This window comes from Ruegeria sp. ABD4_443, from assembly GCF_056160865.1.
This window is the reverse complement of sequence record NZ_JBSWYA010000011.1, coordinates 1-56,859: the sequence shown is the minus strand read 5'-3', so window position 1 is coordinate 56,859 and position 56,859 is coordinate 1. Positions and strand designations below refer to the sequence as shown.

The 56,859-nt window shown below is 58.2% G+C and carries 52 protein-coding genes, 1 tRNA gene and 1 pseudogene (1 of these 54 only partly in view); 18 read left to right on the top strand and 36 right to left on the bottom strand.

Annotated elements, in window-relative coordinates; translation table 11 throughout:
* Both ACXAG8_RS16965 and ACXAG8_RS16960 read right to left on the bottom strand, forming a co-directional pair.
* On the bottom strand, positions 1-122 hold the 5' end (the start) of the coding sequence (locus ACXAG8_RS16965) for a GFA family protein (protein WP_475229622.1). It extends 316 nt beyond the left edge of the window; the window shows 122 of its 438 coding nt (coding positions 1-122); its start codon is at positions 120-122; its stop codon lies beyond the left edge, outside the window.
* A gap of 32 nt (positions 123-154) precedes the next feature.
* A complete protein-coding gene (locus tag ACXAG8_RS16960; protein WP_475229618.1) occupies positions 155-1,588 on the bottom strand; it encodes an NAD(P)-dependent oxidoreductase in 1,434 nt (477 codons plus the stop codon).
* A 230-nt stretch (positions 1,589-1,818) separates the two neighbouring features.
* Here ACXAG8_RS16960 and ACXAG8_RS16955 point away from each other — a divergent pair, with 230 nt between their 5' ends.
* Entirely contained in the window at positions 1,819-2,622 is an 804-nt protein-coding gene (locus tag ACXAG8_RS16955; protein ID WP_475229609.1) for an undecaprenyl-diphosphate phosphatase, read from the top strand.
* Here ACXAG8_RS16955 and ACXAG8_RS16950 read toward each other — a convergent pair whose 3' ends face one another.
* A complete protein-coding gene (locus ACXAG8_RS16950; RefSeq protein WP_475229606.1) occupies positions 2,623-3,606 on the bottom strand; it encodes a complex I NDUFA9 subunit family protein in 984 nt (327 codons plus the stop codon).
* A 207-nt stretch (positions 3,607-3,813) separates the two neighbouring features.
* On the opposite strand from ACXAG8_RS16950, the gene ACXAG8_RS16945 reads away from it, so the two are divergent.
* A tRNA-Leu gene (locus ACXAG8_RS16945) sits at positions 3,814-3,900 on the top strand.
* 202 nt (positions 3,901-4,102) lie between these two features.
* Here the strand turns inward: ACXAG8_RS16945 and ACXAG8_RS16940 are convergent.
* Together ACXAG8_RS16940 and ACXAG8_RS16935 are read right to left on the bottom strand one after the other, a co-directional pair.
* Positions 4,103-4,860 (bottom strand): IS5 family transposase gene (locus ACXAG8_RS16940; protein WP_475229603.1). Its coding sequence is split into 2 segments (ribosomal slippage): positions 4,103-4,524 and positions 4,524-4,860, totalling 759 coding nucleotides; the frame shifts between segments, so codons are not numbered across the junction.
* Positions 4,861-5,062: 202 nt separating this feature from the next.
* Complete coding sequence (locus ACXAG8_RS16935; protein ID WP_475229599.1) at positions 5,063-6,058, bottom strand: helix-turn-helix transcriptional regulator; 996 nt, start codon at positions 6,056-6,058, stop codon at positions 5,063-5,065.
* A gap of 133 nt (positions 6,059-6,191) precedes the next feature.
* Between ACXAG8_RS16935 and ACXAG8_RS16930 the strand changes: the two genes are divergently transcribed.
* Both ACXAG8_RS16930 and ACXAG8_RS16925 read left to right on the top strand, forming a co-directional pair.
* Positions 6,192-7,760, top strand: coding sequence for an arylsulfatase (locus tag ACXAG8_RS16930; protein ID WP_475229596.1), 1,569 nt, complete (start codon positions 6,192-6,194; stop codon positions 7,758-7,760).
* A 286-nt stretch (positions 7,761-8,046) separates the two neighbouring features.
* Positions 8,047-9,270, top strand: coding sequence for a hypothetical protein (locus tag ACXAG8_RS16925; protein WP_475229593.1), 1,224 nt, complete (start codon positions 8,047-8,049; stop codon positions 9,268-9,270).
* Here ACXAG8_RS16925 and ACXAG8_RS16920 read toward each other — a convergent pair.
* The 5 genes and pseudogenes from ACXAG8_RS16920 to ACXAG8_RS16900 form a co-directional block, all read right to left on the bottom strand.
* Positions 9,215-9,937 (bottom strand): annotated as a pseudogene (locus ACXAG8_RS16920) (helix-turn-helix domain-containing protein); the annotation flags it as partial. The gene ACXAG8_RS16925 and the pseudogene ACXAG8_RS16920 sit on opposite strands and share 56 nt — an antisense overlap.
* A 436-nt stretch (positions 9,938-10,373) precedes the next feature.
* Positions 10,374-12,089: an adenylate/guanylate cyclase domain-containing protein gene (locus tag ACXAG8_RS16915; protein ID WP_475229585.1), complete on the bottom strand. Its 1,716-nt coding sequence runs from the start codon at positions 12,087-12,089 to the stop codon at positions 10,374-10,376.
* Between the two features lie 238 nt (positions 12,090-12,327).
* Positions 12,328-13,335, bottom strand: coding sequence for an ABC transporter substrate-binding protein (locus ACXAG8_RS16910; RefSeq protein ID WP_475229581.1), 1,008 nt, complete (start codon positions 13,333-13,335; stop codon positions 12,328-12,330).
* A complete protein-coding gene (locus ACXAG8_RS16905; RefSeq protein ID WP_475229578.1) occupies positions 13,314-14,663 on the bottom strand; it encodes a sensor histidine kinase in 1,350 nt (449 codons plus the stop codon). The genes ACXAG8_RS16910 and ACXAG8_RS16905 overlap by 22 nt, the downstream gene beginning before the upstream one ends.
* Entirely contained in the window at positions 14,656-15,324 is a 669-nt protein-coding gene (locus ACXAG8_RS16900; protein WP_475229725.1) for a response regulator transcription factor, read from the bottom strand. Before ACXAG8_RS16900 ends, ACXAG8_RS16905 begins: the two co-directional genes overlap by 8 nt.
* A 107-nt stretch (positions 15,325-15,431) precedes the next feature.
* Here ACXAG8_RS16900 and ACXAG8_RS16895 point away from each other — a divergent pair, with 107 nt between their 5' ends.
* The 3 genes from ACXAG8_RS16895 (at position 15,432) to ACXAG8_RS16885 (ending at position 18,479) form a co-directional block, all read left to right on the top strand.
* The gene (locus ACXAG8_RS16895) at positions 15,432-16,415 is read left to right on the top strand and encodes a Bug family tripartite tricarboxylate transporter substrate binding protein (protein WP_475229575.1); all 984 of its coding nucleotides are present in this window, start codon (positions 15,432-15,434) and stop codon (positions 16,413-16,415) included.
* A 66-nt stretch (positions 16,416-16,481) separates the two neighbouring features.
* The gene (locus ACXAG8_RS16890) at positions 16,482-16,964 is read left to right on the top strand and encodes a tripartite tricarboxylate transporter TctB family protein (RefSeq protein WP_475229569.1); all 483 of its coding nucleotides are present in this window, start codon (positions 16,482-16,484) and stop codon (positions 16,962-16,964) included.
* Positions 16,965-16,967: 3 nt separating this feature from the next.
* Entirely contained in the window at positions 16,968-18,479 is a 1,512-nt protein-coding gene (locus tag ACXAG8_RS16885) for a tripartite tricarboxylate transporter permease (RefSeq protein WP_475229566.1), read from the top strand.
* Positions 18,480-18,713: 234 nt separating this feature from the next.
* Here the strand turns inward: ACXAG8_RS16885 and ACXAG8_RS16880 are convergent, their stop codons facing one another.
* The 3 genes from ACXAG8_RS16880 to ACXAG8_RS16870 all read right to left on the bottom strand — a co-directional run bounded on the left by ACXAG8_RS16880 (position 18,714) and on the right by ACXAG8_RS16870 (position 22,814).
* Positions 18,714-19,046, bottom strand: coding sequence for a DUF2267 domain-containing protein (locus ACXAG8_RS16880; protein ID WP_475229562.1), 333 nt, complete (start codon positions 19,044-19,046; stop codon positions 18,714-18,716).
* Positions 19,047-19,775: 729 nt separating this feature from the next.
* Complete coding sequence (locus ACXAG8_RS16875; RefSeq protein WP_475229559.1) at positions 19,776-21,269, bottom strand: DUF1254 domain-containing protein; 1,494 nt, start codon at positions 21,267-21,269, stop codon at positions 19,776-19,778.
* Positions 21,270-21,302: 33 nt separating this feature from the next.
* A complete protein-coding gene (locus ACXAG8_RS16870) occupies positions 21,303-22,814 on the bottom strand; it encodes a DUF1214 domain-containing protein (protein WP_475229555.1) in 1,512 nt (503 codons plus the stop codon).
* A 100-nt stretch (positions 22,815-22,914) separates the two neighbouring features.
* On the opposite strand from ACXAG8_RS16870, the gene ACXAG8_RS16865 reads away from it, so the two are divergent.
* Positions 22,915-23,940, top strand: a complete 1,026-nt coding sequence (locus ACXAG8_RS16865; protein WP_475229552.1) for a helix-turn-helix transcriptional regulator — start codon at positions 22,915-22,917, stop codon at positions 23,938-23,940.
* Positions 23,941-24,288: 348 nt separating this feature from the next.
* Positions 24,289-24,921 (top strand): tyrosine-type recombinase/integrase, encoded by a 633-nt coding sequence (locus ACXAG8_RS16860; RefSeq protein WP_475229549.1) that lies wholly within the window; start codon positions 24,289-24,291, stop codon positions 24,919-24,921.
* 294 nt (positions 24,922-25,215) lie between these two features.
* Here the strand turns inward: ACXAG8_RS16860 and ACXAG8_RS16855 are convergent, their stop codons facing one another.
* The gene (locus ACXAG8_RS16855) at positions 25,216-26,232 is read right to left on the bottom strand and encodes a helix-turn-helix domain-containing protein (protein WP_475229546.1); all 1,017 of its coding nucleotides are present in this window, start codon (positions 26,230-26,232) and stop codon (positions 25,216-25,218) included.
* Between the two features lie 132 nt (positions 26,233-26,364).
* Between ACXAG8_RS16855 and ACXAG8_RS16850 the strand changes: the two genes are divergently transcribed.
* The 3 genes from ACXAG8_RS16850 (at position 26,365) to ACXAG8_RS16840 (ending at position 29,526) form a co-directional block, all read left to right on the top strand.
* Positions 26,365-27,420 carry a DUF1214 domain-containing protein gene (locus ACXAG8_RS16850; protein WP_475229543.1) on the top strand — a complete coding sequence of 352 codons (1,056 nt, stop codon included), beginning with the start codon at positions 26,365-26,367 and terminating at the stop codon, positions 27,418-27,420.
* The gene (locus ACXAG8_RS16845; RefSeq protein ID WP_475229536.1) at positions 27,417-28,469 is read left to right on the top strand and encodes a DUF1214 domain-containing protein; all 1,053 of its coding nucleotides are present in this window, start codon (positions 27,417-27,419) and stop codon (positions 28,467-28,469) included. The genes ACXAG8_RS16850 and ACXAG8_RS16845 overlap by 4 nt, the downstream gene beginning before the upstream one ends.
* A 370-nt stretch (positions 28,470-28,839) precedes the next feature.
* Positions 28,840-29,526, top strand: coding sequence for a helix-hairpin-helix domain-containing protein (locus ACXAG8_RS16840; RefSeq protein ID WP_475229531.1), 687 nt, complete (start codon positions 28,840-28,842; stop codon positions 29,524-29,526).
* 265 nt (positions 29,527-29,791) lie between these two features.
* Here the strand turns inward: ACXAG8_RS16840 and ACXAG8_RS16835 are convergent, their stop codons facing one another.
* The 18 genes from ACXAG8_RS16835 to ACXAG8_RS16750 all read right to left on the bottom strand — a co-directional run bounded on the left by ACXAG8_RS16835 (position 29,792) and on the right by ACXAG8_RS16750 (position 49,742).
* Positions 29,792-30,331: a hypothetical protein gene (locus tag ACXAG8_RS16835; RefSeq protein WP_475229528.1), complete on the bottom strand. Its 540-nt coding sequence runs from the start codon at positions 30,329-30,331 to the stop codon at positions 29,792-29,794.
* Between the two features lie 302 nt (positions 30,332-30,633).
* Positions 30,634-32,130, bottom strand: a complete 1,497-nt coding sequence (locus ACXAG8_RS16830; protein ID WP_475229524.1) for a YfjI family protein — start codon at positions 32,128-32,130, stop codon at positions 30,634-30,636.
* Positions 32,127-33,011, bottom strand: coding sequence for a DUF7146 domain-containing protein (locus ACXAG8_RS16825; RefSeq protein WP_475229520.1), 885 nt, complete (start codon positions 33,009-33,011; stop codon positions 32,127-32,129). Before ACXAG8_RS16825 ends, ACXAG8_RS16830 begins: the two co-directional genes overlap by 4 nt.
* Before the next feature lie 91 nt (positions 33,012-33,102).
* Positions 33,103-33,507 carry a winged helix domain-containing protein gene (locus tag ACXAG8_RS16820; RefSeq protein ID WP_475229512.1) on the bottom strand — a complete coding sequence of 135 codons (405 nt, stop codon included), beginning with the start codon at positions 33,505-33,507 and terminating at the stop codon, positions 33,103-33,105.
* Positions 33,508-33,509: 2 nt separating this feature from the next.
* Complete coding sequence (locus ACXAG8_RS16815) at positions 33,510-33,692, bottom strand: helix-turn-helix transcriptional regulator (RefSeq protein ID WP_475229509.1); 183 nt, start codon at positions 33,690-33,692, stop codon at positions 33,510-33,512.
* A gap of 84 nt (positions 33,693-33,776) precedes the next feature.
* The gene (locus ACXAG8_RS16810; RefSeq protein WP_475229505.1) at positions 33,777-34,538 is read right to left on the bottom strand and encodes a hypothetical protein; all 762 of its coding nucleotides are present in this window, start codon (positions 34,536-34,538) and stop codon (positions 33,777-33,779) included.
* A complete protein-coding gene (locus ACXAG8_RS16805; protein WP_475229501.1) occupies positions 34,538-35,731 on the bottom strand; it encodes a tyrosine-type recombinase/integrase in 1,194 nt (397 codons plus the stop codon). The genes ACXAG8_RS16810 and ACXAG8_RS16805 overlap by 1 nt, the downstream gene beginning before the upstream one ends.
* A gap of 258 nt (positions 35,732-35,989) precedes the next feature.
* Positions 35,990-36,676 (bottom strand): fumarylacetoacetate hydrolase family protein, encoded by a 687-nt coding sequence (locus ACXAG8_RS16800; protein WP_475229496.1) that lies wholly within the window; start codon positions 36,674-36,676, stop codon positions 35,990-35,992.
* A 159-nt stretch (positions 36,677-36,835) separates the two neighbouring features.
* Positions 36,836-37,531, bottom strand: a complete 696-nt coding sequence (gene urtE, locus ACXAG8_RS16795; RefSeq protein WP_475229493.1) for an urea ABC transporter ATP-binding subunit UrtE — start codon at positions 37,529-37,531, stop codon at positions 36,836-36,838.
* Positions 37,532-37,534: 3 nt separating this feature from the next.
* Entirely contained in the window at positions 37,535-38,275 is a 741-nt protein-coding gene (gene urtD, locus ACXAG8_RS16790; RefSeq protein WP_475229490.1) for an urea ABC transporter ATP-binding protein UrtD, read from the bottom strand.
* The gene (gene urtC / locus ACXAG8_RS16785) at positions 38,272-39,501 is read right to left on the bottom strand and encodes an urea ABC transporter permease subunit UrtC (RefSeq protein WP_475229487.1); all 1,230 of its coding nucleotides are present in this window, start codon (positions 39,499-39,501) and stop codon (positions 38,272-38,274) included. The genes urtD and urtC overlap by 4 nt, the downstream gene beginning before the upstream one ends.
* Before the next feature lie 3 nt (positions 39,502-39,504).
* Complete coding sequence (gene urtB, locus ACXAG8_RS16780) at positions 39,505-41,457, bottom strand: urea ABC transporter permease subunit UrtB (protein WP_475229484.1); 1,953 nt, start codon at positions 41,455-41,457, stop codon at positions 39,505-39,507.
* Between the two features lie 58 nt (positions 41,458-41,515).
* The gene (urtA, locus tag ACXAG8_RS16775; RefSeq protein WP_475229479.1) at positions 41,516-42,796 is read right to left on the bottom strand and encodes an urea ABC transporter substrate-binding protein; all 1,281 of its coding nucleotides are present in this window, start codon (positions 42,794-42,796) and stop codon (positions 41,516-41,518) included.
* A 440-nt stretch (positions 42,797-43,236) separates the two neighbouring features.
* Positions 43,237-44,952, bottom strand: coding sequence for a hypothetical protein (locus ACXAG8_RS16770; RefSeq protein ID WP_475229471.1), 1,716 nt, complete (start codon positions 44,950-44,952; stop codon positions 43,237-43,239).
* Between the two features lie 285 nt (positions 44,953-45,237).
* Complete coding sequence (locus ACXAG8_RS16765; RefSeq protein WP_475229465.1) at positions 45,238-46,215, bottom strand: hypothetical protein; 978 nt, start codon at positions 46,213-46,215, stop codon at positions 45,238-45,240.
* Between the two features lie 45 nt (positions 46,216-46,260).
* Positions 46,261-47,745 carry a heme biosynthesis HemY N-terminal domain-containing protein gene (locus ACXAG8_RS16760; RefSeq protein ID WP_475229462.1) on the bottom strand — a complete coding sequence of 495 codons (1,485 nt, stop codon included), beginning with the start codon at positions 47,743-47,745 and terminating at the stop codon, positions 46,261-46,263.
* Between the two features lie 10 nt (positions 47,746-47,755).
* Positions 47,756-48,973, bottom strand: coding sequence for a COG4223 family protein (locus ACXAG8_RS16755; protein ID WP_475229459.1), 1,218 nt, complete (start codon positions 48,971-48,973; stop codon positions 47,756-47,758).
* 55 nt (positions 48,974-49,028) lie between these two features.
* Positions 49,029-49,742, bottom strand: coding sequence for a uroporphyrinogen-III synthase (locus ACXAG8_RS16750; protein ID WP_475229456.1), 714 nt, complete (start codon positions 49,740-49,742; stop codon positions 49,029-49,031).
* A 97-nt stretch (positions 49,743-49,839) separates the two neighbouring features.
* Here ACXAG8_RS16750 and tsaD point away from each other — a divergent pair, with 97 nt between their 5' ends.
* Genes tsaD through ACXAG8_RS16730 form a run of 4 tightly spaced genes read left to right on the top strand, consistent with a single transcriptional unit; the run spans position 49,840 to position 52,589 of the window.
* Positions 49,840-50,937 (top strand): tRNA (adenosine(37)-N6)-threonylcarbamoyltransferase complex transferase subunit TsaD, encoded by a 1,098-nt coding sequence (gene tsaD, locus ACXAG8_RS16745; protein ID WP_475229451.1) that lies wholly within the window; start codon positions 49,840-49,842, stop codon positions 50,935-50,937.
* Complete coding sequence (locus ACXAG8_RS16740; protein WP_475229446.1) at positions 50,934-51,896, top strand: NAD(P)H-dependent glycerol-3-phosphate dehydrogenase; 963 nt, start codon at positions 50,934-50,936, stop codon at positions 51,894-51,896. The genes tsaD and ACXAG8_RS16740 overlap by 4 nt, the downstream gene beginning before the upstream one ends.
* A 1-nt stretch (position 51,897) precedes the next feature.
* The gene (locus ACXAG8_RS16735; RefSeq protein WP_475229443.1) at positions 51,898-52,167 is read left to right on the top strand and encodes a YciI family protein; all 270 of its coding nucleotides are present in this window, start codon (positions 51,898-51,900) and stop codon (positions 52,165-52,167) included.
* On the top strand, positions 52,167-52,589 hold the full coding sequence (locus ACXAG8_RS16730) for an EVE domain-containing protein (RefSeq protein WP_475229438.1): 423 nt from the start codon (positions 52,167-52,169) through the stop codon (positions 52,587-52,589). The genes ACXAG8_RS16735 and ACXAG8_RS16730 overlap by 1 nt, the downstream gene beginning before the upstream one ends.
* Positions 52,590-52,819: 230 nt before the next feature.
* On the opposite strand, the gene ACXAG8_RS16725 is transcribed toward ACXAG8_RS16730, so the two are convergent.
* On the bottom strand, positions 52,820-53,161 hold the full coding sequence (locus ACXAG8_RS16725; protein WP_475229431.1) for a DUF2853 family protein: 342 nt from the start codon (positions 53,159-53,161) through the stop codon (positions 52,820-52,822).
* A 194-nt stretch (positions 53,162-53,355) separates the two neighbouring features.
* Between ACXAG8_RS16725 and ACXAG8_RS16720 the strand changes: the two genes are divergently transcribed.
* Entirely contained in the window at positions 53,356-54,003 is a 648-nt protein-coding gene (locus ACXAG8_RS16720) for a DUF899 family protein (RefSeq protein WP_475229428.1), read from the top strand.
* 54 nt (positions 54,004-54,057) lie between these two features.
* Here the strand turns inward: ACXAG8_RS16720 and ahcY are convergent, their stop codons facing one another.
* Positions 54,058-55,446, bottom strand: coding sequence for an adenosylhomocysteinase (ahcY, locus tag ACXAG8_RS16715; RefSeq protein ID WP_475229421.1), 1,389 nt, complete (start codon positions 55,444-55,446; stop codon positions 54,058-54,060).
* A gap of 99 nt (positions 55,447-55,545) precedes the next feature.
* Entirely contained in the window at positions 55,546-55,860 is a 315-nt protein-coding gene (locus tag ACXAG8_RS16710; RefSeq protein WP_475229417.1) for a hypothetical protein, read from the bottom strand.
* A gap of 207 nt (positions 55,861-56,067) precedes the next feature.
* Here ACXAG8_RS16710 and ACXAG8_RS16705 point away from each other — a divergent pair, with 207 nt between their 5' ends.
* The gene (locus ACXAG8_RS16705) at positions 56,068-56,661 is read left to right on the top strand and encodes an HD domain-containing protein (RefSeq protein ID WP_475229414.1); all 594 of its coding nucleotides are present in this window, start codon (positions 56,068-56,070) and stop codon (positions 56,659-56,661) included.
* 75 nt (positions 56,662-56,736) lie between these two features.
* Here the strand turns inward: ACXAG8_RS16705 and ACXAG8_RS16700 are convergent, their stop codons facing one another.
* The gene (locus tag ACXAG8_RS16700) at positions 56,737-56,847 is read right to left on the bottom strand and encodes a helix-turn-helix domain-containing protein (protein ID WP_475229722.1); all 111 of its coding nucleotides are present in this window, start codon (positions 56,845-56,847) and stop codon (positions 56,737-56,739) included.
* Between the last annotated feature and the right edge of the window lie 12 nt (positions 56,848-56,859).

Sequence of the window (56,859 nt, the reverse complement as noted above, 5' to 3'; positions counted from 1 at the left end):
AGGAACGGGCCGCTGCTCCAGCGGCGGCACATGTCGCAATGGCACGCACCCAGCGCGTCGCGCGCAGGTGTCGCGGTAACTGTCACCGCGCCGCACATACACTGGCCTTGCAATTCGGGCATGCCGCCCCTCCTGTCGCTGGGCTGGTTGCCGGTTATTCGGCGGCAACCGCTGCCTTGCTGTTGAAACGTTCGATGATCGCGTCGGCGCAATCGCGGCCGTCGCGGATTGCCCAGACCACAAGCGAGGCACCGCGCACGATGTCGCCAATGGCGTAAACGCCATCCATTTCGGTCTCGCCCGTCAGGAACGTGGCTTTGACGGTTCCCCAGCGGGTCACCGGCAGGTCGGGCTGCCCGAACAGGGTCGGCAGGTCCTCGGGTTCGAAACCCAGCGCCTTGATGACAAGGTCGGCATCTTCGACATAGTCGGCACCTTCGATCACCTCGGGGGACTGGCGTCCCGACGCGTCGGGCTGGCCAAGGCGCATCTTTTGCACCATCACGCCCGACACCTTGTCGTCGCCGACAAAGCCCTTGGGCGCGCTGAGCCATTCAAAGATCACGCCTTCTTCCTCGGCGTTCTGGGTTTCGCGCTGCGAACCCGGCATGTTTGCCCGGTCGCGGCGGTACAGGCATTTGACCGATGTCGCCCCCTGGCGGATCGAGGTCCGCACACAATCCATCGCGGTATCGCCGCCACCGATCACGACAACCCGCTTGCCTTCGGCGTTCAGACGGCCGCTGTCGAAATCTTCCACCGCGTCGCCAAAGCTTTTGCGGTTCGAGGCGGTCAGGAAATCAATCGCCTTTTCGATGCCATTCAGACCGCTGCCAGGCATGGCAAGGTCACGGGATTTGTAGACGCCGGTTGCGATGATCACCGCGTCATGTGCCGCGCGGATTTCGGCGAATTTGGCCGCGTCCACGTCACAGTTCAGAACAAAAGTCACGCCGCCATCGGCCAGCAATTCGTTGCGGCGCTGGACCACGTCCTTTTCCAGCTTGAATCCGGGGATGCCATACATCAGCAAACCGCCCGCGCGGTCGTGCCGGTCATAGACGGTGACCTGAATTCCGGCGCGGCGCAGCATGTCCGCCGCGGCCAGCCCTCCGGGGCCACCGCCGATGATGCCCACGCTTTCACCGCGTTCCGCAGTTGGTTCAACCGGCTTAACCCAGCCTTTGTCCCACGCGGTATCGGTGATGTATTTTTCGATGGTGCCAATGGTCACGGTGCCATGGCCCGACTGTTCGATGACGCAATTACCTTCGCACAGACGGTCCTGCGGGCAAATGCGGCCGCAGATCTCGGGGAAGGTGTTTGTGGCCTGGCTGGTTTGATAGGCCTCTTCGAGGCGGCCGGTCGCGGTCAGGCGCAGCCAGTCCGGGATGTTGTTGTGCAACGGGCAATGCGACTGGCAATACGGCACACCACACTGGCTGCACCGGCTGGCCTGTTCAGCGGCCTTGGCTGCGGCAAATTCGGCGTAGATTTCATCAAAGTCCTGGCTGCGGTCGCCGGCGTCACGCTTTTCCGGCATGACGCGATCAATCTGCACGAATTTCAACATCGGTTGCTTGGCCATGAGTCATACTCCGGAAACTGCCTTGGTCGGGTCTCTTTAAGGGATGCCCTTCGGGATGAAAAGTCAATTGTACTGACCTATTTTCAGTTTTCTGCCTTTTGCGCGGCAATTTTCCTATCTCGCGCCGACAATTTAGGTCCGTAATGTTACCTATTTGAGTTCTTTCCTTTTCACCATCCCGATCATACCAATGAACACAGGCAGAACCCACCAAGGCACGAGCAGGGCAGATGAGTCTTCTTCACTTGATACTTGTTGCAGTAATTCAAGGGATTACCGAGTTTCTGCCGGTCTCGTCCTCGGGGCATCTGATCCTGTTGCCGGGGTTGACCGGCATGTCGGATCAGGGGCTTGCAATCGACGTCGCGGTGCATGTCGGAACGCTGGGCGCGGTCATTCTGTTCTTTTGGTCGGACGTGAAACTGGCACTTTCCGGTCTGCCGCGCGCGCTTGCGGGAAAAACTGATACACCACAGGCCCGGCTGGCGCTTGGCCTGATCATCGCCACGATTCCCACCGTGATCGCCGGTGCGATTCTGCACCTGAGCGGGCTGAGCGCGGCATTGCGGTCAGTCGCCGTTATCGGCTGGACCATGCTGGGGTTCGGTCTGCTGCTGTATTGGATGGATCAGAAAGGGCCGCAAACCAAAAAGGCCGACGGGTGGGGCCCGCGCGATGCGCTGATCATGGGGTTGTGGCAAGTGCTTGCGCTGATACCGGGGACGTCACGGTCCGGGATAACGATTACGGGCGCGCGTCAGTTGGGATATACCCGCGAGGATGGCGCAAAGATCGCCATGCTCATGTCGATCCCCACGATCCTGGCCTCGGGAACGCTGCTGTCGCTGGACGTCATCCAGAACGCCGACACGCAACTGGCCAAGGACGGAGCCATCGCCGCCTTGTTCGCGTTCCTGTCGGCGCTACTTGCGCTGAGCCTGATGATGCGCCTGCTGCGCAGCGTCAGTTTCACACCCTATGTCATCTATCGCGTGATCCTGGGTGTGATCCTGCTGGTCATCGCCTACGGCTGATCAGACCCGCATGTTCCGGGCCGAATTCTGGATGTCGTCATACTGACCGGCGGGGCGGAACTTCCACAGGTATTCCGGCAGAACCGATTCCATTGTCACAGGCTCGATCCCAAGATCGGCAAAGCCCTTTTGACCGTCCGACACCACGTTGTCACGGCGCAGGTTCACGACCTGGTCGCGTGTCAGGATGTGGTTCGGAAACAGCTGAAAACTGACAAATTTGGCAATATCCAGCACCCCGGCCATGATCCGCGCGGCCCAGAACGGCATGCCCACGACAATGCGGCGGCGGTGAATGACGCCAAGCATCTGCTGCATCAGCGCCCGGAAGGTTTTGACCTCGGGGCCGCCCAGTTCATAGATGCCCGGAGCGGCCTCGCCCAGAACCCCTTTGACAGCCGCCTGCGCGATATCGTCAACATAAACCGGCTGGAACCGCGTATCCGCCCCCACGACGGGCAACAGCGGAGACAGGCGCGTCAGGCCGGCAAAGCGGTTAAAGAACTGGTCTTCGGTCCCGAACACAACGGATGGCCTCAGAATGACTGCATCCGGCATATGCGCCAGGACACCCTGTTCGCCCTGCGCCTTGGTCCGCGCATATTCGCTGTCGGACCCATCATCGGCCCCGATGGCCGATACCAGAACCAGGCGTGCAATCCCCTGGTCCGCTGCAATCCGCGCGATGCGCTCGGCACCTTCGGCCTGTACGGTGTCAAAGGCGTTCTTGCCCAGCTCGTTCAGGATACCAACGCAATTGACCACCGCATCGGCCCCGCGCATGGCCAGCGCAACCGATTCATCATCGCGGATATTGCAGAACACCGGCTCCACCTGGCCCACCACGCCATAAGGCTTGACGAACATGGCCTCGTTCGGGCGGCGCACGGCGACGCGCACCCGCCAACCCTGGTTGGCCATGCGACGCGCGATATACCTGCCGACAAATCCTGATCCACCATAGATCGTGACCATTTTGGACATGATGGAGCTCCTGCTGAGTAGGTCCTGATCCGATCTACCGCCCCGACGCCGCGCGAACAAGGCGCAATAACGCCGCGCCGCGCTGAAATCCGGCCCGCAAAGCCGCCAATCGCCGCGTCTTTGCGCCCATCAAAAAACTTTCGAAAAACTTCCCGAATCTGGTTGACGCCCCCCGCCAGTCGGCTTAAACGCCCCTCCACGACACCTGCCCAGGTGGCGGAATTGGTAGACGCGCTAGCTTCAGGTGCTAGTGTCCGTATGGACGTGGAGGTTCGAGTCCTCTCCTGGGCACCATTTATCCAACATAAAATACTGTTTTTGCTTGATAAAGTCGAATATGAGCTCAGCTCATCCCCCTAAATATCCACCTTACGGTGCTTGATGCGCTACCGCTTCTGGTCCTCCAATGACTGTAGGTTAAGAGTCAAGATACTTACGGTCCTTAGAATCCTTAGACTGCATGATATCCCTCCACGCGAAGACTTAGGCTCTGGACTCATAACCAAAACAACACCGCTGCGGCGAGGGCGATGGCAGACAGGTAGATTATAGGGCATCTGTCGTAGCGGGTCGCGATCCTGCGCCAATCCTTCAGCCGTCCGAACATGTTCTCAATCTTGTGACGGCTTCGATAAATCTTGGTGTCATGTTGGATGGCGTCTTTGCGATTCCGCCGCGATGGGATGCAGGGTTTGATGCTCTTCTCTTTCAAGCCCTCACGGAACCAATCGGCGTCATAGCCGCGATCCGCCAGCAACCAATCGGCAGCAGGCAGTGATGGTAAGAGCGCCCGTGCGCCGATGTAATCGCTGACATTCCCCGCAGTCAGAAATATTTGGATGGGACGACCCACCGCATCGGCAACGGCATGGAGTTTCGAGTTCAGCCCACCCTTGGTGCGGCCAATCAGGCGACCACGCCCCCTTTTTTAAGCCCCATGCTGGATGCTGTTCTGTGGGTCTTCAGGTGGGTCGCATCAATCATTAGTGTGCCTGTTGCATCGCCTTTAGCGACCAATTCGGTCAGGATGCGTGCAAAGACGCCCATCTGGGACCATCGCGCCCATCGGTTGTAAAGCGTCTTATGTGGCCCATAGTCTGATGGAGCGTCTCGCCAGCGCAAGCCATTGCGAATGACATGGATGATACCACTGAGAACCTTTCGGTCGTCAGCACGAGCAACACCGCGTGGCTTTGGAAAAATGTGCTTGATGCGGTTGAGACGCTCTTGGTCGAGCCAGAACAAATGCGACATGGACAATCCTCCTGTCGCACATGAATCACGTAAAATGGGTGAATGGAATCGACCATAGCAAGGGCCGCTATCCATCGCGATCCAGTCATCTGATAAAAATAGTCAGATGACGGTGCTGAGCCCGAAACTACCGAATGCTGCATAGCATTTGAATGGCAGCTTTCCAGAACTAGTGTCTATGAAACTGAGGTGACCAAAACCACTATCGCATATACTTTTGCCTAAATTCCTGCGGTGTTTGGCCTGTACGGGTTCTGAAGAATCGCGTGAAGGCAGGAGAATTGGCATAGCCCAATTCAAAGGAGATCTCGGTTATCGAGATTGAGAGGTCAGTAAGCATCGCCTCAGCTTTTGAAAGGCGTGCGTCTGAGACCAACTGACGGTGAGAAAGGCCCAACCATTTGAGATGCCTTCGATAAGTGCGAGCACTCATTCCAAATGCTCTGGCCATGCTCTCCGTCAAGCATTCTGGTGCCGCACGACCAAGGAAAGTCTCAAGACAAGCACGCATCGAATAGACACCTGCTTCCTGCATGCCAACATTCGTACCCGTAGCTTCACCGTTGCGAACTATGCCGCTGGTCCCGCCAAGCAGTTCATCCAAATCGAAAGCCAAGCCCATTGTGTGTTGGCTGAGAGTTATTGGCAGTTCACGCCATGCGCCTGGAAGGTCCTCTTTTTGAACATGGCTGGACAATCGCAGAGCACGAGGCCTGACCTTGCGGCCGACAACCCGCCGCACCGATTGCAATCCAACTTCCAGGTTATATTGCTGCACTGGCCAATTGTCAGTGAAGTCGGTGGTGCCCGCCGTACGCAACAACCATATTCGTGCGCCATCGCGCTCGGTCAGGAAGGCCGCGCCATAGAGAATTGCGGAGATGCGTCGTGCGATGTGCTCGACCGCTTCGACACCGGTTATTGAACGTGAAAGGGCAATATTGGCCACAGATGTCTGCTCTGACGCGTATGGTGTTCGGAGAGTCTCTATAAAATAAGTCGGGTGTTTGATATGGCGGTCGAGCTTTACCATGAACTTCTCGGCGGCGCGCAATGAAATGATGCCGCGGGGCTGAGAAACAATGGATCCTGGCAGTCCCGCATCCTCAGCCAACCGCTCAACTTTCGACAGCGGCAACGGAACGGCGTCAAAAAAGGGTTGCGCAACCGACGCTTGGACCGAAGCAAATGGCGTCATAGCAGGCCCCCACTGCAAATCTTCTGGCGACGGCTTCCATCGGCCTGACAAACGGACGTGGCCGGAAATGGTAAGCAGAACCACCAGAGAATGGCTAACATGCTAGCACAGTTTGTTTATTAGGGAAGCAGATATGAAACCGAATAAGAACGCGAAACTGCTGTGCGTAGCGGCGGTTTCAGGAATCTCGATGATCGCTGCGGCGCTGCCTGCGCTGGCCCAGGAACAACCTAATATTCTTGTCATCTGGGGCGATGACATCGGCCAATTCAACATCTCCGCATACAACAATGGCATCATGGGATACCGCACCCCAAACATAGACCGACTTGCGGATGAAGGCGCAATGTTCACGGATTGGTATGGCGAGCAAAGCTGCACTGCAGGTCGCGCTGCTTTCATAACGGGTCAATCTCCGATCCGGTCCGGGCTGACAAAAGTAGGCCTTCCAGGCGCTCCAGAGGGTATGGACAAACGCGACCCCACCATTGCGACGGTTCTAAGCGCGCAAGGCTATGCAACGGGTCAGTTTGGCAAGAACCACTTGGGTGATCGGGACGAGCACTTGCCCACCAATCACGGCTTTGACCTGTTCTTCGGCAACCTTTATCACCTGAATGCGGAAGAAGAGCCCGAGAATGTCGACTATCCCCGCGACCTGGTTTTGGCAGATGGCCAAAGCTTTACGGATGTCTTCGGCCCTCGTGGGGTAATCCGCTCGTCAGCAGATGGGCAAATCGAGGACACCGGCCCTCTGACGCGTAAGCGCATGGAAACCGTCGATGAAGAAACGCTTGTTGCAGCATTGGACTTTATGGATTCTGCCGTTGAGCAACAAAAGCCTTTCTTCATCTGGTGGAATTCCACCCGTATGCATGTCTTCACGCACCTCAAGGAGGAAAGCGAAGGCGTTACGGGGCAGGGCATCTATGCCGATGGCATGGTTGAACATGACGGCCATGTCGGGCAGTTGCTGGACAAACTCGACGAGCTTGGCATCGCAGAAAATACCATCGTGATGTACTCAACTGACAACGGGGCAGAGACCTTCACTTGGCCCGATGGCGGCACCACCATGTTTAGAGGTGAGAAAAACACCCAGTGGGAGGGCGGTTTCCGTGTGCCGACAATGATCCGCTGGCCGGGCGTGACTGAACCGGGCACGATCATCAACGAGATCGGCGCGCATAACGACATGTTCACCACACTAGCAGGAGCCGTGGGACAAACTGAGATCAAGCAGCAGTTGCTGAGCGGGGTAACTATCGGCAACAAAGAATACAAGGTACACTTGGACGGGTATGATCTGGGCCCCGCGTTGCGGGGTGAGGCGGACTGGCCGCGCAACGAGTTCATCTACTGGACAGATGATGGCTCCGTGGCGGCACTGCGGCGCGGAGATTGGAAAATCAATTTCCTTGAGCAGGAAGCCCACGGCTTCGATGTCTGGTCTGAACCTTTCAAGGTTTTACGTTTCCCCGCACTAACGAACCTGCGCATGGATCCCTTTGAACGAGCCAAGGAAGAAAACGCGATGGGTTATGTACGCTGGGCGGCCGAGCGTATGTATGTAATCGCGCCTGCCTCAGCTTACGTCGCACAATGGCTTCAGAGCTTTGAAGAATACCCACCACGCCAAGCGCCGGGCAGCTTCAACCTTGAGAATGTCATGGACATGGTTATGGCGGGTTCAAACCAATAATTCACCTGCCGATTGCTTAGCCCAGGTGCGAAGGCGACCTCTATATGGTCGCCTTCGTCACCGAGTATCCAAAGGACAAAGAGGGGCGCGGCATCTTCTTACTCGGCAAAGTCGTTCAAGTGGTGAAGCTGAATAATTGCGTGGGGCTCGTTCGAAAAAGCATACAACAAAGAAGAAATGACTTCGCAGTTTGTTTTTAAAAGAATGATTACTAAAGTTGATTGCAGTCTGACGAAGCTAAATTTGAACTCACAACTGCCCGTAATTTCTCAATAGCATGGTAGCTATGCCGGAAGCGCTCTCAAAAACTGACCTGATAAAACTGACGCAGCAGATACAGAGGGGTGAACGCGTGGCTGCGGAAAGCGTCCCTGTTTTTCTGGAGCATAAATTCCCGGAAAATACTTCTTTTGGGAGGTTCATGTTAAAAGTTGCCGGTTGGATATCTTTGTTTTTCGCCTCAGTTCTGGTGATCTTTCCTGAAGTCGGCGAGAAATTGATAGAAATCCTTCCTGATTTTTTCTTGCTGCCGGAACGACTGGCGAAAGCTCTGGATTATCTATGGGGCCTCGTTGGTAAACCGGTGAAAAAACAGCACCTTATGTATCATTTGCCAAACATAATAATCTACGCATTTGGGGTGGCGGGGATTCGATTGCTTTGGCGGAAAATTCACAGGAATAACTGGAAGGACCAAGTCGAGGATGCCCAGAAGAAGCTCAAAACCCAGATCGAAGAGGGTACAGGACGGTTCAGTTTTCACGCTGGTTTCTCTCTTCTGTTTGTTGGGGAGGGCGACCGAATTGCCAAAAGTCTTGTGTTAGACGATCCGTTTGTTGGCCCTACGATTTCTTCGAAAAGACCTGATTTTTCCCCTCTTTGGGGAACCTTAACTCCGGGCGACGGCGATGGTGGCTTAGAGCGTGTGTTGGAACAGTTCAATTCTCACGAGGCAGGTGAGTACTTATTGTTCCCCGTCGTTGATACGCACCTGTTTTTGCCTGGCCCAAAAGAGTACGACGTGCCACCACATCGCATAGAAATAGCGGTTCGGCGAATTAGAGAGTTTGAGAAATCAAAAGGTTGGAAGAAGAAACGAATACTGATCGTCGGAGATCGAGAACAAACAAGCCAATTCGCAACCACTTCAGGGGACGGGATTTTCAGTTCGGAACATGACACCGTAACGTTGCAAACAATTGCTGAGAAGTATGAGAATATTTCTCTAGTCGACCCCACGGATGTCACTCTGCGAAGGATTGTCGATATTGCAGACGGACGCCACATACTATTTCGAGCATCGACAGAAGGGATGGAAAAGTATGGCTCTGCATTCTACCACAGATTGTCGCGTCTTGGCTATGAGCCCAAGCGCGATGGTGTCCGTCGTCAGAGATTTTGGGACAGATGGCGCTCTGATCTAAGAGAGAGCGTGGCTCATCTGGTTGGATTGATTATGCGGCGGATTTGCGGTGAAGCAAGCGCCGGGTTTCGATGGTCTTTCGCTTGATCCTTTCTCGTTGTTTTAGAATGATCTGTCCGCGTCCGAAGTAGACATCAGCGGGCGTGAGGTTTTGTAAGCTTTCGTGGTAACGCCGGTGATTGTAGTGATCGACGAAAGCATCGATCTGCTGCTGAAGGTCACCGGGCAGATAGTAGTTTTCCAATAAGATGCGGTTCTTGAGAGTCTGGTGCCAGCGCTCGATCTTGCCTTGGGTTTGCGGATGGTATGGCGCCCCTCGAACATGATCCATTTTCTGATCTTCCAGCCATTGGGCAAGCTCACCAGAGATGTAGCTGGACCCGTGACGGCGTGGGTCTACGATCTTCAAGCGCCTCGGGGCCGCCGACGAGATATCGGTCGTACCAGCGATAGAAGGTGGTCTTCGGAATGCCCAGCTTTTCCAAAGTGCGTTTGGTCGGCAGATGCGATTGCTCAACCAAGCGGATGATTTCCAGTTTTTCGGATGCAGGATACCTCATTCATCGTCGTCCCCATCCGCGATCATGCTTTTTTTGAGCAGCCGCAGTTCAAGAGCCTGTTCTGCCACAACTTCCTTTAGGTCACGGGCTTCCCGTCTCAGATCCTTCACTTCGGTGGCAGTTGCCGCGCGGGCCGTGTCGCCCGCCAGACGTTTCTTGCCGGCTTCCAGGAATTCCTTGGACCAGCTGTAATAGGGGTCTGCTCCGGCTGGGGGCAGAATGACACCCTAAGGTTGGAGGCCTGCCCAGGGAAAGTGATCGCAGCGACCAAAGATGAAGTATGGAAACTCATGGAGCTCCACGCGGTGGTCGCTCATGGAGAGGACCCCAGCTCGTGGGATGCCGACACTCGGGCATATCTGGAAACACTAATAAAGCCCGCTTGATCAAATAAATTAAGCTTCAAGTTCCTACGGATAATCGGCCAAAATTATCAACTTGGTTGTTTAACCGCGAAGGGCAGCTTTCGTCTGCTACTGGGAAATTGCTGGGCCCATTTGTGAGTATCCGGGTTTGGACTGCGGCCTACCGCCTAGGCGCCTAGAAGCGCACGGCCATCACGAACCCAAATCGGAAACGTGTGAGATTGGTTTGCATCACAAACCATCCTGCTACAGCGAAACCTTGCTCCTATTCAGGCAAACCGGCTAGTCGCAATGACGCACAGTCTTTCTCCAGCCTTTTTCTGTCAGAGAAAAGTTGAGTATTCGCCCAGTCCGATATGGAAAACTGAGGGCGGTATTTCATCACATTCCGTGCTTCATCGCGAGCGGCCTCAAGGTTCTCCGTCTCTACATGGACGATTACGAGGTCGAGGTGACCAAAGCCTTCAACCCTTTGACCATATTCGGTGAATGCTTTCTTGGCTTCCTCGAATTGACCGTCGAGTCGAAGGGCTAAACCCAGAACGCCTGCATACCAACCTGGATAGTGAGGGTTAAGGGTAATGGCTTGTTGTGCGACTTGGATCGCTTCATTTGCCTGGCCATTGAAAGCTAGGGTGATTGACAGTCTGGCAGCCACGTCAGCGTGGTTTGGATTCAGCGCTAGTGCCTCGTTGAACTTCTCGATAGCCGAAACCAGCTTGCCATCGATTGCATCCGCAAAACCCGCAATAGCGTGAGCCTCTGGGTTGTAGCTGTCTATTTCCAGAGCCCGCTGAGCGCAGTCACGAGCCTCCGCTAGCGCGGCACGCCGGTCAGCAACAAATCCATGTCGTGCTTCGACAGTGCAAATGAATCCCAAAGTACAATACGGAGCCGAGTAACCCGGGTCGAGTGCAATTGCCTGTTGTGCAAATCGGCGAGCGTCGGCCTGAGCTTCCCTGGTAATTCTGCGCGAAGCCTCAACGGCCTTTAGTTGAGCAGTCCACGCGCCTAGGTTATTTGTGCCGGATCCTCTGAAACGAGCCATTTCTCCCGCCAATAGTTCGACTTGAAGCTCGGTTGCAATCCTAAGTGCGATTTCATCCTGAACTTCGAATACATCTTCAATGAGGCGATCATAGCGGTCTGCCCAAATATGCATGCCGGACTTTGCATCGATTAGCTGTGCTGTGATCCTCACCCGGTTACCGCTTTGACGGACACTTCCCTCAAGAACAAGATCGACACCCTGCTCCAGACCGACCTGTTTCACGTCAACGGAGCGACCTTTGTAGACGAATGTAGAGTTACGCGCGACGACTAGTAAATTCGGGAGTTTTGATAAAGTGGTGATGATCTCTTCGGTAATTCCATCTGCAAAAAACTCCTGATCCGGGTCAGAAGAAAGATTATCGAAAGGTAAGACGCCGATTAGCAGAGACTTTGTATGGCTAGCCGGAGTTACTCGCGGTGGGGCAGAACCTGGCGGCGACCATTGGAAAACTTCTATTGGTGACGGCGCGTTCTTAAACTGTCGCTCTCCAGCGCGATAAAATTGCTCAGCGAGGCGCTCGTCAAGGCTGCGATGGACGACATCTGAAATTAACACAGCCCCTTCGTTGGAAGCCTCTTGTAGACGTGCAGATAGATTGATGCCATCGCCGAAAATGTCATCTTCGTCGAATACGACATCTCCAAGATGCACACCCACTCGTAGTTTCAATGAGGACTGAGTCGACACCTGGCTTTGAAGATCAAGGGCGCATCGTACTGCATCAGATACTGAGTTAAACTCGACTATCCATCCATCACCCATCCTCTTAACGACATTACCTCGATGATCGCTAACCAAAGGATCAAATAACTCTCGACGTAGAACACGAAGTTCGCTGAGAGTCCTATTTTCATCTGCCTTAATCTGGCCTGAGTAGTTTACTACATCTGCCGAGAGTACTGCGGAAAGTCTGCGGTCTCCATTCATGTCTATTGGTAACGCAAATTACGCTGCTTGGAAAAGACAACATGATTTCCTGAACGTCGCGCATGTCCTAGTGAACGGTTTGGTGCAAAACTGAAAAGCTTGACTGTGAATGCCTGCTTCGGGCTGGACCTGCCAAACATGCAAGCTGCGGAGAATGGCCGCTTCGAGCCCAATGTGACTGATGCTGCAGGATCAACCAAAGTCCGGAAACCGGAAAACTACAAAACGCTGAACGACATTAGTTTTGTATCAACGCATCTTCCCATTCCGAAAGAAACTTGCTTCGCTTCAGTGCATCAAGGAATGTCATCAAGGCCGGTTCCAGGGCAATGGTCGCGCGTTCGGTGCCGTTCTCTCTATCTCGAAGCGGTGGCAGTAAACGGGCTGCATCCGTTGGACTGGATTGATAAGTGACCAGAAACTGAATGAACCGCTGGGCTGCCACCGGTTCGTCAGTTTTCCCCGAGACCAATGCCGTCCGCATCATTGTTGTCGGAAAGTCCGAGGGCAGCACGATTTCAAGGGTATTCTGGCTTTCGGCGCGCGCTCCGGCATAGCTGCCAAGCACGTTGTAGGCGACCGCGATGGTTCCGTTGGTAAGGTCGTCGATCATCTCGCCAGAACAGCAATAGAGCCGGGCATCAAGCCCGCCCATCACTTCCATCAGGCGCCAGAAGGTCTCGGACGCCCGCGCGTCCTGTGTCGCGAAGAGATATCCCAGCCCTGATTGACGAACGTCGTAAGTGCCGATGCGACCTCGAAATACATCGGGGCGCGCACGCAATGCCTCGATCAGCTCTTGCCGGGATTCAGGGATCGGTAGCCCCTCAAAAGCGGCCCGATTTATGACAATAGCGGCCGGTTCTGAGGTGAAGGCGAACAAGCTTTGCCGCCATTGCGCCCAATCCGGGTGCGAAACGCCTTCCAGTTCCAGTGCATAACCGTCGTTCGTTACCTTGAATTGCAAGTCCATGGCGCTGGAAACCGCGATGTCGAATGCGTCGGGCGTCTTCCGAAATCGCCGGTCGATATCCGCGGTGCCGGTGACCAGATACTCGATGGTGATATCCGGATTTTGGGAGACGAAAGCCTCGATCAACGGTGCAAACAAATCTGTATCCGTGCTTGAGATGATACGCAGGGTCGTTGTCGCTTGTGCTGCGTTGAAGACTTGCCGATCTTCCCAATCCTGCGCCCATCCGGCGTGACAGAGGAAGACCAGACCTAAAGCGACAAGGTTACGCACGCGCCGCCCTCCAGTTGGTTTTTTAGGTCGATCCCGCCGCCATGGGCCATGGCGACATCTCGGGCAATGGTCAGCCCCAGGCCCGAGCCGATCGTATCTTTCGCATTTGCCCCCCGCTGAAAACGGCTGGTCAGGGTCTCGATCTCGTTTGTTGGAAAGCCGGGGCCGTGATCGCAGATCGTGATCCGCGGTCCGGGGCTTTTGGAAACGGTGATCTCGATAGAGCTTTCTGCGGGACCGTATTTCATCGCATTGTCGATCAGGTTGCGCACGGCGTTCTGGATCAGGACAGGGTCGCCCAAGTAAGGCACGCAGGGATCACCCAGCAGCGAAATTGATAGGTCTTTCATTTCCGCGATCGGAGTCATTCTCTGAATAAGGTCGCGCACCAGATCGACCAGGTCGATCTCGTCCCGTTCTAAATGGTCCGCCCGAAACGTGATCATCGCGTGATCCAGAAGTTGGCCTGCTGCGCGCGAGCTTTCATCAATCGCTTTCACCATCGACCGCATGGCCTCGCGATTTTCTTCCTTTTCGACACGATGCAATGTCGCTTCGGCATAGGATCGAACTGTTGCCAGCGGCGTTCGAACACGATGGGCTGCTTCCGCAATGAAGTCTTCCGACTGGCTGAGGGATTGATCCAACCGCCCCATCAACGAATTCAGCGAACTGACCAAGGGTACCATTTCCCGAGGGACAGGCTTTGTGAAGGGGCTCAAGTCCTGCGGGCCCCGTCTGGTGACCGAGGTTGTAAGCTTGCCAAGCTGTCCGATGGTGGTTGAGGTCGCCCAAACGGACAGAGCCACCGCCAATGCAAAAAACCCGATGCCCAAAAGGGCCGCGTTGCGGGAGATCTGATCAAGCGTTTCTGAAAGTTCGTCTTGGGTTTGGGCTAGAACGATTTGAATTTCGGTGCGTCGACCGGCACCGATCAAGGTGCGGCTTGCGCTGACTCTTCGGACCTTCGAGCCGCGTATCTGATCGGTTTGAAAGGTCTGACTGTCGAAGAGTGCCAATTCTTCATAGCCGGACAGGAATTCACCGTCCTGCAACACCGCGTAGAACACACGGTCGTCTGCCGCGGTGCTGAGCATTGAAAAGGCCGAATACGGCAGGTCGAGTTCAACCGCACCGTTTCGGATCGTGGCGGCGTCAAGCATGGACGTGGCCGAGGCCTCAAGAATGTTGTCCTGCCCTTGCTGCGCGACCTGCACCGCATAGTTTCGCACGGCGAAGAACAAAAGCAACGCGAGGATTGCAGCACCGCCGATCAGGGTCAGCACAAGCCGGTTTCTGAGTGATCCTGAAACCGCAAGACTATCCATCGTGGTCCAATCTATACCCCAGACCCCGCAGTGTTGTGATCCTTACCTTTGACGCTGACAGGTGTTTGCGCAGGCGTCCGATGTAAACTTCAATCGCGTTTTCCGACACGTCCTCCTCGTATGAAAACAGTCGGTCGGCCAACTTGTTTTTTGAAAATATCTGACCTGGCGCACTCAGGAACAGTTCAAGCAGTCGCAGCTCGCGATTGCGCATCGTGACAGCGTGGCCCCCGACAGTAAGGTTTCCCGCGACCGGATCGAAAACAACGCCACAGAGTTCAATTTGCGTTTTGGCATTGCCAGTTCTTCGACGCAAAACGGCGCGGCATCTGGCTTCGAGTTCGGCGTGATCGAAAGGTTTGGTGACATAGTCATCCGCCCCCAAATCAAGTGAACCGATTCGATCCGAAACCTGGCTGCGTGCCGTCAAAACGATTACTGGCGTGTCAAGATTGGTCGCCCGATGCCGCTTCAGGAAAGTGCGTCCATCACCATCGGGGAGATTGATATCCAACAGGATCAGATCATATTCGCCAGTCGCGACAAAGTCTGAGGCTTCCTCAATTTTCTCAGCATGATCAATGACATGACCATCCTGACGCATGCGCGCTGCGATGGCGTTTGCAAGATCAAGATTGTCTTCGACAAGAAGGAACTTCATGGGGTCCGGCGCGTTTTTTTCCATGTGACAGGTCTGTGTCAGGTTGGCATGCATCTATTCCTATCAACTGATCCGTGCAGCGGACGGTTGTCAAATGGGAGGACAATATGTCGAATTTCAAACTGGGCCGCCGGGCCCTCATCGCGGCTGTTGCCGCTTTTGGTCTGGCAGGCCCCGCTGCTGCCGATGGCCACCAGGTTCTGGACAGCGTTCACTTTCTTATCCCCGGCGGCGCCGGCGGCGGCTGGGACGGCACAGCACGCGGCACGGGCGAGGCCCTGACCGAAGCGGGCCTTGTCGGAACCGCGTCTTACGAAAACATGTCTGGCGGCGGCGGCGGCAAAGCCATCGGGTACCTGATCGAAAACGCTGAAAGCAACCACGGCACGCTGATGGTCAATTCGACCCCCATCGTGATCCGCTCGCTGACAGGCGTGTTCCCGCACAACTTCCGCGACCTGACGCTGGTGTCCGGCACCATCGGTGACTATGCAGCCATCGTCGTCGGCAAGGACAGCCCGATCAACTCGATGGAAGACCTGCTTGCGGCCTATGACGCTGATCCGAGTGCAACTGCAATCGGTGGCGGTTCGGTTCCTGGCGGCATGGACCACCTGGTTGCCGCCATGGTGATGGAAGCTGCGGGCAAGGATGCCCTCGGCGTCAAGTACATCCCCTATGACGCGGGCGGCAAGGCCATGGCAGCTCTGCTGTCGGGCGAGATTGCAGCTCTGTCGACCGGTTTCTCGGAAGCCGTCGATCTGGCCAATGCAGGCGAAGTGAAAATCATCGGCGTCACCGCTGACGAACGCGTCGATGCGGCCCCTGATGCGATGACCATGAAGGAACAGGGCATCGACACTACCTTCGTCAACTGGCGCGGGTTCTTCGCAGCTCCGGGCTTGCCGGATGACAAACTGGCCATGTACCAGGATGCCATCGCCAAGATGTATGACACCCCCGAATGGGAAGCCGTGCGCACACGCAATGGCTGGGTCAACATCCACAACTCCGGCGACGACTTCCTGACCTTCCTTGAGGCACAGGAAAAGGTCATCGGCGACCTGATGAAAAAGCTAGGCTTCCTCTAAGTGGGCCAAAAACGAAAGGATCGGAGCGGTCGCCGCTCTGATCCAGCCAATCTTTGGGAGGGGAAAATGGCTCTGGATCGCTGGATAGCGCTTGTTCTGTTGGGGATATGTCTGGCGTACGGCTATGCGGCCTGGTTCACGATGGATGGCACCCTGGCCCCCTTCATGAAACGCAATCCGATCTGGCCAAGCACCTTCCCCAAAGTCCTGTCTGTCCTCGGAATCCTCGCGACGCTGATTATCCTGCTGGGGTTTGAGAAAAGCACACCCAAAGAGGCGGACATCGACTATCGGCGGCTTGGTGAATACCACATTGGTCAAGCTGTGCTGCTGTTGGGTCTGATGATCGCCTACGCGCTGTGCTTGCGTCCTTTGGGCTTTCTCATCTCGACATCGGCGTTTCTTATTCTCGGCTCGTACATCCTGGGCGAACGGAAGTGGCACATCATGCTGCCTGTCGCGCTGATTGCGACAGCTTCGGTCTGGTATCTGGTGCAGGAAGTTCTTGGCATCTATATGCGCCCGCTGCCGGGCTTTCTGGGAGGCTGACATATGCTTGAAGGACTGCTGATCGGCCTCACCACCGCCCTGTCCATCCAAAACCTGCTGATGGTTATCGCGGGCTGTCTTATCGGTACTTTCATCGGCATGTTGCCGGGGTTGGGCCCGATGTCCATCATCGCCATCATGATCCCCGTCGCCATTTCCATGGGCGACCCGTCGGCCGCACTGATCCTGCTGGCGGGCGTCTACTACGGGGCGATTTTCGGCGGCTCAACCTCGTCGATACTCCTAAACGCGCCAGGCGTTGCGGGCACCGTCGCGTCGAGCTTCGATGGCTACCCCATGGCGCGACAAGGCAAGGCAGGAAAAGCCCTGACTATCGCGGCCATCTCCAGCTTTGCAGGCGGGACGATTGGCGCACTGCTTCTCATGATCTTCGCGCCAGCGCTGTCGTCGGTCGCGCTTTTGTTCCATTCCGCTGAATATTTCGCCCTGATGGTTGTGGGTCTGTCCGCGATAGCCGCCTTTGCAGGCACGGGCCAAGTGGCAAAGGCGATGATCATGACCATCCTCGGCCTGATCATGGCGACCGTCGGAGAAGGGGCACTGTTCAACCTTCCGCGCTTCACCATGGGCATCATGGACCTTCAATCCGGGTTTGGTTTCATCACGCTGGCCATGGCCATGTTCGCCTTGCCGGAAGCCCTGTTTCTGGTGTTGAAGTCGAAGGATCTGCAAGGCGACGACGGCGAAATCAAAGACCTTCGCATCACGGCGTCTGAAGCCAAGGCCATTGCGCCTGTCATTGGGCGGCAATCGCTGCAAGGGTTCTTTGTCGGGGTGTTGCCGGGCGCAGGGGCCACGATCGCCAGCTTTCTGGGCTATGCGGTTGAACGCAACATTGCGCCGAAAGATGAGCAAGATGAGTTCGGCAAAGGTTCGATCAAGGGCCTTGCCGCTCCGGAAACTGCGAACAACGCAGCCTGCACCGGCTCCTTTGTCCCGCTCCTCACGCTTGGCATTCCCGGCTCGGGTACTACGGCCATCCTATTGGGCGCACTTATCGCTTTGAACGTCACGCCCGGTCCGCGACTGATGATCGACGAGCCCCAAATTTTCTGGGCTGTCATCATGTCGATGTTCATCGGCAACCTTGTGCTGCTGATCCTCAACCTGCCGCTGATTCCGTACATCGCCAAGGTTCTTGCGGTGCCGCGGAACTACCTGATCCCGTTCATTCTGTTTTTCACGCTAATGGGCGCCTACATCGGTCAGAACAACGCCACCGAACTTTTGCTGCTGGTCGGATTCGGAATTTGTGCCACCGCGCTGAAGTTCGCGGACTACCCGCTTGCCCCGCTGCTGATCGGCTTCATTCTGGGGGGCATGATGGAAGACAACTTCGCGCGCTCAATGCAGCTTTATGATGGAGTTGCCTTCATCTGGGAGCGTCCGATGACGCTGGCGCTTTTGGTTATCGCTGCAATTCTGGTCGTGCTACCAAGCTATCGTGCACGGCGTGCGAAAGCCCGGGCAATGGGCGTTGCCGAGGGCGACTGAGCATCCTTGATTTGGTCCATGCCGGACTTGGAGTTCAGCCAATTCATGCGTTGGAAATTCCATTGCAGAACAGCGAAAGCAGACTTTGGTTTCCTTCCCTGCAAGGTCGGCAAAGTCCGCACTTTTCGAGTTGGTGCGCTGCGCAGCGAACGGCATACCCTCCCAGACCAGCCGCTCGTAGATCATGCAGCGAAGGTGTCAGAAGAGCCCAAGTCACCGAATGCTGCGTCGCAACTAGATTATTCGTTGTTCAAGTTCCGAAGCGTCATCCACGTCGACGTGCCAGAATGCGTCTGATCCTTCGGGCATTTTCTGAAGCACACGCTCGAAGTCTCTTTTGTTCGTGCAGCGCCGGATCGCCCATGCAGTTGCTTCGATCGCATTGTCCGGGGTCAAGTTGTGGTTCACGCGAACCTGCTTTACTTCGCTCGTCAGTTCAGTCCGCTCGGAGAAGCGAGCAGGATGCGCCGCAGGTTCCCAATTGTTCACGAAAATCGCACGAAGCACACTTGGCAGAACCGACGCGAAGTCCAAGCCCTGTTGTGCAGTCAGGCGACGGCGAAACACCTAGTGTACTGCGTCAACGGCGGTGTAGGTCATGTTGTCTGACTCTAGACACATGCGCTCTTTCGCATCATCGAGAAACGCTCTCCATTCCTTTGACGCGTGTCTATATGTCCATGGCATGGGCATGTGAGGTTTCGTTCCTGAGAAATTCCAACAAGGAAAGCCTACCAAATCTGGTTCCGAGCTGTCGATAAATGAACGGCAGCTCCGTCCGCACAGCCGTCATTGAAGATGCCAGAACCGGTTAAATGCCCAACCAAAACCGTCAGATGTCAGCTTCGAGCCCGACCCGGCCATTTTGTTTTTATGCTGCGTGCGCTCGCAGCGGGAGAAATGCGGCATGAGCGAAAAACTTCATGCTGTCGCGCAGCAGAACAACCGGCCATTCGTGCAGGTGGCAGCATCGATCAAGCGGCGAACTTACAGGTCGCGGGACACTGCGGCCGGTCGACCTCCTTTAGCGAACAGCTGGTGTCTGCCCTTATCGTCCGAGTGGCATGGGGCTGACCGCAACAAAGATCAAATTGCTGCAGGCGCAAGCGAGAGCGTCGGGCAGCCCCGAAAACGGCCGCTCATGAGCAAATTTCGCGACTTAATGCATCAGGCGGCCGAGTCGAGCCCGAAGCCGTCGACAATCAGACGACGCCGCCGAGGCAGCGCCGCGCTTTAATCTCAGTCAGCGTTCGAGTGATGAACTCAATTGTGGACGACTCAAATGGACGTTTTGGGCTATTCCACCAGTTCCAGATCGCCAGGACGCCAAGTCTTGTCGAACCATGGTTCGAGTGGACCATAAAGGCGCATCATGACATTGAAGCTCTGGCCCGGCATCGTCTGCGCCCAGTTGTTTTCCCAACCTTCGGGCGCTTCCGGCCCGAAATAGATGGAGACGCTTCCGTCGTCATTGGCCTTCAGCCCCGGACGGTTCGAGTCGATGCCACCGGACTGCTGATCGGTTTCCAAAATGGACCGCGTCTGGCCGCTGTAGAGCATGAAGGATGCAAAGTTCTTGGCGGGAACGGGTGCGGGCAATGTCACCTTGTAGGTCTTGCTGCCATCAAGGTAGGCGCCGTCTTTGTCGCGCGCGGTCATTGCGTAGACCGAACCGGTTCCAACGGGCGGGGATGTCATCGCCGGGGTGATGCCTGTCGCCATGTAGAAGAAGTAGGTCCTGTCATCGAGGATGCGTGCGCCGTCTTCGAGGAACAGGTAGCTCTGGCGCTGGAATGGTGAGTTCCACTGCCGGTCTTCATAGAAGAACACGCCCGGATCGCGGGAGGCATAGGTGATCGCGCGGGCCGTTGCGTTGGCGATTGCGGCGGCTTCCCTGTAGATGCCCTGCATCCGTTCATCCGGTTGGAAAGGCTCGCCTTTCCTGATCCCGATCGCGGCGAAGGTGCCTACGATTTCCGGGTCGAACGCACCGATGGGGTTGTTTTCCAGCGCAACGTGGATCTCTTCGAAGAACGCCTCGTTGTTCGCATGTACTGTGTTGTGCTGAACGCCCGAAATATTGAAGAAGGTTTCGGTCGGCGGGTTGTCCGCCGCGCTCAGGGGGTAGATGTTCAGCCCCGCCTTGACCTCGGCCACCGGGCCTTCCGTTTCCCCATCCGGGCCCGGAGAACGGCGCAGCAGCAGCCAGTGTTCATAGCTTTTCGTGCGCAGCTCGAAATAGCCGTCCGGCACCGGCGTTTCGTCATCATTGTGCAGAAGCAGGTATTTGCCGCCCTCGCCCTTGTCGGGGCCAAGGGCACCGATATCGGTGACGTAATCGAAGGCCGCATCATCCACCAGGCCAAGCAGGCCGGCGGGCACTTCGATCACCATCGGGCCTTCGGAAATGTCGACATTCGAACCGATGTAGATCGTCGTGGTGTTTGGGGTCAGCCAGATGGAGCGCGCGTCCAGAAGGTTTTCCGCGATGACGGCCTCGTTGGGCTGCACGCCCATGTCCTCGTAGCCCTGGAGCATGGCGCGCATCGAGGCGATTTTCATGCCATCAAGGAACGCCGTTGTTGCCCGTAGAAGATCGAGGTTGTCAAAAACCTTTTGCACGGTGTCCTCGGACGGCATGCCGTCGAAAAACTCAAGCAAGCCAAGAGTTTGGGTTTCAACCTGATCTGGCGTCAGAACATTGTCCGGGACATCCGCCTTGAATTCTTGCGCCATCGCTGGTGCTGCGAGGAAAGAGGCCGCGCAAAGGGCCAGGTGTCTTGCTTTCATGTAGTCCTCCGTTCAGGCAAGGTTTGGCCTGCTTCATTCAACTTTTTCGAGATCGCCGAGCATCCAGCCGCTCTCCAGCCAGCCCTCGCTGGGGCCGTAGAGACGGAACAGAAGAAAATAGGGCTCTGTCGTGGGGATCCAGTTGCTTTCCTGGCCCTCGGGTGCTTCCGGCCCAAAATAGATGTCGTAGGAGCCATCATCGTTGGCCTGCATCTTGTCGGCGTCCCGCGACGACAGGCCCACCGGATCCACGTTGCGGATGAAGCTCTTGGTTTCCATCGAGTAGACGATGACCGACCAGAAATCGTCTGCCGGCGTGTCGGCCGGCACATTCAGTTTGTATGTCTGGGTGTGGTCATACATCTCCCCGGCGCTGTCGCGCAGCCCGGTCAGGTAGAAGGTGCCGCCGCCAAGCTGCTTGGGCAGGTAGGTGATCCAGAAATAGCTGCCACCGGCCCGCGCATCCACGAGCACTTCCGTCTCGGTTTCATAGGGGAACCCGGCCTCGGGCTGGCCTTCTGCGAAATCCCAGATCAGCCATTGGTTCTTCATGGTGCCGTTTTCGTCGACCCACAGTGGCACCATCGCCTTGCCCGGCGTGACGAAGTAGGCCTGCATCGACGCATAGGCCAGCAACAGGCCTTCGTTCATCGCCTTCAGCTGCAGTTCGTCCGGCTCGAACGGTTTGCCCTTCTCGATCCCGAGATCTTTGAGGAAGTTCACCATCACCTTGTCCTGCGGGCGGATCGGATTGTTTTGAACGTAGTCGTTCAGATCCTCAAAGAAGGTGTGATTGTAGTAGGGCAAGGAGTCATAGGGCACCTCGGAGGCTTCGAGATACGTGTTGCGAGGCGGGTTGTCGGCCTCCGACAGGTAGTAGATCCGGATCGTCTGCGCGTAGTCGGCCGCGTCCGCGTCCGTCGCGCCGTTGGTAAGCTTGGGGCGAAACGAGAAACCGTACTCGTAAGTGTCGGTCTGAAACGGAAAGTATCCGGCGGCGGTCAGCTCCTCGACGGACATGCCGCCCTCATAACCGGGCGGCAGCATCAGGTACATGCCGCCCTCGCCCTTGTCGAACCCGTCGGGCCCCACATCGACGATCGGCACGTCCCACGCGTTCACGATGGTTCCGAAGTAGTTGACCTTCTCTGTGGCCGCCGGCACCTCGATGACGAGGGGGCCGGGCTCCGACGTCATCGACGACCACGCATAGGCAGTTACGTCATTGGCGGTCAGAAACCCGTGTTTGGAGTCAAACGGCTTGTTCAGATACACGATATCGTTGTAATCGCCGCCCAGATCGCGGCGGATGCCTTTGAGGAAATCGATCATCCCCGCAGCCGGCATCCCCCAGATCGCGGCCTGCGTGGCCCGCTGCACCATGATCTTATATTCGATGTCTTCCACTTCGGCCGAACGGGCAAGGATATCTCCCGTGTCGTTGAAGGATTGGGCAAAAGTGGGCGTAGCAACCAGTCCAAAACTCATGCCAATCGCCAGACACCGAGCCGTCACGCCGTTGCGGATTGAAGTTTGTGCGTTCATTCTTCTGCCTCCCAGTTCGTCGGCATGAGGCTTGCACACCGAACAGGCGGCTGCGTATCATTTCACGACAGGGTTTAGATTTTTCTGCAGGGGCCACGAAATGGCGCTACCACCGATGATTTCCGCCAAGGCCCTCGGCGGCATGCCTCAGTTCGTGCTTGAGGTCGCTGGCGAAAAGCTGCTTGCAGAGGCGCTCCATGCTGCGAATCTGCCCTTTCACATCGTGGAGGAAAGAGCGGGCTACATCTCCGAGCATTCACTGGCAACCTTCGTGCACAAGGCGGCGCAATCTGCGGGCCAGCAGAACATCGGGTTGCTGTGGTCACCTTACCTGACAGTGGCGGACTATGGTGCCTGGGGTCAGTACGTTCTTTCGGCGCCGACCTTGAGGCAGGCACTTGAACGCGCGTCATCGGTCATGCCGTTCCATTCCTCCGCCGACCGTGCATGGCTTGAAACAAGCGGTACACGGTCACGTTACTGCTATCACTTCGGCCTTCGTTCGCACCGCGCCTACCCCGACATCGGGTTCTCGGCGATCGGCGTGTTCCTGAGCATCTTTAGAGCCTACCTTGGCAAGGATTGGAAACCCGCTGCGATACTGCTGGACACCCCCAAGGTGCCGATGTTCACCGAGGCAGAGGACACCTACGCCTGCCCCGTGATCTGGAATGCGCCAAGGCTTGGGATCCAGTTCGAAGCGTCATGTTTGCAGGTGGAAAACTCGCCCGGGCGCACCGGGATAGCGGCGACGCTCGGCGATGTCGCGCGCGAACGGTTGGGCGGACCGCCCGAGACCATTGGCGGGCAAGTGGCCGCGCTTGTCAGGCTTCGGCTACACAGGAACGATGCGTCGATTGATGCCGTTGCACGCTCGCTGGATATCGGTGTCCGCACGCTTCAGCGAAAGCTTGAACTCGAGGGGCTGCAGTTTCGCCAGATCGTCAACGATACGCGGATTGAGCGCGCCAAGGAGTTGCTCGCCGTCGAAACCGTCTCGGCGGTGGCGTCCATGCTCGGCTACGAAACGGCCAACAACTTTAGCCGCGCATTCAAAAAGGCAACCGGGCAAGTGCCTTCGGCACATCAACACGAACTTGGCCGGCAGCACGGAGAAGCCTTTTAACGAAGCGGGGTTTTGCGCCAGCGAGGTCCACACTGCCGTCGTAGGCCAGGTGGTCAAGCTGCACGGCGAACGAAGGGCCGGATTGTAGAAGCTGCGTCGCAGCGGCATAGTTCTTAGGAAGTCATCGTATTCGAACCACGCCGTCACTGTCTACGTCCGCTGTCCGCGCATCCAACCAGATCAAGCGACGCGCAGCAACTTCCAGATTGGGCTCTGTGCGGACGAATGCACTGGCAGAGGAACAGGGTTCCAACAGCTTCGGATAACGGCCATTCAGCTTGATGCCATGCTCTCTTTGTCAGCGCGGTGCTGATGTCTGGGTTTGGAGGGAGGATTGGAGGGCATATTATGCCAAGAGTCCAACTTCCCGCAGTTACCCCAAAACACAAAGCCTGGAACAAGGGCCGGATCATCGGTCAAAAACGTCCCCTTCTTCCAAAACAAGTGTGGGCCATCCGGGCGCGGCTTGAACTTTCGGGTTATCTTCGTGACCTTGCGCTATTTAACGTTGCGATTGATAGCAAACTGCGCGGCTGTGATCTGGTCAAACTCGCCGTGGCAGATCTGGTAAAAGATGACCGCGTTCGCGAACGCGTTTCAATAGTCCAGAGTAAAACCAAGAAACCCGTTCAGTTCGAACTCACTGAAAACACAAGAAATACCGTCATAGTGTGGGTGCGATCTCCTAAGATGATTGGGTGTCGGTTCATGTTTCCGAGCCGTTTCCACGACCGCCCGCATATCTCAACACGTCAATATGGTCGACTTGTTCGTGATTGGGTTACAGTGATTGGCCTGGAACCCAGCGGATACGGAACACACTCGATGCGCCGGACCAAAGCTGCGGAGATTTACCGCAAGACGGGGAACCTCCGCGCCGTGCAACTTTTGTTAGGCCATACGAAGGTCGATAGCACAGTGCGTTATCTGGGCGTTGAGCTGGAAGATGCGCTAAGCATTGCTGAACGGATCGACATCTGAACCAAGTTGGCGTGCGGCTATTGCCGTTCGCCAATTAAGACCAGGCCTTCATGGTTCCCGCAGCGGTCGGCAGGACTGAGCCCTTTCTGGGGGTTCGTGTTTTGGCTGCGTGCGCTTGCAGCGCGAAAAATGCTGCATATGCAAAAACCGCCGTGCCGTCGCGCGGCAAAAAAAACGGCCATTCGTGCGGCCCGCAGCATGCATCGAGCGGCTAATTTGCCGGTCGCGGGCACATCCGGCATTTGAAAAAATGGCATCCTGTCGCACGTTTAACTTTTTGGGAAGAGCGCAGTTTCAATATCGCCTTATAGGAAGGGCTGCTCTCCGAAAAACCGTTGGCGAAATGCCAGTCTGGCGACGAAAGGCGCGAGAAAAGTGGCTTGGAGAGGAGTACCCGAGCGCTGTTGCGATCTTGGTAATCTGAATGTCGGATTCACTTAGAAGTTCGACCGAGTATTCCAATAGGGCCTCATCGACAATCTGCCTGAAGGTCATACCTTCATTGTCCAGCCGTCGTTGAAGCGTACGCACTCCCATGCCAAGCCCTGCCGCAACCTTGTCAAGACTGGGTATCTGTTCCAGAACAGACATCCGTACCACCTCTTTCACAATCTCAGCGAGCGTTACTGGGCTGTGGCCACGGCGCGCGCGTATGACCTCGCGGGCCGTCACGCGAGCCTCTGATCGGTTGTCCGGATTAGGTAAATCCAGAACATGATCGGGCAGGAAGAAACTGACGTGTTTGCCGCCAAAACTGACCCGGGAGCCGAGCGTTTCTTCGATGAGGTCAAAATGTCGCGTTGCATTGTAGTCGAGAGTAACGTGGCCTGGCCTCCAGGATTGACCGGTATAATGTTTTACGACGCTCTCGATCACGCCGAGCCCGATGTGCGAAATGTTCTCGTAGGAACGAGCGCCCGCGACTGCCGTTCGATATTGAACCTGCATGCCCCCCCTTTCATGAACAAGCTGGAACGTATCGCCGGTCGAATGCGTGAAAAAAACCTTGATCGCGCGATTGAAACAGTCCCTTAAGGTCGGGGCGGCAAGGATGTAGTCCCCCCAGATACCATAGTCCCGTACCGTCATCTGGTGAGTTGCTTCCAGACCAATGCGGGCGACACCCAATTCACGACCTGCGGCATCCACGAACTTCAGTAGCGAAAGCTGCGGGAAATAGAACTCGCGATGGAGGTTTTGAGGCAAGCTGGTCGGCAGACCTGACGCCTCGCACACATAAGCCAGCCGCCGCTCGCCACAATGTGCGGCGACCATCCCAGGAAGCGCCGAGAGCGTTCGCGCCGTTATCATCGACGTGCTCAGTTGTTTTCCTCCATTTCCCGGAAACGCTCCGATCCCACGGATGCATTTTGTCACAAAATGGATTGCTGCAAAAAGAATTTCGGCGCTAGGTCCTCGTCAAAGGCTGCAGAGGAGGGATTCATGAAGCTCAAGAGATCACTTCTGGCGCTGTTTGCGTTCGGCATGGGCGCAGCCAACTGGTCGACCGCCGTAGCCCAGGACACCGTCGAAAACTACATTCGCGAATACCCGCATCAGGAACAGGTCCAAATGATGACGGACTGGCTCGCGGATAATCAGAAGGGCACTTTCGTATTCACCGGTCTGGTCGATCCCGAGGACGACACGGTTATCACCCCGCAGGCCACCGTGAATTATGGCTACAACTGGTTCAGTCTGACTGACGGGCCCGCGATCATGACGACACCGGAATACGACCGGTTTTTCTCGATCTCCATTTTCGATATGAAGCATAATGTTCCGGCCGTCATCGTGAACCCCGACAAACCGATTCTCCTTACCCGTCCGGGGTACGACTTGCCGGACGGCGACTTCTTCGTAGTCGAACTCGAAACGGATCAGGGACTCGTCCTGACTCGTATGGTTGTCGTTGATAACCTTGACGAGGTCATGGCGCTTTCCGGAGAAATCTCAATGGAAGGTGGTGACGGCGAGATGTACAGACCAGTCCAGAAATTCTCCGATGACATTCGCGAACGCGCGGAACATGTGATCGCCGCGATGGTCGAAGTGGTGAACCCCGACGAGGCATTTGGCAAAATCTCAGGCGATGTCGGGGAACTGTCGCTGGCCGCGGGCGTGATGCAGGGTCAACTCGGGACTCCCTCGGAAACCGTTCGTTACGCCTTGAGCTTCACCGACGACGAAGGGCAGCCGTTGAAAGGCGATGCCAGCTATGAAGTCACCGTTCCCGCGGGCATAGTCAAAGATGAGGGCTACTTCTCAGTCACACTCTACGGAGTCGACAACAAGCTGCTTATTCCGAACGATGCGGGCATCTATGATCGTACCTCATACAGCGCTGACGCGAACGAGGATGGAAGCTACACCATTACACTCTCTCCCGATGGCGGCGGCACAAACGGAATTCCGACAGGTAAAGATTTCTACTTCGTCACGCGCGCTTACGTTCCCGAACCGGGCGCCGACAACCAACCAAAGGTGGAAAAAAAGTGAACAGGATTTTCACAGCAGCTGTTTGCACGGCTTTCGCGACCTCCGTCGCCGCCGAAGTTCCCGACATCGACAGCTCCGGCTGGGCAGCCGATCCGCGAGAGCACGGAATGTCCCCGGCCGAATACATCAACGCCGAGAGCCGCGCCTTCATGGCCGATTTTCTCGGTCGCTCCGGCATCAACGAATTCTTCCATTTTACGTCATTGACCAAGGCGGAAGATCACTGGGTTGTCTCGCCCAACAATGACACGATCTATTCGCTTGGGGTTGTAAACGCCCGCAATGGTTTCACCCTGGAGCTTCCCGATGTTGGTGATCGCTTCATCTCGGCGCAGATCATCACCGAGGACCACATGACTCCCTACTATTTGTACGGAGGCGGTACGAGAGAGTTCTCGGCAAACGATATGGAAACCGATTTTGTCGTCGTCGGAATCCGGATTGGCACCGATGGCACGGAAGAAGATGTCATGCTCGTGACGGAAGAACTGCAACCTCAATATAGGATCATCGGCGCAGCGCCAGAGGCGGATCTTCCCGGTTTTGACAGAGAGATTCTAGAAAAAGTGCGCGCCGCGATGCTGGTGGAGTATTCCAAGTTGCCCGATCTCTTCGGTGCCATGCAAAAACAGGTGGCGGACGTGAAGGACTGGGAGTTTTTCACCTACGTCACCGCTGGCGCATGGGGCCTGTCAGCCGACGAAAACGCCATGTATGCCCCCGGCGGACCGGTGGATGCCAAGGGCGACGTCTGCTACACCGCGACCTTCCCGAAGGTGCCGGTCGAGGCGTTTTTCTCGATTACCCTCTACGGTCCCGAGAAGTATCTGATGTCCGACCAGGACAATATCGTCAGTTCCAACCAAGGTGCCGTGACCAACGAAGACGGCTCTTTTGACGTTGCCTTTGGAGCGGAGGACTGTCGGGACCTGGCGCCCAACTACGCCGCCACGCCCGAAAATGGCTGGAGCTTCCTGGTGCGCGCCTATCGTCCTGATGTGGAGGCATTCAAGGCATATGAAATGCCCGAAGTTCGACGGGTCGAATGACTGATCCGCTTTCCTTTTCTGGATGCCCAGCAACGCTTCTGAGCAGTTGTTTTCGCTACGCTGACGTGGCTGGCACCTCGCCCTGGGTTCGCGAGTGTCAGGCCTTCAGTGACCGCTCTGGCGACACATACTGCTTCACAGCGAGAACCATGCTGCGCCTGCGAGCATCTTCTGCGCCAGCAATAGCCGCATAAGCAAAAGGCGGCTTCGTCCGCAAAGCGGTCGGTCGCCCAATTTCGGCGAACGTCTGGTATATGGTTTACGCTGCCGTTGGAGCCTCGCCTCGTTTATAGGTCCAGAGCCTAGCGCCCTACCTTGAACGGGAATCAATCAGAAAAGGGACAGACTATTTGCTGGAGTCTGCAAACTAATGGATAGTGTTGTCTGTAAAATCTTGGCGGCGCATCAAGAAAGCTCAAAAAAGATGAGGTTTCTAAGACGGTTAACTCGCGGCTCAAAAGCTGAATCCAATAAAGATGCACCTTCATCAGAGCAACGGAACTTAGCGCTGCGTGAATATGCGCGCGAAAACGCGGACTTAATATCACATTGGGAGCTTTCCATCACGCTCAGTCTCTCAACCCCCCTTGAATGGCTCTTACGGCACAATGAAACGGCCTCTGAACCAAGCGACGTGCCTGCTCACATTGGGATTTGGTTGCCAAAGCTAGAAGGTAAGTTGGATCTGCTAATGAGAGATAGTTCGCAGTGGAGTCCAATAGGCCCGGTTCCTAAAGACGGTGGCGAACTTCTTCCGTTCTTAATTAGATACCGCGAAATAGTAGAGGCAGATGAGCCTAGAACTTTAATTTTAAAAAAACTTCAACGCCTTGAACTAGATAACCCGGAAATTTCTGTAAGTTTGGGTGGAGATTTGGGTAAGCGCTTTATTGTTTTTGAACTGATATCATTGCCGGGTTGCGGTAGGAGAAGTGCAGAGCGATTGCTAGAGGCTGGCTATCTTTCGAAGCAAGACGTGGCAAAGGCATCCATTGAAGAACTGACAAAAATTGAAGGGATAGGCAAAGCCACTGCAAGAAAACTAACAGGCATGTGACACGCTGCGTCTTCACATGTTATCTGCTGTGTTTCGGGCTTCACGGCAAAGCGCGTTTACCTTTTTTCGTAGTTTTGTGGTTTCAACGCTGCGCGCGCCCTCTTTCCAGTTCGGATGCTCTTTACCGGGTTTGGCCCCGCCGCCTGCACCATGCATCCGGCAGACATTCCAACTTCGAACGGCAGGTGCACGGCATGGTTCGCCCGTTCGTTTAGACCTCGCGGTGCATCTGGGCGCGGTATGGGCACTTTGCATGGGGTAAGCGTCACTTTTCTTCACGGCCCCGCCCCCCCGTTGCGACAGCCCCGACAACCGCCTGCCCGCCATCTTCCACAGTGACACGCTCAACACGCACAGTTTGCTGGCCCTTCGAGCGGTAGCGCTTGAGCGTATCCATCTGAGTTGCATAGCTTCGCGCCAGCTTGTTCAGCGCACGTTCGGCGGCGTCCTGTTGCGCGAGGTTTTGCACATGGTTCAACCGCCGCGCCAGCATCATTGTCGCCTGATGCGTTGCCGCCATCTGGGTTAGCAACAAAGCTTCCGCTGCGTCCCCTGGCTCCATCGCATCTACAAAACCAAGCGTGAAGTTGGACGCGCTTTCATCCACTCGTTTGCCATGTGAGCCAAGGCTTGCAATCTGGCCGATCAAACCCAAAGCAACCGCCTTGTTCGACAGACGGGAATAGTCGCCGTCAACTTCGATTTTTAGCGCGTTGTTGTCATCTTCATGGACTGTGAACGACAGCGCTTTGCGCTGCGCTAGTTCCGGGTTGTGGGCAGATTTCGGTTCGAGTGATTTTGCCATGTCAGTCGCCTTTCCGTTGTGTCCAAGTCAAGGTAATGCCGCACCAGTGCCGTCCATCCGGCCCATGCCGTTGCCACTTTGTCAGCCTGCGCCATTCATCCTGCGTGACGACGCGGCCCGTCCAAGTCCTCACGCGGCCCCCGACTGTTTCGCCATGTTGTTCGGTTTCTGGCCCGCTGGGCCTTGCGACACTAGCGACTTCTGCGACACACGAGGCTAGTGTCGCAGAAGTCGCGGTTGTCGCAGCGGGGCTGAGGTTCTTTTCACGCTCCCCGCCCAGCTTTGCGAGTTCGGATTGTGCGTCAAACCACATCGCCACAAACCCGCACTGTACGCCAAACTTCGGCCCGCGCTGCCCCACGCACAACAGTGCCCCCGTCCAGTCGCACCAGCCACCCATGCTTTTCTAAGATGCCCAGCGCGGCCCGCGCCTTTGGGCTTTCGCGAAGCGCGTTCGGCCCCAGCCGCACCACATCGCGCACCATGATTTCAGGATGCGGCCAGCTTTTCAGAAGCCAGCGGCGCAAGGCTTCGGCCTTATCGATTTCCGCCGATACCGTTGCAGCGCTTGCGAGCCGTGAAGCCTCAGACAGATAGAATTGCGCCAATGTGATGGCATCAGCCATGTCGCTGGCAAGCACATGCGAGGCTTCGAGGTCGCGCCACAGGGTCAACACGCCCGCAATGCGTGCCGCCTGTTCTGCCGCTTTCGATGCCGTTCCGGTGATGTGCGCCAAGTCTCTGCCATCTGCCTGCGCGGCTTCGGTCGCGTCGGCAAAACCTGCCAGCAATGTGCGAGCGTCGGGGGCAAGGCCAAGAATGCGCGGCTTCAGTTCGCGGGTATCCGGGTCTATCGGCATGGGCGCTTCAAGAATAGCGCTCAGCCGTGCCTCGAATGCCCCAACCGCCATGTCATCGCGCCGCGCGTTGGCTTGCATCCTGGTTCCAATAGCGCTGGGCGGTTCACACATCAGGAAGCGGGGCAGAAAGCCCGTATCCGCCGCCAACGGGTCAGCCATGAAGCCCTGTGCCACGGTCGGCTGCACCATAAGGTGCACCGCCAGCCGCCGACCGTAGAGCGTCGCATGACCATCACCCGAGCGCGTGCGCCGTATCGGGTTGCCTTGCCAAAGGTCATTCAACGCGGCCAACGTCTTTTGCCGGTTGTCTGAGTTCATGGCGTGCCCGCCAAGGAATTGCCCGCCTTCATCCGAGAAAAGGCCAAGGCTGGGCTGGCCCGTCGCAAAAAGCTTAGTCAGCCCTTCGAAAGTCGGCTCAGTCACGGTCCGGTCAGCCGATGGCGGGGCGTCGGGCTCCGGCCCCAGGGCTTCGAGGTCGGCTTGTGCCGCCGTGCGCTTTTCACCTTTGCCTTTCTTGGCGTCCAAGAGGATGCGGTCGCGTTCCCCCTTCCAGAGCGCTTGTGCATTCCGCCAGCTTTCCAATGCTTCGCGCTGGACGGTTGCCTGTTCTCTTTCATGGTCGCGCAGCGCTGCCATCAGCGGGGCGTCGCAGGCTGATTTCCGTTCGCCGCTTCGGGCGATGGTCAACGCGTAGAGCGAAAGCGCACGCGGCCCGCCCAGTGTTTCCACATCCGCAAAGCCTTGCACCGCCAGTGAGGCGACCGACAGCGCCGATTGTGCCGGGATGGCGATAGGGGCTTGCGTGATGCCTTGCACCGCCTCTACGGCCGCGCGCAGCGGCCCCAGCGCGTTAACGGGATAGGCTGTGCCTGGAGCAATCTCGCGCACCAGCGGTTGCGGTTCTTCGGGCGTGAAGGGGATTGGCTGGGGGGCTGTCATGCGGCTTCCCCTTTCATGGTAAGAATGTCGTTCCAGTCGCGACCATCGGGGGCGGGCAACAGCGATACTTGCCAGCCCAACCCATGTGCCCGCGCGGCCAATGCGTTTGCAGCTTCACGGCCCGCTCTGTCGCCATCGGGGGCAATCGTTACCCGCCCCGGATGGGCAGGAAGGCGCAGCCCTCGGATGCCGGATGTAGACAGCGCGGCCCAAACGGTCGCAGGCGTGCGCAGAAGGCCAGACGCAAGGCTTAGGGCGGTTTCAATGCCTTCTGCCACCACTAGCGGCCCCGGCCCTTCAGTGAGCCTTACAGCGCCGCCAGCGACGGTCCCCAGCATTAACTTGGCGGGGTCAATGTCTGCTTTGCCAGAACCGTCGACGCGCAGGTAGGTGCGATGTACCGCAGGCAGGCTTGCGCCCTGCACAGCTGCCACCAACGCAGGATAGCGTTTAGCGGTCGGTCCATGCCAACATTGCCCGTGAAAGCGCAAAACCTGGCCCAAGTCGCAGGTGATGCCGCGTCCGCGCAGATAGGTTTCCGCCAGCGTGTCCGAGATGGGCTGCGCTTCGGTCCAGACCTGTTTTGCTTGCGCCGCCCGTTTTGCCGCTTCGGCCTTCTGCTCAGCGTCGCGCTGGGCCAGCGTTGCCGCGTCTGGGGGCGTGTAATCGCTTGAGCGGACGCCAGCCGCCGCCAGAATGTCGAGAAAGGCGCAGCCGCTTTTCTTGCAATCCAGCAACAGCCGACCATTGCGGCCATCGGCCAATGTTAATGCGTTCTGTATTTTGTTCCGCTCCGGCTGGCATACGGGGCAAGATGCCGCCCCATATCTCCGATACCATTTGCCGCCCAGCACAGTTGTCAGGTCGCGTGCATCACTCATTCGCTCGCCCCCCAAATCAAAACCGCCAGAGCGTGCGCCTGCGCTTGGGTTAGACCGTGAAGGCGACGCAGGTAGAGGATCTGCAAACGGGTCATTGTGCGCCCCTTTTCCACTCTGGGGTAACGCAAGAGCGCAGCACATAGCGCCCGTGATGCCCCGGAAAGTCGCCTTCATGCGGTTCGGTGATGGTTTCGATTTCCACTCCGAGTTCGCGAAGGTTGAACACATACCCGCTCCACCTCGGCGCAGGGTTTTTGATAGGCGTGCAGCCTTTCACACTGGCCTTACGTAGTTCTTCGAGCGCCCAGCGGTCTCGGCCCCCGACAACAATTCTAAACGGCTCACCAAATCGGGGAGTGACAGGATAAGGCGTCCCGGAAATGTGGCGCTTGGCTATGGGTTGTGGTATTGTAGAAAGGCATTCCGCATCCGCCTGGAAATGCTTTTCTGCCCCGGCCGCGCCCGCCAGCGCGCCGGGGGTTCTCGTTTTAGCCATGGTTACGCCGCCTCCCCACGAAGGTTGCGCAGATGGGCGTCAACCTCGTCCTCGGCCCAATAGATACGGCCGCCCAGCTTGATGGGTTGGGGCAGGCGTCCTGTCGCGAGGTCGGTGTAAATCGCGCTGCGCGAGCGGTTGCCCAACTTGGCGCGCAACTCAGTCAAAGTCAGATATGTTTGCATATCGATGCTTCCTTCTTCTCATCCTTAGTCATTCAGGATGGTTGGAAGGTGCCCCGATGAGTGCGTATGCGCGTCAGCAGGAAGTTAAATTTTTTTTGCGTTTCTGCTAACGCCGCCTATGGCGTCCTGCGCTTGGACCATGGATCGAAGGGCAGATGCAGCTGAACCGCTGCAGCCGAACACACATAGAATGTCGCTTAAGAGTCGGCCAAATGGCCCGGGAGCGTCGTGCTTCTCCGTCTTAGGTGCAAATTCTTCAAGATGAGTTTCATACTCCAAAAAACGCTTTTTTTCGGCGCGCCGTTCGTTTTCGGGAAGAGCCAGGATGGACAACTCGTTTGGAACGACAGGGCCATAGTGTTCGGAGTTCGATTGCCACTTTTGTTCTGCCCATATTTTTCGCGCAGTTTTTGCAAGCGCTGCCGAACGCCAATCGCGTTTCTTACTTGCCTTGACTCCAGCCTTACGCTTGACCCTCATTTCCGATGCTGCGTCCTTCGCTAGAGCAGCCAACAGATAAGCCTCATAGGAAAGAGGCTTGTCGCGGTCCCACCATAGAGGAGCCGCCCAACTGAGTTCGCGTATCCCATCCTGCCCAAGAGCCTTTATCGCCCGTTGTAATTCAGTCGCTGCTTTCTGAACCCGCGCCCAATCTCCTTCGTTTGGCCCAAGCCCAAACGCCAAAAGAGGATTATGATATGCATCATATAGCTGAACCGCGATGAGTTCACTTGGCTTAGAGATTCCAAAAGTCGGCTGATACGAGATTGAGGTATCGGGAAAATGTCGCTCGATGGCCTCAATGAGGCCTGCAGGTAGGCAATCTACATCAAACTCGGATTCCATCACAGCGCCCCTGCCAGCTTAACAACTTGCCCAGCGCCACCAGTCACATGGTCAGCCCAGCGGTCAGCCAACTTGGCGCGCTGTTCGAGGTAGTCTGTGCGGCGATAGGCGCGCACTACACCACCATCCACCACATGCGCCAACATCGCTTCTGCGACTTCGTGCGGGGCGTCAGTCGCTTCGGCCAACCATGTTCGCAGGCTCGTGCGGAACCCATGTGGGCGCGCTTCTAACCCGCGCCGTTCCATATGACGCGAAAGCGTCATGTCGCTAATCACGCCTTTGCGGCTGTTGGGGAACAGGTAGCCGTTTCGGGCGTGCGGGCGTGCAAGGTCAATCACGCGCTGGGCTTCTTCCGATAGGGGCACGCGAAAATCACTGGTCGCGCCTTTGCGGCCCTTCATCGCTTCTGCTGGCACGGTCCACACATCGCCTTCGATTTGGTCTATGCGGATGTTGCGTAGCGGCCCGGAGCGCACGCCGGTCAGTATTAGAAGGCGCATGGCCAGATGGGTAAGCGTCGGTTCTTCGAGGCTTGCATAGAAGTCAGGCACATCGCGCCAATCCATCGCCGGGATGTTCTTCGGTACATGCCGGGTTTTCCCAAGCAACGCCTTTGCCTTTACGGTCGCCTGCAAATCTACATCTAAGCCCAGCGCTGCCGCGTGCTTCATCACGATTGAAAGGCGATTCAAGGCTTTACGCGCCGTGTCGGCCTTTGTGTGCCAGATAGGGGCCAGTGTGTCGCGAATGTCGCGCTGGTCAACTTCGGTCACGGGGACTTTGCCCAGCTTCGGCAAAACGTGAAGGTTAAGAGGCGACAACCACCGCCCCGCTGTGCCATCGCCTTTCAGTTCCGCCTTGCGGGTTTCGAAGGCGTCCGCAGTAATAATGGCTAGCGATATATCTTCGCGCCGTGCTACGCGTGCTTCGGCTTCGCGTTCCTTGATCGGGTTGCGCCCCGCAGCCGCGACTTTTCGCCAGCGTTCGCCCTGTTTGCGGGCTTCGGCCAAAGACACGGTTGGAAAACCACCCAGGCCCATTTCCTTGCGCCTGCCGTAAACGGTCACACGTTGCACCCACTGCGCCCCGCCATCCTCGCGCTTCACCAGCCAAAGCCCAGCGCCATCACAGTGCTTTCCCACGGGCGCTGTCTTAACGAATTGAGCCGAAAGCCTGTTCTGAGCGCGCATTACGTATCCCCCTAAGTATCCACCTTAATGTAGTGGATGCGGACGGACACAACAAGCCAGCGCAAGACAAGCACAGCCATATTTTTAGGGGGATAGGATCAGGAAAGATCAGAAAAATACAATGCAAAACAATGTGTTGTTGCCTCTCCTGGGCACCAAATCCCCCGATAGTTATACCCAAGACCTTTCAGCCTGGCTGAGAATTAGGCGCGTCGTCCGACTGCGTGACCTTTCTGGCCGGTCCATGGGCTGGCGTGGTCAGATCACATTTACCGTCAGTTCAGCCAGACCCGCGATGCGGGCGGTCATCTGGTCGCCCTTGCGAACGGGGCCAACGCCGGACGGGGTTCCCGACAGGATCACGTCGCCGGGCGCAAGGTCGAAATATTCTGACAGGTACGAGATCATCTCGGGCAGTTTCCAGATCATCTGGTTCAGATCGCCCCGCTGGCGGGTTTCGCCGTTGACCGTCAGTTCGATCAGGCCCGCGGACAAATGCCCAACGCTGGTGGCAGTATGGATCGGACCAATTGGGGCGGACCGCTCAAAGGCTTTTCCGATCTCCCACGGACGGCCCATTTTCTTTTGCGCCGCCTGCAGGTCGCGCCGCGTCATGTCCAGCGAAACCGCGTAACCAAAGACATGGTTCAGCGCATCTGAAACCGGAATATTGGTGCCGCCAGATCCGAGCGTAACAGCCAACTCGACCTCATGATGGACATCCGATGACTGCGCCGGATAGGGGAAAGACCCGCTGGCATCCAGATTGTCGGGGTTCTTCTGAAAGAAAAAGGGGGGCTCGCGATCCGGGTCATGGCCCATTTCAACCGCATGGGCCGCATAGTTGCGACCGATGCAATAGACACGGCGCACCGGAAACTCCACGTCGGTGCCCGCGATTGGCAAGGCGACGGGCTTGGGCGGGTCGAAGGCGTAATTTGTCACGGCGTCCTCCTCGCTTGTGCCTGACGGATAGCGGGCGTCATCCGGCAATGCAATCCGAACCGGTCCGGGGCCTTTATGCAGGGTCCGGACAGGGTGGGCATGCCCCTGCCCGCCTGCGCGCCCCGTTCTGCAAGCGGCCGCGGGTCAGACGGCGCGGGATCAGACGGTCACGCCCTGCAGAACCTCGTCGCGGGAAACATCCTGTTTGGTTCCTTCGATCATGATCTCGCCGCGCCTGAGGACGACGAACCTGTCGGCCAGATCATAGGCGAAATCGAAATACTGTTCGACCAGAACGATCGCCATTTCGCCCTTTGACCTGAGGTGGCGAATGACCTCGCCAATCTGCGCGATGATGTTGGGCTGAATCCCTTCGGTTGGTTCGTCCAGCAACAAAAGGCGTGGCTTGGCAATCAGCGCCCTGGCTATAGCCAGCTGCTGTTGCTGACCGCCGGACAGATCGCCCCCGCGCCGGTTCTGCATCTGCTTGAGCACCGGGAAAAGATCAAAGATTTCATCCGGGATGAAATGGTCGCTGGCCGGCAGGCAGGCAAAGCCGGTTTCAAGGTTTTCGCGCACCGTCAACAGCGGGAATATCTCGCGCCCCTGCGGGACATAGCCAACCCCTTTCCACGCCATGCGATGGGCGGGCAGGATACCGAGGCTTTCGCCGCCCAGGCTCAGATCGCCCCCCGATCGCGGATGCGTGCCGGAAATGGCCTTGATCAGGCTGGTCTTGCCAACCCCGTTCGTGCCCATCACGCAGGTCACCTCGCCCAGCGCGGCCTCCATAGAGATACCGTAAAGGATTTGCGAATGCCCGTAATGCAGCGTCAGATCCGTCAGTTTCAACATCGCCTAGCGCCCCAGATAGACGTCGATGACGTCCTGATTTGATGTGACATGGTCCAGGCTGCCTTCGGCCAGAACCGACCCTTCGTGCAGGACCGTGACCTTGCAATTCAGGCGGCGCACGAACTCCATGTCGTGTTCGACCACGACCACGGCGCGGGTCTTGGATGCCTGCACAAGCAGGTCGGTGGTATGTTCGCGTTCCTGTGGCGTCATGCCGGCAGCCGGTTCATCGACCAACAGCAGGCGCGGTTCCTGCGCCAGCAGCATACCGATTTCCAGCCATTGTTTCTGCCCGTGACTCAGCTCGCCCGACTTGCGGGTCAATTCGTCCTTCAACCCGATCTCGGTGGCCAGCTCTTCGACTTTGTCCAAATCGGGCCCCGAAGGCCGATAGAACAGGACACCCAGCCAACCCCGTTTGTTCTTGAGCGCCATCAACAGGTTTTCCTGAACGGTCTGGTCCTCGAACACGGTGGGCTTTTGAAACTTGCGGCCGATCCCGGCCTGCGCGATCCGGGCCTCGCTCATCTGCAGCAGCGACACGGACTTTTCACCCCAGATCACGCGGCCCTCATCGGGCCGGGTCTTGCCGGTGACGATATCCATGAAGGTCGTCTTGCCCGCCCCGTTCGGCCCGATCACCGCGCGCAGTTCGGCATTGCCGATCTGGAACGACAGGTTGTTGATTGCGCGAAACCCGTCAAAGGTGACCGATACGCCGCTGACCTCAAGCAATGTGCTCATTCAAGGGCCTCCTTCTCACGCAGAGAGCTGTCATCGGGGCCAAGGTTCGTACCATGCCGGTCCGGGTGACGACGGTTGGCCCACAGGTCAAACAGGCCCCCGATCCCCTGCGGTGCAAACAATGTGACCAGAACGAAAGACACGCCCAGCAGGACCTGCCACCAATCGACCCATTTGATCGTATAGAACCCAAGCGAAATATCGGGCGCCTGGCCCCCGGTGAACCATGTGCTCAGCAGGCTGACCACCGCCGCACCGATGACCGCGCCATACAACCGCCCGCGCCCGCCGATGGCCACCCAGACGGCCAGGTAGATCGAGGCGATGGGGGCTATTTCCTCGGGGTTGATGATACCGGCCTGCGGATAATAAAGCGCCCCTGCAATCGCTGCGATGCAGGCGGTCAGGGTAAACACGGCCAGTTTATAGACTTCGACGGAATAGCCCAGGAACCGCACCCGCGCCTCGTTGTCTCGGATACCGCGGATCACCAGGCCGAACTTGCCCGACACGATCCACGCCGCCAGGAGGTACCCCAGCCCCAGCGCCAGCGCCGAGGCCCAGAGGAACCAGATCGACACCACGTCCTGCGAGGCGGTAACGCCAGGAAGGTTCTGCAGGCCCGACAGGCCATTGTTCCCGCGCAGGCCGCTGTCATTCTGGAACAGGTACAGCGCCAGCGCCAGCGTCATCGCCTGGGTCAGGATCGACAGGTACACACCCGTCACGCGGCTGCGAAAGGCCAGCCAGCCAAAGACAAGGGCCAGCAGGCCCGGCACCAGAACCACCAGGACAAGTTGCAGAACCAAACTGTCGGCAAAGGCCCAGATCAGCGGGAAATCCGATGAACCGACAACCCCGAAGATCTGCGCGCCAATGGCATCGACGACCTCGGACGGTGTTGGCGGTATGTCGGTACGCGACAGCGACTCGACCACGATCAGGCGCGTGCGTTCATACATCAGCCACATGCCGATCATGTACCCGCCCAGCCCGAAAAAGGCGAAATGGCCCAGCGACAGGATACCGGTAAAGCCCCAGACAAGGTCCATCGCAACGGCGATCAGGCACAGGCACAGGGTCTTGCCCAGCGTCTTGACGAAACTGGTCGAGATCACGCCGATCCCGAACCCTTCGGACAGGACGGTGACGGCGATGGTGAACAGCGACAGGATGGCCAGAAAGACCAGGACGGACGGGTTCTTGGCGATAAAGCTGCGTTCCATGGCTCAGTCCCCCGCCGCGCGGCCCTTGAGGGCGATAATGCCCCTCGGCCGGAACTGGATGAAGATGATGATGAAGACAATCATATAGGTCTGCGCCGCAAGGGTGTTTGAAGGGTTCATCCATTCGATCCCCTTTTGCAGGCCGCCGATCATGCCCGCGCCCGCCAGCGCGCCCCAGATATTGCCGACCCCGCCGACCACAACGGTCATGAAGCTTTGAACGATGTAATCGCTGCCCAGGTCCGATGTGACCTTGGCGAACAGACCAATCGCAACCCCGGCAATTCCGGCAATCCCGGAACCCAGCCCAAAGGTCAGCATGTTCACCCGCCCCGGATTGATCCCCATCGACCCGGCCATGCGCGGGTTCTGCGTCACCGCGCGCATCTCAAGCCCCAGGCGCGTGCGTTTCATGATATACAGGAACAGCCCCAGAAAGATCATCGCCAAGACGAAGATCGCGATGCGGATATAGCTGATCGAAACCACATCGTTCAGCACCCATGCCCCGTCCAGCCAGCCGGGCGCGGTCAGCGGTCGCGCCTGCGTGCCGAAGATATTCTTGGCCAACTGCTGCAGGGCAATCGAGATGCCAAACGTCGCCAGAAGTGTTTCCAACGGGCGGGCATAGAGCCAGCGGATCACCAGCCGCTCCATCGCGACGCCCATGGCGAAGGTGACGGCAAAGGCCATCGGTATGGCGACGATGATCGACAGCGTATGGTCGGGGATGAACTGTTGCACCACATAGCCGGTATAGGCGCCCATCATGATGAACTCGCCATGGGCCATGTTGATCACGCCCATGACGCCGAATGTAATGGCAAGGCCAATGGCAGCCAGGAAATAGATCGACGCCAGCGATATCGCATCCAGCGACAGGTCAAGCGTCTGGTTCAGACCGACTTTCAACTCGATCCGTTCAAGCGCCTTCTCGGCGGCGGCGGTCACCTCTGCCGAGGGTTCGGAATAGACGTCAAAAAAGACATGCGCGCCAAGCGCTGCGTCAACATCCGCCGGGGTGATGAAAGCCGGCACTGTACCGGCCTCGGCCAGCACGGAATAGGCTTGCACGCGCTTGGCATCCGAATCCAGCTGCGCCACCGGAATGTCACCTACACGCCCGCCTTCGATATTGGCGGCCAATGCTGCACGAATATCGTCGGCCGACACTCGCGGCGTTGCCAGGTCGTTGGCGACCAACAGATCATAGGCCGCGTCGCGCGTCAGGGCCTCTGATCCAGGCTTCAGGATCGCGGCAATGTTCGCATTGCCCGGCAATTCGACCGCGACCTGGCGCGTCGTCACAACCAGCGGGTTCAGCGCCGCACGGACATCCACGCCCAGGTCGCCGGACATATCGGTGATCGCGGCCACGCGGGCAGTTGTGTCTTCGTCGAACCCAATGCTCAACAGCCGTTCCAGCCGCTGTTTCTGCGCCTTCAAGGCGGCGTCGGGTTCCCCGTCGATCGCGGCGCGCAGGGGGGCCAACAAGGCCGCCTCGGGATCGCGCTGAATCGATTGCAGGGCAGCCAGCCGCTTGTTGCGGTCAGGGTCGGTCAACTGAAACGTGACCAACGCCGTGCCGATCATCGCGCGAATGCCGCTGTTGGGTTTCAACTGCTTCAGGTCGGATTTCTCAAACGTGCCAACGACTTCTCCGGTGTCGAAATCGATCAGCTCATAGGAACGCCCCTCGGATTTTTTGCCTGCAAAGAACAGACCATCGGACTTGCGCATCCACATGTCCTTGGCGGCCCATGTCTCAAGCATCACCTGCGCCTGCGGCAATTCGCTGGCCGCAATTGCATCAATCGCCGGTCCAATCGTCTTGCGAGAGCTTTTGGCGATGATGTCCTGATGGGCCTGCAGGATCGGCTGCAGGCCGGTCTCTTGCGCGTTGGCGGTCAGGCAAGCGCACAGGATTGCGAGGCTCGCAAGGAATAGTCGTAACATGTGGTGAAACCCGAATGTCTTGGGCAAGGCGAGCGGTTACACCCGCCTTGCGAGGGGTTTAGTAGTTCGACAGGGTCTGAACGCAGGTCTCGGTTTCGGTGTTGTACATACCGCAACCCAGATCTTTCCAATCCGATTTCAGAACCGCTGATTCCGGCAGGAAATCGGTCCAGGCGTCGCCCGGCACAACATCGGTTTCGCTGATGATATCGAACTGACCGTCTTCCTGGATCTCACCGATCAGCACCGGCTTGGCCAGGTGGTGGTTCGGCAGCATCACGGCGGTTCCGCCGGTCAGGTTCGGGAATTCCTGCCCGTACATCGCGGCGCGCACGGCGTCGACCTCGGTCGAACCGGCTTCGGTCGCGGCGTTCACCCACATGTTGAAGCCGATGTAATGCGCCTCCATCGGGTCGTTGGTTACGCGGTCCTCGCCCATGGTGGCTTTCCATGTCTCAACGAATTCGGCGTTCACGTCCGTGTCGGCCGACTGGAAATAGTTCCACGCCGCCAGGTGCCCGACCAGGTTGGCGGTATCCAGGCCCGACAGCTCTTCTTCGCCGACCGAGAAGGCCACGACCGGAATGTCATCCGCCGAAACACCCGCAGCCGCCAGTTCCTTGTAGAAACCAATGTTGGCGTCACCGTTGATGGTCGAGATCACGCCAACCTTTTTACCATCCGCGCCCAGCGCGACCACATCCGCCACGATCTTGGACCAGTCCGAATGACCGAAAGGCGTGTAATTGACAAAGATATCCTCGTCCGCGATGCCTTTGCCCTTCAGATAGCTTTCAAGGATGTTGTTGGTGGTACGCGGATAGACATAGTCGGTGCCCAACAGCGCAAATTTCTCGACCCCCAGTTCGTCCAGGAAATAATCGGTCGCAGGGATCGCCTGCTGGTTCGGCGCGGCACCGGTGTAGAATACGTTTTTCGAGCTTTCCTCGCCCTCGTACTGAACCGGATAGAACAGCAGGCCGTTCAGCTCTTCGATCACGGGCAGAACCGATTTACGGCTGACCGAGGTCCAGTTGCCAAAGATGACGTCAACGTCATGCACCGTCAGCAGCTCGCGCGCTTTTTCAGCAAACAGGGGCCAGTCCGAGGCCGGGTCGACCACAACCGCCTCGAGCTGCTTGCCCAGCAAGCCGCCCTTGGCGTTTTGCTGGTCGATCAGCATCAGCATCGTGTCTTTCAGCGTGGTTTCCGAGATCGCCATCGTACCCGACAGCGAATGCAATACGCCGACCTTGATGGTGTCTTCCGCCGACAGCGCCGCGGTTGCCATAGCGGCAAAAAGCGCCGATCCGGCGAGCGTGGATTTCAGAAATGTCATGTTTACCTCCTGGCGGGGCAACAAGAGAGGGCTCGCGCAGAAGCGTGCTCTTCTTCGTCCTGTTCCCCGCAACCGTTGTTGCGTTTTGTGTGTCGAACCTGTCCGAGGTCCAATTCGCACAGCCGTCACACACCCCCGGGGCAAATCCGTCGCGGGCATCGATACGGTCGCTGCATCGCGGCAAGCTTGGCAATTTGCATGCCAAACCCCGCCAGAGAATTGGGAAAGTCTGCTTAAACTTTCATCACAGACTCGGGTTTTGGTCAAAAAACTGTCACAAATGATGGGGCTTCCAACGGTGCCCCCGTCCAAGCCTTTTGCCGCGACCCCTTTGGGCGCGATGCCCTGCCGGGACATCGGAACCTTTCGGACGCTGGCGCCTTTGGGCATTTTGACCGGATCTTAGGTGACGCGAGGTACCAGACCGGCAAAGGCACAGGCTAGATCGGAAGAAGGAAGAACAGCGTTTTGCGCAATAGCTTTCCGCCCCTGCGTACCAACCGCTGCGGTGCGTGACGGATGACAAATGTCCTGTCCTCGGGCACGATTGTATAGCCTTCGCTGTAAACGCTCAGGAAATCATGCTGCGCCCGCACGGCAAATTGCCCGCCCCAGTCAAAGGCCGCCAGGTCCATCGGGTCGGCACCCTCGGCCTCGTCCGGGGGCATAAGGCGCATGGTGCCGCCGTCCACACGCAAAATCACCGAACCCGGCCCCTCGACCACCGAAAAGAACAGCCGGTACTGAAGGATCGCGGCCAGTTTCAGGCTAAAGACGCTTCGAAACCGCACGCCCTGCGAAAAGGCCGCCAGGTTTTTGACATTGAAATACAGTTTCCGCCCCTCGGGCAGGTCAACACGGACAAACCGAAAGGAAAAATCGGCCTGGCCGCCAATCGTGTCAAAGCTTTGGGGATCGAACCGCTGCATGCGCATCTTGGCGGCAAAAAGGCGCTGAAACAGCAACTGGCCCAGCCTGGGATAAGTGGGGCGCCCGAACTCGATGGGGCGTACGATATGGCCAAAGCTGCCATACCACAGCTGGTCGCCAAGCGGGATCTTGTACCCGTTGGCCCCGTCGGTCCGGGTAATGTCCTGCCCGGCAAGCGCGGCGTCACCCTGTTGCGGTGCGCCCACAGTCAGGAACATGCCACCGGACTTGGTATCAAAGACATGGCGCGCCAGGATCGTCAGATAGCTTTTCAGCGTGACCATCGACAGCGAAATCCACGACAGGATCGACAGGACCAGACCAGCAAGGAAAAGCGCATCAATCCCCTGGTTGATGCGGCTGGTCGCGGTCTGAACCCTTTCGTTCAACCCGCCAAGGATCAGCGTGCGGACCGCATCGGTTCCGCCTTCGATCTTGCCCTGCCCGGCATTCAGCGCGGTGTTCACCTCGGTCTGCAACTCTGATCGGGCCGAGGCATAGGTATCGGCGATCGGTTTAAGGATCGAACGCTGCAGGCAATCCTTGACCTCGGGCGGCCAGACCACGGCAAGCAACCAATTGCAGCCCGGAACCTGGATACCCGAGAATTTTGTAAACGTGTCCGGCAACATCCCCTCGTCATGGTGGAACAGCGTCCGTGTCAGTTCGTTACGCAGATTGTCCGACTGCATGTCGATGCTGGACAATCGGGCATCCAGCCGCCTTTCGACCTGCGATTGCAGCGCCGCACCGATACGGTCCACTGAGGCGTGCATGTCACGGCGCAAATCAGGCCCGTCGCCCTTGCACAGGATTTTCTGGCACGCGCCGTTCCAGGCCGACCAGGGAACTTCGGGCAGGTCATAGACCTCGGTTACCACCTTTTCATTGCGCCACTGGATCAACAGGACAGACCCAAGCGCAAGAAGCCCGATCGGCAACCAAAGCAGCAAGCTGCGCGCCGCAAGCCGGAACAGGTGACCGCGGCCCAGTTTGCGCGCAATGTCACGCAAATCGATCCACATCAACCGAATGGCCGGACCGACCAGCGCCATCAGAAACGACAGGGCCATCAGGCCAATGCCGGTGGCATCAACGCCCAGCCACGCAACCCCGGCGCAGAACAACCCGCCAAGACCAAGATATGTCAGCAGGAATCCCTTGCGCCACCACAACAGCCCAGCCAAAGCCAGCGCGCAAGCCGCAACATAAAGCTCGACAATCATATCCGATGCAATCGCGGCAGGGCGTGAAACCGGTCTCTGGGCATAACAGCATCCTTTTCGACAGCGCCAATGGCAGTTCTAAGGGCCTGAATAACCCCAAAACCGGGCGGGGAAGTATGAACACCGTCACCTTTGACCAAACACCATCCCTGCGGCGACAACCGCCAGACCCCAGCCATCCAGCGCGCGCAGGGCACGCGACGCCCCGCTGTGAATTTGACTGATCTTACGTTCAGAGAACGCGCATAATCGTTTGCAAGTCAAGGATTTGCGTTGCACTGGGCCTTAGCCCCGCGGGGCAAGCTCTGCCATTTCGCGGTTGCGGATGCGCGCCTGGGCCCGAACCCGTGTGACAAAGGCCCGGGGCAATTCCGGGGCTGCGCCCGCAAAGCCGGTGCTGCTTGGGTCGCCGATGATCTGCCCATATTCCACCCAGGTGCGAAAGGCGCAGACATCGCGCAGGCTGATGTCGGGCCTTGTATTTGTGGTGCGCGCCGGGGTCGGCAGGTCCAGTTTGGAAAAGTACCGCTTTTCAATATCCGCCCAATCCGGCGGCGTTTGAAACGCGGCCACCTCGTCAGCATCCGAGAATTTGAAATCGGGGTATTTCGCCCCGTATTCCGAACACCCGTGCGAGATTTTCGAGGTCACGCCCGTGACATTCGCCTTGCTCTGGGCCTGTCGAAAGGCTTTGAGACAGGCGCGCGCCTCGGGGATGGATTGGCAATAGATATAGGCCTTGTATGGGTATTTGATCCCGTCACGCAGTTCGATCATACACTTGCGCGCGTTGTCGTCCGGCAGGTCCAGCGACAGCAACAGGAAATAGGTCTGGAACAGGGCCGCAACCGACCCCGGCAGGATCTGAACCTTGTAGCAATCGTGGCACAATCGCGAGATCGCGCCGGTCTCGGCAAAGAATTTCAACCGTTCGCCGCAATGCGCATGAACGCCGTTGATGGTCATGGCCCGGCCCGAAAAAATCTGCCCGATGGGCGGAACACGCGTGACCCCGGCGGCATCCAAAAACCCCACCCATCGGGAATAATGCGCATGCGTGCGGGCAGGATCGGCCAAGGCCTTTTGCCATCCAGGGCGCAATGTTTTGCGGATCTCGGCCTGCACACTCCCAAAACGGCCCGCGCGCCCGGCTTTGCCTGGCTGCATTTCAAGCAAGGTCACCAGCCGCTTGATCGCGGGCATGTCACCGGGTTGCATCTGCACCCGGTTTTCAAGCCTTTCGATCTGCAGGGCCCTGTTCACCGTGACCTCCTGTCCGGGGCAGACGGTATGACCGGCCCGCTCTCCTCAGGGTTTCTGCGCATCCTCGGGAACCGATTCTGCATCGACCTCGATCACCTCTGCCTCGGGGGGCTCGTCCTCTGGTGCCGGTTCGGCGGGGGCCGATTTGTCCTCAAGCGCGCCGACGATCAGGGGCAGCATGTGAACACCGGTTGCACTGGCGATTTCCGGCGTTTGCGGGGTTTGCCAACTGAGCGTGTCAAAGCTGTGGCAGTTCTGACAGACCGGGGCCCATTCCGGCTGGATGTCATGGCAATTGTCACAGACCCATTGCGGCCCGCGCGGGGCGTTCAACGCCTTGGCCAACCAGCCCTGCACGACCGAATCCGTCGCCCCCTCGCCCCGCTCGATTGCGGCCATCAGGGTATAGGCGCGCGCATCGGCCTGCTTTTCGACAATATCGCCCAGCGCGCGGCGCGCTTCGGGGAAATCCTCGGCCACGATGTTCAGCTCGGCCAGAATCAGCCGCGTTTCCATGTTGTCCGGGTGCGTCCTGGTCAGGGTGGCAAACCGTTTAATCCGCTCCTGCGGAGTTTCCTCGGGCGCAATTTCGGCAAAGGCATGCGCCAGATCCGGGTGAGGCTGCACATCCCAGGCCTTTTTCAGGATTTTGGCGGCGGCCCGCGCCTTGCCCTTGGCGATATAGGCCCGCGCCGCCATGGCGGCAGCTGGAACCAGGTCAGGCGACAGGCGGTTGGCTTCGATCGCGTGCTCTTGTTGTGCGACCGTCGCGTCTTCGTTCAGGATGTCGCGGGCCTCGGACAGGGCAAGAACCGCATCGCGGCGTTTGAACACGTCGCGCGGCAGATACCCGGCCTTGAGCTTGGCGGTCAGCGTCGACCGGGCCCCGGCCCAGTCTTGCACCTTGGTCTGGAGGTTCAGCAGCACATCCTGCGTTTCCTGGTGGCGCGGCTTGATCAACAGCGCCTTCTCGGCCAGCTTGCGCGCGGTTTCGTCATCCCCCTCGGCAAGCTTCTGTTTCATGATGCCGCGCACACCAACAAACCGGGTGGCGTTGTTGGTGACCAGTTTCTTGTAGGTATCAGACGCCTTTTTCGTATCCCCGGTCATCTCTGCCGCCTGCGCAACCAGCAGGTTGGTCAATTCGGGCTTGTTCAGCAGCTTTTCGGCCTTGGTGGCCTTGGTCATGGCCATGCGCCCCTCGCCCGAGGCCAGCGCCATCAGGCCGTCGGAAAGCGCCTGATACCCGCGTTGTTCCCGGCTGCGGTCAAAATAGCGCGACAGGGCGGTTTCATCACCATTGAGGAACTTCAACGTGGCGATCAGAAGGCCCAGCAATTTGAAAAACAGCCACGCCCCAAACACCAGCACACCCAGCGCCATGGCCGATTGCAATGGGCTAAGCGTGTATTCCATGCCGGCAACCGTGACCTGCACGCCGCCGCTGGTATCCATCAGGAACATGGCACCCATGGCCAGAAGGCCGATAATCGCAACAAAAACAAGGATCTTTAACAATGACCACAGCATGGCAGGACCTTCAGTTCGAGTTCGCGCTTGAACCAAGCGCATGTGCGGCAGCCACGGCGGAAACCCGTGTCTGGGCGGCCTGTTCCCAATCGGCCAAGGCTGGCTGGGCGTCCTGGGGCAGGGATTTCAGCTCTGTCAGGGTGGTGGCAATGTCACCGTCAGCCAGCGCGGCCTGGGCCCGCGACAGGATGGCGTCGGGGTCGTCACCATCTTTGGGTGTGACCGATCGCGCCCCCGTCTGACGCTGCAAAAACGCCACCAGACCGGACCCCTTGTCCGCCTCGCGCGCTGCGGCCAATGCCACGCGCGCCGCAGGCGTGAACGATTCCTGCAGGGCGGCCACGGTCGGAACCCCGTTTACCGCCGAAGACGTCAGCGCGTCGGGCACATCCAGGCCACCGGCCTGAAGTTCGGCAACCAGGTCGGCAAAGGGCTGCCCGGCATCAAGTTGCCCATGCAGGCGCGACAGGATCGCCGCATTGGTGGCGGCGCGCGCTTCGGCGGCGGCTTTCGCCTCAAGCGCCTGCGCGTCGGCCACCATCTTTTCCACTTCGGCCCGCTGCGCGGTCAGCGACTCCTGCAACTTTTTCAGCTCGGCCTCGAAGGCGGCCGTTGTTTCGGGCGAGGCACCTTGTGTGAGGGTGCCGCTTTCCAGATCGGCCAACCGGCTGGTCAGCGGGTCGATTTTGCCCGCGAGGCCGTCAACGCTGGCCTTCAGCGCGTCCAGCTCGCTGGCCACAGGATCAATCTGGCTGGTCAGGGCGTTCACCTTGTCGGCCAGACCTGCGCCATCGGTCACGGATTTAGTCAACGCCGCGATCTGGTCCGTCTGGTCGGACAGCTTGGTTTCCAGCGCAGCAATGGCGTCGGACGGGTCGGACCCGCCGGGCAATATCACGTCGCTGCGCCCCGCAAAGAACCCAAGCGCGGCTGCAAGGACCCCACCGATCAGGGCAGGAACGAAACCGCCGCGTTTTTCAACAACACGCTCTGGCGTTTTTGCTTCGGCTTCGGCTTCGGCTTCGGCTTCGGCTTCGGCTTCGGCTTCGGCTTCGGCTTCGGCTTCGGCTTCGGCTTCGGCTTCGGAGGAGCCCTCGACCGGTTCGCCCAAGCCGTCAACACCGGATGGCGCTTCCGGCGCTTCGGTCTCCGGGTGTGCGTCCTGTTCCGTCAGATCCGATTTCGGGTTGTCCACCGGTTCCTGATCCCTGTCCTTTTTGGCAGCCACCGTCGCATTCCCCTTATCGATTCCAAAAAACAAACGAACTACAGACCCGGTCAGGTTAATCCGGGCCTAGATTACCCTCAACCCGCATCACATGTTTCACAAGCTTTTTAACGGCCTTCCGCATCTTTTTGGGCGTTGGCCGCTTGGCGACTTTCAAACGCTCATACCCCAATGTTTCAAGGGGTTCTGCGGTCGCTTCGCTGATCGCGACCAACCACAGGGGCGCAGGTCCCGTCCAGACATCGGCAAATTGTCGCGCGGTGCGCGGCGAGAAGATCGGCGCCACGACCGGGTCGCAACCGGCCGCCATTTCGGCGGCTTCTGCGGTCAGCGGCAACAGGCGCTGCTGGTAAATCGGCTGTTCATGCACCGTCAGGCCCATCTCGGTCAGGTGTTCTGAAACGTCGCCACGGCTGTGTTCGCCCCTTAGATGTAACAACGGGCTTTCGGGGCGTATCCGCAGCAAGGCCGCGACAAGTTCCTCGGCGGTGGCGCCAACCATCTGCGCATTCCACCCGGCCCCTTTGGCGGTTCCGGTTGTGGCCTGACCGACGCAATAGGCGGGCAGCGACCTGTCGACACCAAGCGTTGCCGCCGCGTTGACCGCATTGGCCGAGGTAAAAACCAGACCGCGCATATCGCCAGTCTGCACGTCAACGGCAAGTGTCCTGATGTCCAGCAGGGGCGAATGCACAATGCGCACCTTTGACCGGATGCGGTTTGGAAGTTGCGCAACAAACCGTTCCGAGGCGGCACGAGGGCGGGTCATCAACAAATACAACGATCGGCACTCTCGGCCTTGGGATTGTTTGCGTCCGCGCAGGGTGATACCCCGCTTGTCAGTCATGATGCAATGGATCAGGCCAATGGTGCAAACATTAACCGTTCTCGGACTTGAAAGCAGCTGCGACGACACCGCCGCCGCGGTCGTGCGTCAGGCCGAAGACGGCGCGGCGCAGATCCTGTCATCGGTGGTGCATGGCCAGACCGAATTGCACAGTGATTTTGGCGGCGTGGTGCCGGAAATAGCCGCCCGCGCGCATGCCGAAAAGCTGGATGTCTGCGTCGCACAGGCCCTGGACCAGGCCGGTGTCGGGCTGGGGGCGATTGACGCAATCGCGGTGACGGCGGGGCCGGGGCTGATTGGCGGCGTGATCTCGGGCGTGATGTGCGCCAAGGGGCTGTGCGCGGCAACGGGTCTGCCTTTGGTGGGCGTGAACCATCTGGCCGGTCACGCCCTGACACCGCGCCTGACGGATCAGGTGGGCTATCCCTATCTCATGCTTCTGGTATCGGGCGGGCATTGCCAATACCTGATCGCCAGCGGCCCGGATGAATTCACCCGGCTGGGCGGAACCATCGACGATGCACCGGGCGAGGCCTTCGACAAGACCGCCCGCCTGCTGGGCCTGCCGCAACCCGGCGGCCCGTCGGTCGAGGCCGAAGCCAAACACGGCGATGCCGGGCGTTTCAGATTCCCCCGCCCCCTGTTGGACCGGGAGGGCTGTGATCTGTCCTTTTCAGGGCTCAAGACGGCGCTGATGCGGATGCGTGACCAGATCGTCCGCGACAAGGGCGGCCTGACCCGCCAGGACCGGGCCGATCTGTGCGCCGGTTTCCAGCAGGCCATTGTGGATACCTTGGCCGAAAAGACCCGGCGCGCGATTGCTCAATACCTGGCCCATGAACTGACCGATCCGGTTTTGGCTGTCGCTGGCGGGGTCGCGGCAAATCAGGCCATTCGGCAAGCGTTAGAGACTGTTTGCGCCCAAACCGACACGCGATTTACGGCCCCGCCGCTGGCCTTGTGCACCGACAACGCGGCAATGATTGCCTATGCCGGTATCGAACGGTTTCGCACCGGCGCTCGGGACGGAATGGACCTGGCCGCTCGCCCCCGCTGGCCGCTGGACCAAACCAGCCCCGCGATGCTGGGCGGTGGCAAGAAAGGTGCAAAGGCATGAGTGTTTCCGTGCTGGGTGCCGGGGCGTTTGGAACGGCGCTGGCGATATCTCTGGCCGGAAACGGGCCTGTCACCCTCTGGTCACGGGACCGGGATCAGGCCAGGGCCATGCGCGACACCCGCAGAAACGAGGCCCGGCTGCCCGGTGCCGAGCTGCCCGCAAACCTTGCGGTCACCACCGACATCGCACAGGCGGCGCGGGCCGAGACTGTATTGCTGGCCATACCGATGCAAAAGCTGCGCGCCGCCCTGGCTGACCACCGGTCATCTTTGACCGGTCGGACATTGGTGGCCTGCTGCAAAGGGATCGAGGTGACCTCGGGGTTGGGGCCTGTATCCGTCATCGCCCAAATGGTGCCCGATGCCTGCCCTGCCCTGCTGACCGGACCCAGTTTCGCTGATGACATCGCCCGCGGGCTGCCCACTGCGCTGACGCTGGCCTGCGAAGATGCCGAACGGGGTCAGTCCCTGCAGGCGGACCTGACGACCGCGACCCTGCGCCTTTATCGGACCACCGACGTGGTCGGGGCCGAATTGGGCGGTGCGCTCAAGAACGTGATGGCCATTGCCTGCGGGGCCTGCATCGGGGCGGGGCTTGGCGAAAGCGCCCGCGCCGCGCTGATGACCCGCGGATTTGCCGAAATGCAGCGACTTGCCGGGCTGCGTGGCGCCCGCGCCGAGACCCTGATGGGCCTGTCCGGGCTGGGCGACCTGGTGCTGACCTGTTCGTCGGATCTGTCGCGCAATTTCCGCTTTGGCCTTGCCCTTGGTCAGGGCCTGCCCTTTGACAGCGAAACCACAGTCGAAGGCGTGGCCACCGCCAGCGCCGTTGCCGAAATCGCCGCGGCCGAGGGGCTGGACATGCCCATCAGCGCATCCGTCGCTGATCTGAGTCTTGGGGCCTATAGTGTCGCCGAGGCCATTCAATCCCTGCTAAACCGACCCCTCAAGGAGGAATGACATGCTGATTGCCCTGATCGCCCGAGACAAGGATGGCGCCCTGCAAACCCGGCTGGATAACCGGGCCGCGCATCTGGCCTATATCGAGGAAACCGGCGTGGTGTCCCAGGCGGGACCGTTGTTGGACGGTGACGCGATGATCGGGTCGCTGGTCATTCTGGATGTTGCCGATCTGGACGCCGCGCAAAGCTGGGCGGAAAACGACCCCTATGCAAAGGCCGGTCTGTTTCAGTCGGTTGAGCTGATCCCGTGGAAAAAGGTCATCGGGTAATGGCCTATTGGTTGTTCAAATCCGAACCCTCGACCTGGAGCTGGGACCAGCAGGTCGCCAAAGGTGACGCCGGAGAAGAATGGGACGGCGTGCGGAACTATCAGGCGCGCAATTTCATGCGCGACATGAAACGGGGTGACCGGGGGTTTTTCTACCACTCGCAAAAGGACAAGGCGGTCGTCGGCATTGTCGAGGTGTGCGCCGAAGCCCACCCCGACAGCACAACCGATGACGACCGGTGGGAATGCGTGGACATCAAGGCGGTCCGCCCCTTTGTCACGCCGGTGACATTGGACCAGATCAAGGCTGACCCGCGCCTGGCCGATATGGTTCTGGTCCGCAATTCGCGTCTTTCGGTGCAACCGGTCACCGAGGCCGAATGGGCAATCATCTGCACGCTGGGCGAAACACCGGCCGGTTGAAACGAAAAAGGGAAGGCCCCGACAATGCAGAACCTTCCCTACCCCGCGTGCTCCCGAGTCACCACACGCATTGAAATTCCTGGGTATTTTTCTGGTTCTGACCGTCCTGGCCACAGGTAACAATTAGCCCATCTTGCGGCTGCAAAACAACGATCAAGTAGATAAATTATGCCTAAAATGCACAACGCCCACCGGGTCAGCGGTGGGCGTTGCAGGGTGTTTCCAAGGGGTCAGGAATAAACCGACTCTTTTCCGAACTGCTTGGTCAGCATGTAATAGACCACGGCACGGTACTTGTTGCGCTCGGACATGCCATAGGTTTCCATGGCCTTTTTGATCGCCTCCATCAGTTCGGGACCATCCGACAGGCCCAGCTTTTTGATGAGGAAGTTGTTCTTGACCGTTTCCAGCTCGCCGTCCTGGCTTGCCGCAACTGTCGACGCGTCAGCATCATAGATGGCCGGGCCGCAGCCGATGGTTACCTTGGTCAGCAGATCCATGTCCGGCTCCATGCCGCACTTGGATTTCAGGTCTTCTGCATATTTGGCGATCAGATCGTCGCGTTTTCCCATTGTCCTCTCCTGGTTTTGGTCTGGCCGTTCCGGCTCGGGGGATACGGTAACTGGCCCGTGGAATTGAACAAAGGGAAAAATCCGACACTTTCCCCCTAACCCATTCTCCGCCGATGGCCGGGGTTGCTTTTTCGTCGATCTTTATTTAACTTTATCGTTAAACAATGTCGCTCAAAGCCGCCAGGAGAGTTCCCATGCCCGTGTCCCTGCCCAATGAAAGTGCCGCGTATAGAACCGCGCGAAATGAGCTTTTGGCCGCCGAATCCGACCTGCGGGCGCGTATCGAAAACGTCGCGGCCCTGCGCCGCGCCTTGCCCCGTGGGGGGCAGGTCCCAACGGATTATACCTTTCGGACGCTTGATGACGTTCCGGCGCCCCTGTCCACGCTGTTCGGCGGGCACGATACGCTGGCGGTCTATTCACTGATGTTTGGCCCGAACGCAGACAGCGCCTGCCCGATGTGTGCGGCTTTTCTGGACGGGTTGAACGGCCAGATCGCCCATCTGACCCAAAGAACCGCCTTTGCCGTCGTGGCGCAGAACACGCCGCAGAAACTGGCGGCGCTGAAAACCCGGATGGGCTGGCATGCACTGCCGTTGTTTTCTGCATTGGGCAGCGACTATCAGGCGGATTACCTGGGCCAATCCGAAGATGGGCGCCAATTGCCCATTCTGAACGTGTTTCAGCGCGACGCGGACGGGATTCACCATTTCTGGTGCTCGGAACTGTTCTTTGAACCCAGCGACTGGCACCCAAGGCATGTGGATGCCGCCTGGCCCATGTGGAACATCCTGGACCTGACCCCGCAAGGGCGCGGCGACCATATGCCCAAGCTGCGCTGAAACGAAAAACGGCGACCGAACCGGCCGCCGTTCCACTTTCGGACACCGCAGAAATCAATAGCGGTAATGTTCCGGTTTGTACGGGCCTTCGGGTTTGACCCCGATATAAGCCGCCTGTTCGCTGTCCATCTTGGTCAGTTTCACGCCGATCCGGTCCAGATGCAGGCGGGCAACCTTTTCATCCAGATGCTTGGGCAGGATATAGACCTTGTTTTCGTACTGATCGCCCTTGCTGAACAGCTCGATCTGGGCCAGAACCTGATTGGTGAAGGACGCCGACATCACAAAGGACGGATGCCCGGTGGCGTTGCCGAGGTTCAGCAGGCGGCCTTCGGACAGCAGGATGATGCGGTTGCCCGAGGGCATCTCGATCATGTCCACCTGTTCCTTGATGTTGGTCCATTTGTGGTTCTTCAGGCTGGCCACCTGAATTTCGTTGTCGAAATGGCCGATATTGCCGACGATGGCCATGTCCTTCATCGCGCGCATATGCTCGATACGGATCACGTCCTTGTTGCCGGTGGTGGTGATGAAGATATCCGCGCTGGCAACTTCGTCTTCCAGCAGGGTGACTTCGAATCCGTCCATCGCGGCCTGAAGCGCGCAGATCGGGTCGACCTCGGTGACTTTCACACGGGCACCAGCACCGCGCAAGCTGGCGGCCGAGCCTTTGCCCACGTCGCCATAGCCGCAGACGACAGCAACCTTACCGGCCATCATCGTGTCGGTGGCGCGGCGGATACCGTCGACCAGCGATTCCTTGCAGCCGTATTTGTTGTCGAATTTCGACTTGGTGACGCTGTCATTCACGTTGATCGCCGGGAAGGGCAGGTGGCCGTCTTTCACCAGTTGATACAGACGGTTCACACCGGTGGTGGTTTCCTCTGACACGCCCTGGATCTGATCGCGCATCTTGGTGAACCAGCCCGGGGATGCCGCCATGCGCTTGGCGATCTGGGCCTTGATGACGGCTTCTTCTTCGGACCCCGGCACGGGGATGATGTCTTCGCCCGCTTCGGCGCGCGCGCCCAGCAGGATATACAGCGTCGCATCGCCGCCATCGTCCAGGATCAAGTTGGGGCCGTCGTCAAACATGAAGGATTTGTCCAGGTAATCCCAGTGCTCCTCCAGCGTCTGGCCCTTGATGGCAAAGACCGGAATACCGGCGGCGGCAATCGCTGCGGCGGCATGGTCCTGGGTCGAGAAGATGTTGCACGACGCCCAGCGCACATCGGCGCCCAGCGCAACCAGCGTTTCGATCAGAACGGCTGTTTGGATGGTCATGTGCAGCGACCCGACGATGCGAGCGCCCTTCAAGGGCTTGCTGTCACCATATTCGGCACGCAGGGCCATCAGCCCGGGCATTTCGGTTTCGGCAATATCCAGCTCTTTGCGGCCGAAATCAGCCAGCGCGATGTCTTTGACGATATAGTCCCCGGCCATCAGGTGCTCCACTCCGGTAAATCATGATCGGGCTGCCACTAACATCCCTTTGGATCAGTGGCAACGCGGATGGCCGTAAACGCATCTTACATCTGTTTTTCAGCTTGGCGTGCCGTCTGCCTCAACCTTCGGTATCGCTTCAAAGAAATCCGTGCCGGCGGCGACAATACAGCTTATGCCGTTGGCCTGGGTCAATAAAACCGTATAGGTCCCGGTCTCTTTCGAGGACCAGACCTCCATCACGGACTGGGCGCCGCGCATCTTTTGCAGACCGCCAAAGATCAGCTGTTCCGAATAACTGTCCTGCAGTCTCGAAATTACAACGTCGCGCTGCGCACAGGTCTGCGCCAACACCGGAGGCGCGGTTGCAGCCATACCAAACAACAGGGCAATACCAAGCAATCGCTTGAACATGACAAGCTCCTTTCGTTACGGGTTTCGTTTCGAGAGGGGCACACCACGAGGACGGCGCAAGCCCCCCACGGTATTTATGTCGGTATCGCCGCGCGCCGTTTCAAAGCACGAACAATCAAGAAATTGTTGGCAGCCGGTGATCCGAACACGTAAATGATACCACAAAAACCCGGCGCAATCGCGCCCCGCGTCACGAGGCATGGCAGAATGGCAACACAACCCAGAGCGTGGCAACGGATGCTGTCGGGCCGCAGGCTGGACCTGCTGGATCCCACGCCGGTGGATATCGAGATCGAGGACATCGCCCACGGGTTGGCCTTTGTGGCCCGCTGGAACGGGCAAACCGCTGGGGATTATGCCTATTCCGTGGCGGAACATTCGCTGCTGGTCGAAGAGCTTTTTGGACGGATTGCACCCAAAGCGCCGGTGAAATGGCGGTTGGCGGCACTGTTACATGACGCGCCCGAATATGTGATCGGCGACATGATCTCGCCCGTCAAATCCGCGGTCGGCCCCGATTACGGCGCACTGGATGACCGCCTGGCCGCCGCCATCCACATCCGGTTCGGCCTGCCCGCCGAGGTGCCCAAGACGGTGAAACGGCAGATCAAGAAGGCCGACAAGATCAGCGCCTGGATGGAGGCAACCCAGATCGCAGGCTTTTCGGAAGGTGAGGCGACAAAGTTCTTTGGTCGCCCCGACAAGGCGGTGATAGAGGGGCTTCAGATCAAGCTGCGCCCACCGGTCGATGTACGGCATGCGTATACGGCGCGGCACCAAGAGTTGTTGGCGCAGCTCTGAGCGCGGGCTTGCAGGGCATACGACGGTGTCGTCATTTTAACGGCAAACCCACCAAGAAATGCTGATGTTCAGAATTCAAGCTGCTTGAGTGACGGCAACCCAGGCGTCAAGCGCATCGATCCCGCCTTCGACCCAACGCGCATACCAATCGTAGTAGGTGCTACTGGGGATGCCAATCATCGTCAGCGTCTGCTTAAC

Coding starts and splice junctions, on each gene's coding strand:
- ACXAG8_RS16830 (WP_475229524.1), bottom strand. CDS start 32,130: ATGACAGCCCCCCAGCCAATCCCCTTCACGCCCGAAGAACCGCAACCG.
- ACXAG8_RS16955 (WP_475229609.1), top strand. CDS start 1,819: ATGAGTCTTCTTCACTTGATACTTGTTGCAGTAATTCAAGGGATTACC.
- ACXAG8_RS16750 (WP_475229456.1), bottom strand. CDS start 49,742: ATGACCCGCCCTCGTGCCGCCTCGGAACGGTTTGTTGCGCAACTTCCA.
- ACXAG8_RS16725 (WP_475229431.1), bottom strand. CDS start 53,161: ATGGGAAAACGCGACGATCTGATCGCCAAATATGCAGAAGACCTGAAA.
- ACXAG8_RS16905 (WP_475229578.1), bottom strand. CDS start 14,663: ATGGATAGTCTTGCGGTTTCAGGATCACTCAGAAACCGGCTTGTGCTG.
- ACXAG8_RS16900 (WP_475229725.1), bottom strand. CDS start 15,324: ATGAAGTTCCTTCTTGTCGAAGACAATCTTGATCTTGCAAACGCCATC.
- ACXAG8_RS16850 (WP_475229543.1), top strand. CDS start 26,365: ATGAAGCTCAAGAGATCACTTCTGGCGCTGTTTGCGTTCGGCATGGGC.
- ACXAG8_RS16760 (WP_475229462.1), bottom strand. CDS start 47,745: ATGCTGTGGTCATTGTTAAAGATCCTTGTTTTTGTTGCGATTATCGGC.
- ACXAG8_RS16935 (WP_475229599.1), bottom strand. CDS start 6,058: ATGACGCCATTTGCTTCGGTCCAAGCGTCGGTTGCGCAACCCTTTTTT.
- ACXAG8_RS16890 (WP_475229569.1), top strand. CDS start 16,482: ATGGCTCTGGATCGCTGGATAGCGCTTGTTCTGTTGGGGATATGTCTG.
- ACXAG8_RS16885 (WP_475229566.1), top strand. CDS start 16,968: ATGCTTGAAGGACTGCTGATCGGCCTCACCACCGCCCTGTCCATCCAA.
- tsaD (WP_475229451.1), top strand. CDS start 49,840: ATGGTGCAAACATTAACCGTTCTCGGACTTGAAAGCAGCTGCGACGAC.
- ACXAG8_RS16810 (WP_475229505.1), bottom strand. CDS start 34,538: ATGGAATCCGAGTTTGATGTAGATTGCCTACCTGCAGGCCTCATTGAG.
- ACXAG8_RS16740 (WP_475229446.1), top strand. CDS start 50,934: ATGAGTGTTTCCGTGCTGGGTGCCGGGGCGTTTGGAACGGCGCTGGCG.
- ACXAG8_RS16820 (WP_475229512.1), bottom strand. CDS start 33,507: ATGGCTAAAACGAGAACCCCCGGCGCGCTGGCGGGCGCGGCCGGGGCA.
- ACXAG8_RS16870 (WP_475229555.1), bottom strand. CDS start 22,814: ATGAACGCACAAACTTCAATCCGCAACGGCGTGACGGCTCGGTGTCTG.
- urtE (WP_475229493.1), bottom strand. CDS start 37,531: ATGTTGAAACTGACGGATCTGACGCTGCATTACGGGCATTCGCAAATC.
- ACXAG8_RS16925 (WP_475229593.1), top strand. CDS start 8,047: ATGCCGGAAGCGCTCTCAAAAACTGACCTGATAAAACTGACGCAGCAG.
- urtB (WP_475229484.1), bottom strand. CDS start 41,457: ATGTTACGACTATTCCTTGCGAGCCTCGCAATCCTGTGCGCTTGCCTG.
- ACXAG8_RS16805 (WP_475229501.1), bottom strand. CDS start 35,731: ATGCGCGCTCAGAACAGGCTTTCGGCTCAATTCGTTAAGACAGCGCCC.
- ACXAG8_RS16930 (WP_475229596.1), top strand. CDS start 6,192: ATGAAACCGAATAAGAACGCGAAACTGCTGTGCGTAGCGGCGGTTTCA.
- ACXAG8_RS16825 (WP_475229520.1), bottom strand. CDS start 33,011: ATGAGTGATGCACGCGACCTGACAACTGTGCTGGGCGGCAAATGGTAT.
- urtD (WP_475229490.1), bottom strand. CDS start 38,275: ATGAGCACATTGCTTGAGGTCAGCGGCGTATCGGTCACCTTTGACGGG.
- ACXAG8_RS16720 (WP_475229428.1), top strand. CDS start 53,356: ATGCCCGTGTCCCTGCCCAATGAAAGTGCCGCGTATAGAACCGCGCGA.
- ACXAG8_RS16950 (WP_475229606.1), bottom strand. CDS start 3,606: ATGTCCAAAATGGTCACGATCTATGGTGGATCAGGATTTGTCGGCAGG.
- ACXAG8_RS16875 (WP_475229559.1), bottom strand. CDS start 21,269: ATGAAAGCAAGACACCTGGCCCTTTGCGCGGCCTCTTTCCTCGCAGCA.
- urtC (WP_475229487.1), bottom strand. CDS start 39,501: ATGGAACGCAGCTTTATCGCCAAGAACCCGTCCGTCCTGGTCTTTCTG.
- ACXAG8_RS16840 (WP_475229531.1), top strand. CDS start 28,840: ATGGATAGTGTTGTCTGTAAAATCTTGGCGGCGCATCAAGAAAGCTCA.
- ACXAG8_RS16960 (WP_475229618.1), bottom strand. CDS start 1,588: ATGGCCAAGCAACCGATGTTGAAATTCGTGCAGATTGATCGCGTCATG.
- ahcY (WP_475229421.1), bottom strand. CDS start 55,446: ATGGCCGGGGACTATATCGTCAAAGACATCGCGCTGGCTGATTTCGGC.
- ACXAG8_RS16835 (WP_475229528.1), bottom strand. CDS start 30,331: ATGGCAAAATCACTCGAACCGAAATCTGCCCACAACCCGGAACTAGCG.
- ACXAG8_RS16710 (WP_475229417.1), bottom strand. CDS start 55,860: ATGTTCAAGCGATTGCTTGGTATTGCCCTGTTGTTTGGTATGGCTGCA.
- ACXAG8_RS16855 (WP_475229546.1), bottom strand. CDS start 26,232: ATGATAACGGCGCGAACGCTCTCGGCGCTTCCTGGGATGGTCGCCGCA.
- ACXAG8_RS16915 (WP_475229585.1), bottom strand. CDS start 12,089: ATGAATGGAGACCGCAGACTTTCCGCAGTACTCTCGGCAGATGTAGTA.
- urtA (WP_475229479.1), bottom strand. CDS start 42,796: ATGACATTTCTGAAATCCACGCTCGCCGGATCGGCGCTTTTTGCCGCT.
- ACXAG8_RS16860 (WP_475229549.1), top strand. CDS start 24,289: ATGCCAAGAGTCCAACTTCCCGCAGTTACCCCAAAACACAAAGCCTGG.
- ACXAG8_RS16735 (WP_475229443.1), top strand. CDS start 51,898: ATGCTGATTGCCCTGATCGCCCGAGACAAGGATGGCGCCCTGCAAACC.
- ACXAG8_RS16815 (WP_475229509.1), bottom strand. CDS start 33,692: ATGCAAACATATCTGACTTTGACTGAGTTGCGCGCCAAGTTGGGCAAC.
- ACXAG8_RS16730 (WP_475229438.1), top strand. CDS start 52,167: ATGGCCTATTGGTTGTTCAAATCCGAACCCTCGACCTGGAGCTGGGAC.
- ACXAG8_RS16895 (WP_475229575.1), top strand. CDS start 15,432: ATGTCGAATTTCAAACTGGGCCGCCGGGCCCTCATCGCGGCTGTTGCC.
- ACXAG8_RS16705 (WP_475229414.1), top strand. CDS start 56,068: ATGGCAACACAACCCAGAGCGTGGCAACGGATGCTGTCGGGCCGCAGG.
- ACXAG8_RS16770 (WP_475229471.1), bottom strand. CDS start 44,952: ATGATTGTCGAGCTTTATGTTGCGGCTTGCGCGCTGGCTTTGGCTGGG.
- ACXAG8_RS16865 (WP_475229552.1), top strand. CDS start 22,915: ATGGCGCTACCACCGATGATTTCCGCCAAGGCCCTCGGCGGCATGCCT.